The following is a 57,671-nucleotide window of genomic DNA, read 5'->3' as shown; positions in this document are numbered from 1 at the left end:
GCCCACGTTGAGTCTTCTTATCAAGCACTTCGAGAAAAGTTTGAGTTTGGTCTCGCGTAATCCTTCACTTACGGACCAACAGCTAGACAGTAAAAAGCCACCGAATTCGGTGGCTTTTTCTTATCTAACTCTTATCTAGACTGGCTTACTTACCAAGTGCTTCTTTATAATGCTGGCGACAAACGGATACGTAACGATCGTTACCACCGATTGCGACTTGATCACCTTCTTTGATTGCAACACCGTGCTCATCAGTACGGATAACCATGTTTGCCTTGCGACCACAGTGACAAATCGTTTTGAGTTCCACCAACTTGTCTGCCCAAGATAGCAAGTACTTGCTGCCTTCAAAAAGTTCGCCTAGAAAATCGGTACGAAGACCATAGCAGAGTACAGGAATATGCAGCTTATCAACTACTTCTGTTAGTTGGTAAACCTGTTCTTTCGACAAAAACTGACACTCATCAATTAGGATACAGTGACGTTTTTCAACTTCATGCAGTGCCGCGATCTCTTGGTAAAGGTTGGTATCTGGACGGAACAAATGCGCGTCTGATTGCAAACCAATACGAGAGCTCACTTTACCTACGCCGTAGCGATCATCTAACGCTGCTGTGAAAATCACAGGCGTCATGCCACGTTCTTGGTAGTTAAATGAAGATTGAAGAAGAGTTGTCGATTTACCCGCGTTCATTGCCGAGTAATAGAAATACATCTGAGCCACAGAGCACTACCTTCGTTAAAGTTTAGAATTTATAAAAGCTTGTAAAGAAAAGGGCTGAATCATCAGCCCTTTTAAAAGATTCAATTACTTACGTCGCCACGTTGTGCCTTCTGGACCATCTTCCAGAACAATGCCCATTTCCGTCAGCTTGTCACGAGCCATATCTGCGTTAGCCCAATCTTTTGCTGCACGAGAATCGTTACGTAGCTTAATTAGTGCTTCGATTTCAGCCACTTCATCGTCGTCGCCGGCATCACCTTTTAAGAATGCTTCTGGATCTTGGTGAAGAATACCGATCACGTCAGCCAGTTCACGCATTAGCGCACCTAGCTCGCTCGCTTTCTCTAGGTTTTCTGTCTTCAGACGGTTTACTTCACGCGCCATGTCAAACAGTACTGAGTAAGCTTCTGGTGTGTTGAAGTCATCGTTCATCGCTGCTGTAAAGCGAGTTACGTATTCTTCACCACCCGCTGGCGCAGCATTCAGATCCAGACCACGTAGAGATGTGTATAGACGTTCAAGAGACGCGCGTGCTTGGTTTAGGTTATCTTCGCTATAGTTTAGCTGGCTACGGTAGTGACCAGACATTAGGAAGTAACGAACGGTCTCAGCATCGTAGTGACCTAGAACATCGCGGATAGTAAAGAAGTTACCTAGAGACTTTGACATCTTCTCACGGTCTACCATTACCATGCCGCTGTGCATCCATGTGTTCACGTACTGAGTGTCATGTGCACAGCATGATTGCGCGATTTCGTTCTCGTGGTGTGGGAACTGAAGATCAGAACCGCCGCCGTGAATGTCGAAGTGGTTGCCTAGGATTGACGAGTTCATAGCAGAACACTCAATGTGCCAACCTGGACGACCTGGACCCCATGGTGATTCCCATGTTGGTTCTCCCGGTTTAGACATCTTCCAAAGTACGAAGTCTAGCGGGCTACGTTTTGCTGTTTCGATATCGACACGAGCACCAGCTTGAAGCTGGTCAAGATCTTGCTTAGACAGTTTTCCGTATTCGTTGAACTTGCCCACTTCGAACATTACGTCGCCGTTGTCTGCAACGTAAGCAAAACCACGCTCGATTAGCTTTTCAACCAATTCGATGATTTCAGCAATGAACTGAGTCGCACGAGGCTCAACGTCAGGACGTTTCATGTTTAGTGCATCAAAGTCAGCGTGCATTTCACCGATCAAACGTTCAGTGAGTGAATCACAAGACTCGCCGTTTTCTGCCGCGCGTTTGATGATTTTGTCGTCGATATCAGTGATGTTGCGTACAAACGTTAGATCGTAACCAAGGTAACGTAGGTAACGAGAAACAACATCAAAAGAAACGAAAGTACGACCGTGACCAATATGACAGAGATCGTAGATGGTAACTCCACAGACATACATGCCAACTTTGCCGGCTGTAATTGGTTTGAATTCCTCTTTCTGTCTTGTGAGTGTGTTATATATCTTTAACATGATCTCTATCTATGATTGTGAATGAATAACAAGAACGCCGAGTATAACAACTCAGACCTTATTAGGTAATAGCAATTAACCGATAAAACGATAATCGGCTAAACTTCAAGCACAAAACTATGAATTTGTTCTTCCTGAGTTTTTAAAGCGTAATAACTTAGGCTAGAATCGCAGTTTCAATACAACACAGTAAAGGAAAGTAGCATGATCACCCTTCACACTAATTTTGGTGACATCAAGATTCAACTAAACGAAGAGAAAGCGCCAGAAACAAGCGCAAACTTCCTTCAGTACTGCCGCGACGGTTTCTATGACAACACTCTTTTCCACCGTGTTATTGACGGCTTCATGATCCAAGGTGGTGGTATGGAGTCTGGTCTACGTGAAAAAGCTACACGTGCACCTATCAAGAACGAAGCAAACAACGGTCTTAGCAACAAAGTGGGTACACTTGCTATGGCTCGTACTATGGAGCCGCATTCAGCAAGCTCTCAGTTCTTCATCAACGTAAACAACAACACGTTCCTAGATTTCCGTAGCGAAAGCCTTGATGGTTGGGGTTACTGTGTATTCGGTGAAGTAATCGAAGGCATGGACATCGTAAACAAGATCAAAGGCGTTAGCACTGGTTCTTACGGCATGCACCAAGACGTACCTCTAGAAGATGTAATGATCACTGGTACTACAATCGAAGAGTAATTCTTTAGAATTGCCACCAAGAGATAAGTTTGTGGGGAGGCTTCGCCTCCCCTTATTTCTATGACGACATTATTTATATCTGATCTTCATCTTACCCCATCACGTCCGGACATCACGGAGTGCTTTGTTACGTTCATGCGTACAGAGGCGATCCATGCAGATACTTTGTATGTGCTCGGTGATTTGTTCGAGTTTTGGATTGGTGACGATGATAACACCCCTTTCGCAGACCAGATCCGCGCTGAATTTAAAGCGCTGACGGATTCTGGTGTCCCTGTTTTCTTCATCCAAGGCAACCGAGACTTCCTCCTAGGTAAACGCTTTTGCAAAGAAACCGGTATGACGTTGCTCGACGACGTTTGTACGATTGACCTCTATGGTCAAAAAGCCGTTATCTTACATGGCGATACACTTTGCATTGATGATGTGAAATACCAAGAGTTTCGTAAAACCGTTCATAAACCATGGCTTCAATGGTTGTTTAATCGAATTCCTTGGTTCGTTAAGAAAAGAATTGTCACCAAGGTTCAATCAGACATTCGAGATGATAAAAAAACCAAGTCTCTCGATATCATGGATGTAAACCAAGGCGAAGTTGAACGTGTTATGTCTCAAAACTGCGTCAACTTGATGATTCACGGTCATACACATCGTCCAAATACACATTTTTTTGAACTTAATGGTGCTAAAAACACCCGCATCGTTTTAGGTGATTGGTATACCCAAGGCTCAGTTTTACAAGTAAATTCTGACGGTTTTGACTTACAAACACGACCGTTTGACACAGAATTGAAGTAAAGCTTGTCGAGCGTGTAGAAGATTGACGCGTAAAGCATAGAAATTTTACAAAAAATCGCTATCATCGTAATACTAAGTTAAACAGAACAAAGTACCGCATTGAAGTATTCATACGTAGCTCGTCAACCGATACTAGACAGAGAAAAGCGTACCATTGGGTACGAGCTTCTCTTTCGTGACGGTCCGAAAAACACCTTTCCAGAAGTAGAACCAGAGATGGCGACTAGCCGACTTTTGTCTGATCACTTCTTGACGACTCACTACAGCACACTAGGTGATAAACTTGGCTTTGTTAATTTTCCATACCAAAGCTTAGTCAACCTAGTTCCTACTCTATTTCCTAATGAGTCGTTAGTTGTAGAGGTGCTGGAAGATTGCGAACCGACAGATGAGCTACTTCATGCGATTAAACATCTGCACGCATCTGGTTATCGTGTCGCATTAGATGACTTCGTTCCGACCAAGGCTTGGAAGCGCTTCTTACCATACGTCGCTATCATTAAGTTTGATATCCGTTTGGTGCCTATAGACAAAGCTGCAATCTATATTCGTTCTCTCGGACATTTTGGTATCGACTTCTTAGCAGAAAAAGTCGAAACCTATGAAGAGTTTGAGCAAGCGATGGATGCTGGTTTTAACTACTTCCAAGGATACTTTTTCAGTAAGCCAGAGATGATTCAGAAGAAACGCCTCAACCCAGCGTTTTTGACGGTTATACAACTGTGCAAAGAAATTGCAGATAAACCTATCGATTTCAATGAGGTAGAACGTCTGTTTTCTATTGATGTGACTTTGTCTTATAAGCTGTTGACTTACGTAAACTCAGGTTACACGCTCACAACTAAGATTAAGTCTTTCCGTCAAGCTCTGGTTTACCTTGGTGAAGAGCGCTTAAGACGCTTTATTTCTCTTGTGGCGATTGCCTCTGTGCACGAGGATAAACCTGACTCTCTCTATTCGTTAGCGATTCAACGCGCACGTATGTGTGAGATTTTGTTGAGCCAGATGAAAACCAAGTATGATCCGGGGCAAGCATTCCTGACAGGTATGTTTTCACTGCTGGACTCACTACTCGATCAGCCACTATCCGATGTAATCAGCGACATTCCAGTCGATGAGGAAATCAAACAAGCACTCACCAGTCGAAAAGGTGTATTAGGCTACCTACTTTCAATGATCATTGCTTACGAGAAAGCCGATTGGGAAACGACGGAAAAGTACTGTAACGCGCTCAAACTGAATGAACCACAATTAGCGAAGGCGTTCAGTCAATCCACTGCGTGGGCCCAAGAACTGCTGTCTCAAACGCCCTAAATCGCTATAATGCCCCAAAAGAATACCTCCAGCCTCACTGATATGCCCAAGTAACCTCGCGATGCTACGTTCAGCGAGAATAAGTTGGGTGTAAAAGGTTGTTTGTTTTACCGCTTAATTAATCGAGATTTCATTTTATGGCTTCTTCTTGTCCTTGCGGGTCTAACCGCACCTACTCACAGTGTTGTGAAATCGCCCACAATAACCATGCTGACGTCATCACTCCAGAGCAGTTGATGCGTTCTCGCTATAGTGCACATGTGTTGGGTCTAGTGGATTACGTGGTAAAAACATATCACCCAAGCTGTAACGCAGAAGAACAACGTGAAGGCATTGCCCAGTCCATCGATAGCGATTGGTGCAAGCTTGAGGTAGTCAAAACTGAAGCGGGTAGCAACAAGAATGAAGGTTTTGTTGAGTTCAATGCGTACTTTAATGAAGACGGCAAACGCTACTGCATGACAGAGCGTTCTCGCTTTGTAAAAGAAGACGGACTTTGGTACTACATTGACGGTACATTTCCTGAAGAGCCAGAAGACGAACTAGAGCAAGATCCACGCTTAAGCCAGCCAGTAAGTAGCCTAAAAGTAGGTCGCAATGACCCGTGTATCTGTGGAAGTGGTAAGAAATTTAAGAAGTGTTGTGGGTAAAGCATCCATACCTAGCTTATTAAACTCGATTTAATTGGATTCTTGACATCGCTTAGGCTTGTCGAAATGACGTGAATATATGTACCTGTTTGAAGTAGATAACTCTACTGCAAGCACCATTAGAAAATATACCGTCATTCTGAACAGCGAGGGACGAGCGTGATTCAGAATCCAATCGCAACTCACACTGTCGCCGAGGTTTACCCCGAACCAAGAACACTAAATTAAAAAAGCCCCCTAGACTCCCGAGTCATAGGGGCTTTCATTTATCTATAGCAGGCTTATTTATGACGCTCTTTCAGTTTATTCACCACGTCATTCATCGATAGACCTTGGTCCTGAAGCAATACCAGCAAGTGGTAAATCAAGTCTGCTGATTCACACACTAACTCCGCCTTATCGCCCGACGTCGCCGCAAGCGCGACTTCAACGCCTTCTTCGCCCACTTTTTGCGAAATACGCTTGGTGCCACGGGCATAAAGACTGGCAGTATAAGAGGAATCTGGGTCGGCACTCTTGCGGGCAGCCAATAGCTGCTCAAGTTGATGAAGCCACACCATTTGTGACTCCTCTTGAGGGTCCACATCCCAGCAAGTTGTGTTACCCAAGTGACACGTAGGACCAATGGGATTCACTTTCACCAGTAGCGTATCGTTGTCGCAATCGAGCTGAATGTTCACCAATTGCAATACGTTGCCAGAGGTCTCACCTTTCGTCCAAAGACGTTGCTTGGTACGAGAGAAAAACGTCACTTGACCTGTTTCGCCCGTTTTTGCCAACGCATCTTGGTTCATGTAACCCATCATCAACACTTGGCTTGATTGGAAATCTTGTACGATGGCAGGTACCAGACCATCCACCTTTTCCCAGTTGATTCGCTCAGCTAGCGAACTTACTTCGGCGGCTTTCACACTCATAGTCGTACCTCAATGCCTTGTTGTTTCAAATACTGCTTTAGTTCACCAATATTGATGACTTGCTTGTGGAATACCGATGCGGCAAGCGCGCCATCCACATTTGCTTTTTGGTAGGCTTCTGCGAAATGCTCCATGGCACCTGCACCGCCCGATGCAATCAATGGCACGTTACACACTTCACGCACCATATTCAGTTGTTCGATGTCGTAGCCGTTACGTACACCGTCTTGGTTCATCATGTTCAGCACGATTTCACCAGCGCCGCGCTTTTGTACTTCTTGCACCCAATCACGCGTTTCCCATTGGGTCGCTTTGGTGCGTTCTTCATCACCAGTAAACTGGTAAACCTGATACTTGCCCGTCTCTTTGTCGTAGTATGAATCGATACCAACGACGATACATTGCACACCAAACTTATCAGCAAGGTCAGTAATCAACTGAGGGTTCGCCAAGGCAGGAGAGTTAATAGATACCTTATCTGCACCAAACTCAAGAATGCGCGCCGCGTCTTCTGCTGATTTAATGCCACCAGCCACACAGAACGGGATATCAATCACTTCTGCAACGCGAGCGACCCAACTTTTATCGACGACACGACCATCACTTGAAGCGGTAATATCGTAGAACACAAGCTCGTCAGCGCCTTCTTCAGCATAACGCTGCGCCAGAGGAACGATGTCACCAATAATTTCGTGGTTGCGAAACTGGACGCCCTTCACCACTTGTCCATCACGAACATCAAGACATGGAATTATTCGCTTTGCCAACATGCAAACGCCTCCTCTGCTGTGAACTTACCATCTAACAATGCACGACCAACAATCACGCCAGCAACACCGCTGCCTTTTAGTGCTTCGATATCCGCTAATGAACCGATGCCACCTGAAGATTGGAACTGCACTTGCGGGTACTGTTTACATAAGTCGACGTAAAGCTCAACGTTTGAACCTTCTAGCGTACCGTCACGAGAAATGTCCGTGCAAAGCACATGCTGTAGACCTACCGTCAGATAATCGTTGATCAATGCTTCGATAGTCACGCCTGAATCTTCTTGCCAACCAGAGATCGCTACCTTACGCGTGCCGTCTTGATCGATGTTGATGTCTAGCGCGAGAACAATTTTCTCTGCACCGTATTTTGCCATCCAACCTTTCACAAGCTCTGGCTGTTTTACCGCTGTAGAACCAACGACAACACGCTGAGCACCCGCTTCTAGCAGGTCAACCACGTCTTGCTCTGTACGCACACCGCCACCGATTTGGATGTTTGCTGGTGTGCTTGCTAGTAGCTTTGCAATCAAATCTAACTGGCGTGCTGTCGTGTCTTTCGCGCCAGTTAAATCCACTAAGTGTAGCCAGTTAGCACCCGCTTGGTGGTACAAATTAAACTGCTTTGCTGGGTCGACTTTGTACTCGGTAACTTGACCGTAATCACCTTGATAAAGGCGAACCACCTGTCCTTCAATTAAATCAAGAGCTGGAATAATCACACTAAATCCCTTTTATAATTCTAAGAAGTTTTGAATAAGCTTCGCGCCCGCTTTTGAAGAACGCTCAGGGTGGAATTGCACACCGTAGTAGTTACCGCTTTGTACTGCTGCTGTGAACGGGTTGCCGTATTCACACTCAGCAATCGTGTACTCCCCGACAGGCATTGCAAAGCTGTGTACAAAGTAGAAGTACTCACCTTCTTCAATGCCTTTGAACAATGGGTTACCTGCTTTTGCAGACACTGTGTTCCACCCCATATGCGGCAGCGGTAAATCGCCGGTTTGTAGCAACTTCACTTCGCCATCACAAAGTCCAAGACACTCAACCAACTCATCTGCTTTCTGCCCTTTCTCTTGAGACACTTTGCCCAATAGTTGCATGCCTAAACAGATACCTAGCAAAGGCTTTTCTACCTGTTTTACCAAGCTGATAAGATCGCGCTCTTCTAGGTTCTTCATCGCTTCACTGGCAGTCCCCACTCCCGGTAGAAATAGCTTGTCAGCTGCCAATACAACTTGTGGATCTTTTGAAATAGTTACGTCATAGCCTAGGCGTTCGATGGCAAACTTCACCGAAGAAACGTTGGCACAGCCAGTATCGATAATGACAACTTTCTGTTCTGTCACTGTTTTTCTCCTTGCTAACGTGAGCCCTAAAGCACGCCTTTACTACTTGGTAGCTCAGTGCCTTCTATTTTGATTGCTTGACGTAAAGTACGACCAAACGCTTTAAACAAGCTTTCAATGATGTGGTGGTCATTATTGCCCGCAGAAGACAGGTGCAGCGTACACGCTAGAGTGTCAGTCAGAGAACGGAAGAAGTGAACCACCATCTCTGTTGAAAGATCACCCACTTGCTCACGGCTAAACTGCGCGTCGAACTTAAGGTAGGGACGACCTGATAGGTCTAGCGCACATTGTGCTAAACACTCATCCATTGGCAGGCTGAAACCAAAGCGACCAATACCACGCTTGTCACCCAGCGCTTCTTTCAACGCCTGACCCAAGGCAAGAGCGGTATCTTCTACTGTGTGGTGATCATCGATGTGAAGGTCTCCTTCCACTTTGCACACCATTTGGAATCCACCGTGCGTCGCAATTTGATCCAACATGTGGTCGAAGAAACCAAGACCCGTTGAGATGTCATTACCGCCTTGCTCATCAAGATTAACCGCAACTTTGATGTCCGTTTCTTTCGTGGTACGAATCACTTCAGCAACACGAACTTTCACCGTCAGATCTTTCAGGATCTGTTTCCAATCCATGGTTTCTGGGTTGTATTGAATACCACGAATTGCCATATTTTCTGCAAGTTGAAGATCGGTTTGACGATCACCAATCACAACAGACTCTTGAAAATCAACTTTGCCACCTTGTAGATACTCTTTTACCAAGCCCAATTTAGGCTTACGGCAAGAGCAGTTATCTTCATCAAAGTGAGGACAAATCAGCACGTCATCAAACTTCACACCTTGAGACTCAAAGATCTCCATCATCATGTTGTGTGGAGCATCAAAGTCTGCTTGTGGGTAGCTGTCGGTACCGAGACCATCTTGGTTCGTTACCATCACTAGGCGGTATCCGGCATCCTGCAACGACAACAGGCTTGGGATAACAAATGGCTCTAGTTTTAGCTTATCTAAACGATCTACTTGAAAATCAACCGGCGGCTCAACAATTAAGGTGCCATCACGGTCGATAAAAAGGATTTTTTGTTGTTTGCTCACTCGAACTTCCTTATTGCTATATCTTTTTGGCGCTCCCGCTATTGAGCGAGAGCGATAAATACTTTTTCTACTTATGAGTAGTAGTTTCTGATAAATCCGAGTGTTTTTTCGCACTCGTCGCGGTTACCCACACTGATACGTACACAGTTCTCGATTGGTGAGTTACGTAAAATAATGCCCGTATCCCAAGCGGCTTTGAAAAGATCATCGCCATCTGGGAACTTCACCAATAGGTAATTCCCCCATCCTTCAAAGACTTCCAATCCCGGAATCATTGACAAACCAACTTGTAAGTAAGCTCGGTTTGCATTCAGGTCGAGAACTTGAAACTTCGCTCGCGCTAGACCTGCTTCAGACAGCGCTTGAGTAGCAATTTCTGCCACTGGAACCGGTACTGGATATGGTGCGATAACTTTAAGAAGTACATTAATCAACTCTTCGTTCGCAAGCGTAAATCCACAACGCAGACCAGCAAGCGCGAAAGCTTTCGACAGAGTACGCAGAATTGCTAGGTTCGGATATTGCGCCAGCAAATCTACCGTTGACGCTTCTGGACAAAAATCAATGTACGCTTCATCCATTACAACGATTGCTCGGTCTTTTGTCATTTCAAGCAGAGACACAATGTCTTCACGCTTAACCAAGTTACCTGTTGGGTTGTTTGGCGAACATACGAAAACCAGTTTCACGTTATCCAGATTGGCTTCGATGCCTGCAAGGTCAAGTTGCCAATCTGACGTCAGTGGTACGGTTTTGCGCTCAACACCGATGGTTTCGGCACTGATAGCGTACATACCGTAAGTCGGTGGACAGTAAAGAATCGCATCTTCACCCGGCTCACAGAAAGCACGAATCAGTAGCTCAATGCCTTCATCTGCACCGCGAGAAGTCAGCGTTTGTTCTGGTTTCACACCCGCATACGCCGCGTAAGCGGAAATCAGTTCTTTCGGTTGGCATTCGCTGTAACGATTAAGACGAGCAAAGTCTGTTTTGTATTCATTGTTAAATGGTGATTCGTTGGCATTTAGCCATACGTCACCAGTACCGCCAATTCGGCGAGCCGATAAATAAGGGGTAAGTTTTTGGACTTGTTTACGCGCTAGCTTTTCCATCTCAATATCCTCTTACTTCGCTGCCAATTTTTCTACACGGATAGTCACCGCACGTTTGTGTGCATCTAAGCCTTCTGCTTCAGCCATAGTGACTACTGTAGGGGCAAGGTTCTTTAGACCGTCAGCAGATAGCTCTTGAATCGTCATACGCTTAGAGAAGTCCGCCAAGCCTAAGCTTGAATAAGTACGTGTGTAACCGTAAGTAGGAAGAACGTGGTTAGTACCCGATGCGTAGTCACCTGCTGATTCAGGCGACCAATCACCAAGGAAAATAGAACCTGCGTTGTCTAATAGAGGCAGAAGCTCGCGTGGGTTCTTCGTCTGAACAATTAAGTGCTCAGGACCGTAGTAATTTGAGATTGAAACCGATTGAGTCAGAGACTCAGCAATAATAATCAAACTTGAAGCTAACGCTTGCTCGGCAATGTCCGCACGAGACAACTCTTTAAGCTGACGTTGAACAGCATCCGTCACTTGATCTGCAAGCACAGGAGAAGGAGTCACAAGAACCACTTGAGAGTCAGGACCGTGCTCTGCTTGGCTTAACAAATCCGCTGCAATGAAATCTGGGTCTGCCGTTTCATCAGCAATCACTAGCACTTCTGATGGGCCCGCTGGCATATCAATCGCTGCACCACGGAAATCATTACTTACCTGACGTTTTGCTTCTGTCACGTAAGCGTTACCTGGACCAAAGATCTTATCAACTTTAGATACGGTTTCTGTTCCGTAAGCCATTGCTGCGACGGCTTGACCACCGCCGACATTGTACACTTCATCAATGCCACACAGTTTTGCTACATAAAGGATCTCGTCAGCAATTGGGGGTGGAGAACAAAGCACCACTTTACGACAGCCTGCAATTTTTGCAGGAACCCCAAGCATCAAAACAGTCGATGGCAATGGCGCACTGCCACCGGGAATGTACAAACCCACTTTTTGAATTGGACGCGTTACCTGTTCACAAACTACACCCGGTTGAGTTTCTACTTTGATTGGCTGCGGCTTCTGCGCTTTGTGAAACTTAGCAATGTTTTCATACGCTTGCTCCAGTGCGTTCTTCATTTTTTCAGAAAGACGCGCAGATGCCTCATCGATTTCTTGAGTTGATACACGGATAGATTCCGGCTGCACTCGGTCAAACTTCTCAGTCAGCTCCAATAATGCAGCATCGCCTTCTTTGCGAACTTTTGCGATTACTTCAGAAACCGCGGCAGTGATATTCGCACCTTCTGTAATTGCAGGACGTTCTAGGATTGAGTCTTGCTGCGTTTCACTTAGCGATTGCCATACGACTGTTCTCATTGCGATTACTCCATCATTTTTTCAATTGGTAGTACTAGAATTGAGCTCGCACCCAGTTCTTTTAGCTGTTCCATGGTTTCCCAGAACAGGTTTTCAGTACTTACCAAATGAACCGCAACTTTTTGCTTGTCAGCAGATAGAGGCAATACCGTTGGGTCTTCAGCACCAGGAAGTAGAGCTTTGATTTGGTCTAGCTTCTCTGCAGGTGCGTGTAACATGATGTACTTAGACTCCTTCGCTTGCTGTACGCCTTGCATGCGGGTAAGAAGTTTTTCGATTAGCGCCACCTTGTCTGCATCGAATTCGCCAGTACGTTGAATCAGTGTCGCTTTTGATTTGAAGATAATTTCAGCTTCTTTAAGACCGTTCGCTTCCAGTGTTGCACCTGTAGAGACCAAGTCAGCGATGGCATCAGCAAGACCAGCGCGAGGAGCAACTTCTACTGAGCCTGTCAACATACATGTTGAGAATGGAACACCCGCTTCATCCATATAAGCTTTTAACAGCTGCGGGTAAGTTGTGGCGATACGTTTTCCAGCTAAGTCTTGAGGACCGTTGTACTCTTCGTCTTTATCAATCGCGATAGATAAACGGCAACCACCGAAATCAAGTCGACGAAGTTGAACAAATTCAGACGGTTCACCCAGTGCTTTGCGATCAAGACGAACTTCTTCTAATTCGTTTTCACCAATAAAGCCCAAGTCAACCACGCCATCCATAATTAGACCTGGAATATCGTCGTCACGAACCAAAAGCAAATCAATTGGCATATTTTCAGAATGAACAACTAAGCGCTCACCCATTACATTGAACTTCACGCCACATTTTTTAAGTAGAGCTTGGCTCTCTTTGCTTAGACGACCTTTTTTCTGAATTGCAATTCTTAAGCGTTGTGTTTGCATTGCTTTATCCCTGTGCCAGATTCGGTAATTAAAATATTTTATAAACCAGTAAAACTAAAAAACCCTCGAGAGATGTTGGTCTCCCGAGGGTTTGAAATCTGTTTTCACTTTGATTTTCACCTCCGGGAGTTTCCTATCTCCCGGGTATGCGTGCATCTCCCGAAAGACTAGGCTGGGTGATGATGGTGATGAATGTTCATTACAAAATTACGCATACTTATTTAAGGCTCGATTATGTTGCTTCGTTAATGACCACACTAACGAAGGATTAATTTTTTTTCAACAACGAATTTGCACTTTTCCTAATGTTTTTACTAACCAATTGATATTATTATTCTTTATTTTCATTTCAATCATCAAAGAAACACAAATTCAGCTCATTTATTCCACCAATTTGTTATAAAAAAACTAGTAGCCTCAAATCTCGCAAAAACAAACGTTTAAAATTCCATCAATGCGACAAGCAACAAAAGTCTCAATAACGAAACACTTGATTCAAATTTGAGACACCATTCATTACTAAACTTTCCTTTGGGGCATAAAAGTAAAGAGTCATCAAAGTGCAAAAAATCGACACTACGTTAAAACGACATTCGGCAGATGCAGATCCATTGGTTCCTTTAATAGGGAACAGTGCGTGCATCAATGAACTTCGTAACAAGCTCAAAAAATACGCACGATGCGACGCTGAGGTGCTTATTCAAGGTGAAACAGGGGTCGGAAAAGGAATGTGTGCTCGTATCATCCATGAGCTGTCCAACAGGCATTCATTCCCATTTGTCGAAGTAAATTGTGGAGCAATTCCGAGTGGACTGATTGCATCTGAGCTTTTTGGTCATGAAAAAGGCGCATTTACAGGAGCTATCTCCGATAGGATTGGATTTATTCAGAAAGCAAATCGAGGCACCCTATTTCTCGATGAGATTGGCGATATGCCGCCAGAATTACAAATACATTTACTCCATTTCCTTGAGAGTAAGCAAATACATAAAGTGGGTGCAGACAATATCATCGACGTAGACTGCCGTGTGATAGCAGCAAGTCACGTAGATCTAAAAAATGAAGTAATACAGGGAACGTTTCGCGAGGATCTGTTCTACAGACTCAATATTCTGCCACTTACTATTCCCCCCCTACGGAAGCGTGGCAAAGACATCCTGACATTATCAGAATACTTCTTGAGTTCTCTTACCAATAAAAGGTCTCAAGGGCTATCAACAGAAGTTAGAAACAAGCTAATGAAGCACAAGTGGCCCGGAAACGTAAGAGAGCTTCGTAATGTGATCCAAAGAGCGATTGTTATGTGCGAAAACAACACTCTACATGTTGCAGATCTCGGTTTAGATACCAGTGAGAGGCAACTTCTTCCTTCTGTCGAACAAATAGATTTGGATTATCTACTAAAAGCGATTGAAGACAACAAGCACAACATGAGTGCCGCTGCGAGACATTTGGGGATCTCCAGAACCACACTCTATCGCTTAATTAAAAAATATAACCTACCCGTCTGATCCCGTTGAACTTCGAGCCTTGATAAACTGTAACGTAACACTGTGTAACAGGTGAATTCTTGTTTATCAATCAGTTAGACAATGGCGTCCATTCCTTAAAATAAAAAAACATACAATTCAACAAGTTGAGTTCGGCATGCTATTTGCCTTATTCATATCAGTCTTCTAGACAAAATATCCCCAAAAACGCGATTTGCCCCCCTCACCATAAATCGCGTATAAAAAAAGCTCCGCTAGAAATAGCGGAGCTTCCTCTTTATAAGCTTGTATAAAAGCAACTTACGCGTTTTGACAAGATGCCATTTTTGACTTTGAAAGCCATGACAAAATCGCACAAACGATAACGAATGTAATCGATGCTGCGATGAAAGAGAACGCAATTGAAGCCGTCATACCAAGAGCAATAAAGCCAACGCATGAAACAAGCGCGACTGATAATGCATAAGGTAACTGAGTTGATACGTGATCGATATGGTTACAACGTGCACCAGTCGATGACAAGATAGTCGTATCTGAGATTGGAGAACAGTGGTCACCGAATACCGCACCAGCAAGAACCGCACTTAGCATTGGTAGCATAAGCGCTACATCTGTTGCGCCAGCCATATCGCCCGCGATTGGTAGCATGATACCGAACGTACCCCATGAAGTACCTGTCGAGAACGCCATTAGACCAGACAGCAAGAATAGGATAACTGGCAGCCAGTGTGGGTTGATGTTGCCTTGTGCCATCGTAGATAGGTAAGAACCTGTCTTCATGTCACCGATAACAGAACCGATAGTCCAAGCAAACACTAGGATTAGGATTGCACCAAACATTGATTTAGCACCAATCCAAAGCGTACGTGCAATCTCAACCATTGGTAAACCTTGCTTCAGCACCGTAAATAGCGCGACAGCAAGACCAAGTAAGCTACCGTAAATTAGAGAAGTACCAACATCAGTATTCTCAAACGCACCTAACAAAGCAAATTCTTTGCCATCTGCTGCTAGTGCTTGACCACCGGTGTAAAGCATTGAAGCAATCGTTGCCACAATAAGCGTAACGATTGGAAGAACTAGGTCAGAAACCTTACCCTTCTCACTTTCACGGATATCTAGCTCTTCATTTAGCTCATGCGCTTCTTGAGTATCATTTTCTTTATCTTTATCGAAACCACGGCCTTGAGACGCCGCGATTTCGTGATCACGCATCTTACCAATATCCAAACCAAACCACGCCACTGCGAATACCATTAGCAGAGCAAACACAGCGTAGAAGTTCATTGGGATAAGGCGAACATAAGCGCCTAGTGCAGAATATTCTGTGATGCCATGTGACACCAAGATACCACCGATAATAGTAATGATGTATGCACCCCAGCTTGATGCTGGCATGATCACACACATAGGTGCTGCTGTGGAGTCTAAGATGTACGCTAGCTTAGCGCGAGAGACGTAAAAGCGGTCAGTTACTGGACGAGAGATCGCACCAACAGCAAGACTGTTAAAGTAATCGTCGACAAAAATGAATACGCCAAGGAAAGCTGCAAGAAGTTTAGAGCCACGTTTACTTTTTACGCGTGTTTGCGCCCATTCAGCGAAAGCACGAGTACCACCAGAAAGTGTTAACAACGCTGTTGTCATACCTAAAAGAATAAGGAAGCCAACAATACTCATGTTCCAAGTATTGATACCACCGTCTTCAATAAAGACAGAAGAAACTTGAGAACTAACATAACCTACCGTATTACCGATAGACCAATCGTTAAGAAGTACCGCACCCAGTACGATACCAACACCAAGAGAAACTAAAACACGTCGAGTTAGAATCGCCAGCGTCAGCGCGACAATAGGCGGTAATAACGAAACAGGAGAATGTGCAAAATCTATTAAATTCATGATCTTCAAAAACCAAAGTTTGGCTAGAGATCTACTGCAGACAAGTCACGTAGCATACGGTACGTGCTCATGTTGAACTTAGCGACAGGGAAGCGAACACTTCACCCAACCCTACAGTAGCGCTCCATAGTTTAATGTAAATATACTATGGCAGTGTTGTTCCTTTCAGAGACAACCCCAGCAAGTGGTTTCGATAGCCCCACTTACTTCGGCAATCTTCGCCTTCCACTATTATTCATTGGCATCACCCCAATAATAGCTACTCTTCGAGACTGCACCTCTACGGCAATAACAAACAATTAACCGTTAATCGTACAAATTAACAACAATTTATCTGCAATATTGCATCAGGTGGTTGTCATTGTACCTATGAAGCCTCCCATTGCAACACATCAAACTAAATTAAATGAATAAATAATCGCGATTTCGATTTATAAATGAAATGTGACCAAATCATACATTGCGCAACTGCAATCACTTCAACCTTGTCCATTATGAAACTTTATTACTACTATTAAATACGCCATAGTTTTACGTGCAACAATAAATGAATGAAATATGACAGTGATAGCATTTGCCATCTAATCCTTTTCTGTCAGAAAAAGGGAAATTTAATTCAAGCTATAAATAAACATGATAGCGATCGAGAAAAAGACCGTATCTATTAAGTAAAAATTGTCTGAAGTGGCTAATTAAATTTCAAATTGATTAATTAATATTGTTAGAACCCGAAAAAACTAAAGAAATTTAATCTAAATCATGAATTAGCATTTGCACATATCAGAAAGATAAAGTTAAATATAAGGACTCTATGTTTATTTCTAGATTCACATTTAATTTATCTTATCGATAAGCGATGTAGAATCTTTTAACCTATTAATAGGAATCGTCATGTCAGAGCTGACTAAAACACTTCTAAATATCCGTAGCCTTCGTGCATTTTCTCGTGAGCTGACTCTAGAACAATTGGAAGAAGCTCTAGATAAACTAACTATCGTTGTTCAAGAGCGTCAAGAAGCAGAAGAAGCAGACCGCGCAGCACAAGCTGAGCAAGAAGCTAAGCTGGCTGCTATCGCTGAGCAAATCGCTCAAGACGGTATCGATGTTGAAGCGCTAATTAGTGCACTTGCTGGTGAAACAAAAACTAAAGCAAAAACTAAACGTGCCCCTCGCCCTGCTAAATACAAATACACTGACGTAAGCGGTGAAGAGAAAACTTGGACAGGTCAAGGTCGTACACCTTCTGCAATCCAAGAGCAACTAGATGCAGGCAAATCTCTAGATGATTTCCTAATCTAAGAATAGATTTATGAAATTTTAAAAAGGTTCCCTATGGGAGCCTTTTTTATTTGTCTGTAAATAGATACAAAAATGGCGCATTTTGAATGCGCCATTTTTGCGTATGTGAGAAGTTGGTTAATTCAACAGAATCTATTAACGTTCCCAGTATGCTTCTTCTAAACTATCTTCGCGCTCAGGAAGACCACGAGAAAGACGTGGTGAATGCTGCACTAACACTTCGTAACTCGCGCGGTTTGCGTATTTACAAACTTGAGAGAACGAAGAGTAGGTTAAATACTCATTGCTGTGCTTGCTAGAGTTAGGCACATTTTCTTTGTGGTATTTATTTGCAGCCATATCGTGAAGTACTGCTGACAATGCTGCATCACCTGCACCATTAGTATTTTTAATTTTTTCTGGACCACCCATGTATGGGGAGATATGTGAATATACTTTGATCGCATTTTCACATGAGTCTTTCTTTGCAGGTCGGCTAAATTCAAAACGGTTGAATTCGGCAATAGAACCAGGAAGCAGCGGCAACGACGTTTCGCGCTTCGCGCTTTCTTCTGTATAACCCGCCATAAATAGACCAACAGGACCTGCTGTACATAACACAAGGTCAGCCCACTCAAGCGTCTTATCCGACGCCGCTAGCGGATCAGATTCGCCCGTTAGCGCTTCCGCTTCGTCTTCATTCATTGCAACAACGGATACATTGTCACGAATAAATTCTTGCCAGAATGTTGGGTCATCTTGAATAACAAATTTAGTTCCTAGTGTTAGTACCACAGGAACATCATGTTTCTTCGCGTATTCAATTGCACGCATCGTTGCTTCCGGCATTGGGTCGCCTTCTTTACAACGAACTAGGTAAGCAGTCAGTACTAACGCAGACGCGCTCTTGAAGATTTTCTCAGGGATGTTGTCCGGATGAAGTTGGTTCATTTGACCTTCGCTGATTGCGAAAGTACGTTCACCATCTTCTGTAATCAGAGCGAAACAGCGACCGATGGCACCTTCAACACCTTGTAAGTAGTTCAGGTCCATACGGCTAGAGGTGTTACATAGGTAGCGGTAACCGTAGCTACCAATTTTGATGTCCTGACTCATTACACCCAAAAGCGTTGAACGGTCATCCGCTAACACAGAATAGTTGTGTAGCGTGTTACCAATTGTGCCACCAGCATACTCATTGGTAATTAAACATTCTTCTTTTAGCTGTTGGTATAGCGCTTCTGCAGTCGCGTCATCAATTACCAACGAGTGTCCTTTACTCAAACCGTACTTTTCAATCACATCCGTTGTAACTTTCGCTTCAATATCAACCAGCGTTTGGTCAATGCCGATGATGTGAGTGCGCGTCATCTTTTTGCTTTCTTGTGCTTGGCTCACCAATGGGTCACGAGCATGAACAGGAAAATAGTGCTTCGATTTGCGTTGTCCAGGAAATTTCATATTGTTAGTCTGAGTAAGGGGATGAAAAGGAGAACGGATTCTATACCGCCGTCATTAAAGCAGCAATAAAGGCAATTATAGCAAACGTTTGCAGTCCGCTTTTTTCTTTCAATCGCCCTATTCGCCTTCCATGAAACCAAGATCTGGCAGTTGTTCGAGGTGTTCACTGTAACGCTTAAGGTCGAACTCCCCACCATTCTTCATTACGTCAAAAATCTCAATAGACATAGCACACGCCATCATCGCCACCGCATCTTCACGTGGTGTGCCTGTCATCATTAGACGCATCAGCGTTTCTTTCACCTTAAGTGGATTACCATCTTCAAGTTGATTTTCAACAATTTCAATCAACTCAGCTTCTTGCATAAATTGGTTTTCTTCAGTCATTTGATTTTTCCTCTTGGATTTTTGCCAACTATGCCATATATAACCCTTCTATACTTATCGAATTTAATACTCACGTTCGCATTTGGATAAATTTAAGCCAAAATCGAAGTGTGATTTCGATCTCGGATCTGTCACCGGTCAGTGGATTCTGGTAGAATCTGCGTCCCGTTAATTTTAGTGGTGTTTAGTAATGTCTGATAACAGCCAAAAGAAAGTCATCGTCGGTATGTCCGGCGGCGTTGATTCATCTGTTTCTGCGTATCTTCTAAAGCAACAAGGCTACCAAGTAGAAGGCCTGTTCATGAAGAACTGGGAAGAAGATGACAACGAAGAATATTGTACAGCAGCAGAAGATCTTGCTGATGCGCAGGCAGTATGTGACAAGCTAGGCATCCACCTACACACTATCAACTTTGCTGCTGAATACTGGGATAATGTATTTGAATACTTCCTTGCGGAATACAAAGCAGGTCGTACACCAAACCCAGACATTCTTTGTAACAAAGAAATCAAATTCAAAGCATTTCTAGAATTTGCGGATGAAGTGCTTGATGCAGATTACATCGCAATGGGTCACTATGTGCGTCGTTCTTTCCCAGAAGACGCTTTACCTGGTGAAGAACAGGAAAAACCACAAATGCTACGTGGTCTAGATGGCAACAAAGACCAGAGCTACTTCCTATACACATTAAGCCACGAGCAGATTGCACGTAGCCTATTCCCTGTTGGTGATTTAGAGAAGCCAGAAGTGCGCCGTATCGCAGAAGAGCAAGACCTGATCACAGCGAAGAAGAAAGATTCTACCGGTATCTGTTTCATCGGTGAACGTAAGTTTACGGAATTCCTAGGTCGTTACCTTCCTGCTCAACCGGGTAATATCGAAACGCCAGAAGGCGAAGTGATCGGTCAGCATCAAGGTTTGATGTACCACACATTAGGTCAACGCAAAGGTCTTCATATCGGTGGTCGTAAAGGCGGTGGCGGTAACGAAGACCCATGGTTTGTTGGTGAGAAAGATCTAGAACGTAACGTTTTGATTGCGGTTCAAGGTAAAGACCACCCAATGCTGAAATCAGAAGGTCTACTTGCATCACAACTTCACTGGGTAGATCGTGAGCCAATTCGCGATGTTATGAAGTGCACAGTGAAAACTCGTTACCGTCAGGAAGATATTCCTTGTACAATCATCCCTATCGATGATGAAAACATTAAAGTGATCTTTGACGAGCCACAAATTGCTGTAACGCCAGGTCAATCAGCCGTGTTCTATAAAGATGACGTGTGCCTTGGTGGCGGCATCATCGAGCAACGCATTAAATATTCTCAAGCTTAGGAGTCGTTACGTGGCGAATACACTTTATGACCGTACTATCGCTTTTGCAGGTATCTGCCAAGCTGTTGCTTTGGTTCAACAGGTAGCGAGAGACGGACATTGTGATCAAGATGCCTTTGAAACGTCAATTAACGCCATTTTGAATACTAGCCCAGCCAACACCATCGGTGTTTTCGGTCGCGAAGCCGACCTTAAGCTGGGTCTTGAATGCTTGGTGAAAGGGATTGATAGCACCCCATCTGGAAGTGAAGTCACTCGCTACATCATCAGCCTAATGGCATTAGAGCGCAAGCTATCGGGTCGTAACGATGCAATGTCACAACTTGGTGACCGCATTCAAATGGCTCAGCGTCAAACGGAACATTTTGAATTGCTAGATGATCAAATGATCAGCAACCTAGCGAGCATTTACTTGGATGTAGTCAGCCCTATTGGTCCTCGTATTCAAGTAACTGGTACTCCATCTGTACTGCAACAAACCGCTAACCAGCACAAAGTTCGTGCGTTGTTGTTATCGGGTATTCGTAGCGCAGTACTCTGGCGTCAAGTTGGCGGTAAACGTCGCCACCTGATCTTCGGACGCAAGAAGATGGTAGAGCAAGCACAAATCCTTCTTGCTCGAATGTAATAAGGTATCAAGTAAGCAGCTCGCGTTTATCGCGAGCTCATTTTTTTCGATCAAAACAAATCTCGCGCAAACGTTTGCGCAATATTCGTGACAATTGCCACAGTTATTGGTATAAAGCTCACGAAATTTAGAAACCCAATTCAGGAGAACATCATGGAACTGTCAGCATTGACTGCTGTTTCACCAGTAGACGGCCGTTACGGAAGCAAGACAATTGCGTTACGCGAAATTTTCAGTGAATACGGTCTACTAAAGTACCGTACTATCGTTGAAATCCGCTGGCTACAAAAGCTTGCTGCTACTGCTGAAATTGCAGAAGTGCCAGCGTTTAGCGCAGAAGCAAACCAATTCCTAGACGACCTTGCTGCAAACTTCTCTGAAGAAGATGCACGCCGAATCAAAGAGATCGAGCGTACAACTAACCACGACGTTAAAGCGGTTGAGTACTTCCTAAAAGAGAAAGTAGCAGACGTTCCTGAACTGCACGCAGTAAACGAGTTCTTCCACTTTGCATGTACTTCTGAAGACATCAACAACACTTCACACGCTCTTATGCTTAAAGAAGCGCGTGAGAACGTGATTCTTCCAGAAATCCGTAACCTAATCGACGCTATCAAAGCGCTAGCAGTGGAATACCGCGACATTCCTCTTCTATCTCGTACACACGGTCAGCCAGCTTCTCCATCAACAATGGGTAAAGAAATGGCAAACGTGGCGTACCGTATGGAGCGTCAATTCAAGCAAATCGAAAACGTTGAGATCCTAGCGAAAATCAACGGTGCAGTAGGTAACTACAACGCACACCTTTCTGCTTACCCAGAGCTAGATTGGCACAAGTTCTCTGAAGAGTTCATCACAGAGTCTCTAGGCGTAACTTGGAACCCTTACACAACTCAGATCGAACCGCACGATTACATCGCTGAACTGTTCGACGCTATCGCTCGTTTCAACACTATCCTGATTGACTTCGACCGTGACGTTTGGGGTTACATCGCACTAGGTCACTTCAAGCAAAAAACCATTGCTGGTGAGATTGGCTCTTCAACAATGCCTCACAAAGTTAACCCAATCGACTTTGAAAACTCAGAAGGTAACCTAGGTCTTGCGAACGCTGTATTCGGTCACCTAGCACAGAAACTACCTATCTCTCGTTGGCAACGTGACCTAACTGACTCAACAGTTCTACGTAACCTTGGTGTTGGTGTTGGCTACGCAATTATCGCTTACACTTCTACGCTTAAAGGCATCAGCAAGCTAGAAGTAAACCGCGAAGCACTTCTTGCTGAACTAGACAAGAACTGGGAAGTACTTGCAGAACCAGTACAAACAGTAATGCGTCGTTACGGCATCGAGAAGCCTTACGAGAAACTAAAAGAACTGACTCGTGGTAAGCGTGTAGATGGTGAAGCAATGCGTAACTTCATCGACGGTCTTGAGCTTCCTGAGCACGAGAAAGCGCGACTTAAAGAGATGACACCAGCGAACTACATCGGTCAAGCAATTGAGTTGACAGACAAGCTGTAAGAGAATCGAATGATAAAGAGGGTTGACGTGAAAGCGTCAACCCTTTCTTTATTTTAGGGGGAACGAACTACACCCTATGCAGCGCAGTGATTCGGAATAATGGATAAGGCTCTATTCATGAAGCGAAGCGTTCTCGAAGACCAGCATTACCAGCAATTTTATTGCCTCTGAAAAAACAGAGTAATCGTCCCTACTTCGATCCCAAACTTCTTGATCTTAGTGAGATTAAACACGTGCATTTCGTCTTGGCGGTAGAGCCAGTCATCAAATGAAACCGTGATAGTTGAATCATCCATTTTTAGCTCAAAATCGTACTGCCATTGCAGAGCGTTTCCTACCTCTTTGCCCGTAGCGACACCAATAATATCATCCGCTTTCCCCTGATAAGTACCGTCTGCAAGTTTGGTAATGACCCAGATTCGCTGGTCAAGTTCACCATCGTCAAAGACAAAGTCTTCCACCAGCGTTAACTCATTGCCTTCAACCGTTCCAACAATATCGACTTCAAAGCGGCGAGTTTGCTTCTCGGTGTAATCTTGAACCATCCCCCACGCTTTGACATCGCCTTCAAAGTAGCCAAATAGATCAAAAGCCGGTGAGGACGCCTGGTAATTATCTATGTCAGCTGAACATGCGCCGAGTAACGTTGCAGCAGCGACAACCGATGTTTTGATCATTCGTTTTATTATTTTCACTGCCTCACCTGCCCGATCAGTTGTTTACGAAGTTTTGGGAATTCCGTCTGTGGTGATAACCAAATTGAAAGAAAGGCATCATTGAGGCGCTCATCATTCACATAACCAACCGTCTGGTAAGGTTTACTGCCTGCTTGACGATAAATCAGTTGACCATTTTTACCATCGGTAAGGTAGGTAAGCTCATCGCCTTTCTTGATGTCAGGAAACATAGTGTTCAATTCAGAAATCCACTGCTGGCGATAAGCCTGAGTAAAACCCAGCTTTTGCCATTGTTCGTCGGTCACATCAAGTAGCTGGTCTCTACTGATATCGCGCTGATAGTTAATCTCGAGAGCAAATGGATGGGGAGAAATATCACCGGACACCATATATATGCCCTCAGGCGCTTTTAAGCGAGATTTATAGATATCAAACACGAACCAAGTGAGCTGCGCTTCGCCGACAGTTTGCCATTGCTGCCAATCGCTATTTGTTACTCCGTTTGTACTCGTCACACTTTGCGCTTGCAAAGGCACCGCACAGAATAGGGAGGCGACTATTACACTGCTAGTCAGTTTCCGTTTCCAATTTATCTTCCAACTTTTCATTTCCGTACACCTTGAGTATCAATAGCATCATCAAACACCATTCAACGAACAAAATCGCTAGTGTCGCGCTAACGCTGAAACCAAACTCGACAGCCTCAAGCTTACAACCGGCAAAGTAGCTGGCTGTGCCTCCGAGACCACCTACTATTGATACGTAAATTTTGGGGAAACGGTACAAAATTGACTTAAGTTGATAAGCGTACCAAGAGAACAGAACCCACAAACATGTAAGCCATAAGGGTAACCACGTGGTCGGAAATATAAAGACAGAAAATTGCTTATTGAGTGTGTCTAGCACCAAACCCACAAAGACAACCATTGCGATACGTTTGAGAGCGGAGGGCTCCACTCTCCAACAATGTACTATGGTCAGCAATGTAAGTATTAAGGTCAGCGACTGCCACTGATAGGTTCCAAGCACAGCTAAAAACCAGCATAGTTGGAACCAAGTTGACGCTAAAAACACTTTCATGACGAACTACGGACGCTGAAACGTCATATGAACCGCACTGATCGTGCGAGCTAGAAACCCACCTTCACAGTAACTTAGATAGTATCGCCACATACGTACAAAGCGATCATCGTAACCAAACGCACGCACGTCATGCTCTGATTGATTAAAGCGGTGGTGCCATTCGTTAAGCGTCTTGGCGTAATCCAACCCAATATCAAACAAGTCTCGCGTCACCAAGTCACTGTGTTTAGTTGTTGCTTGGGTGAGTGACGTTACCGAAGGTAAAAAGCCGCCGGGGAAAATGTACTTCTGAATGAAGTCGACATTGTTGCTGTAGTAATCGTAACGCTGATCGGCAATAGTAATCGCTTGGATAGCCATCAAACCACCCGGCTTTAGCAGGGACTCACACTTCTTGATATAAGAAGGTAAAAATTGCTTACCCACGGCTTCTATCATCTCAATAGAAACAAGCTTGTCATAAGACCCCGTTAAGTTTCGGTAATCTTCTTTGAGCAAGGTAATTTTGTCGGTCAAACCACGCTCATTTATCTTCTGTTCTGCGTAGGCATACTGTTCTTCAGAAATGGTTGTCGTGGTCACTCGACAGCCATACTGCTCAGCCATATAAATCGCCATTGCGCCCCAACCGGTACCAATTTCAATGACATGGTCGCTAGGTTTAAGCTCAAGTTGTTGACACAGGCGTTCCATCTTATTGATTTGCGCCAGCTCTAATGAGTCATCCACTTGGTTGTACAGGGCCGACGAGTACAGCATATTCGTATCAAGAAATGCTTCATACAAATTGTTGCCTAAATCGTAATGAGCGTGAATGTTTTTGCGCGAATTTTCTTGCGAATTGCGATTGGTCCAATGACTGACCTTATATAACAGCCTCGTTATCCAGCTGCCCTGCTCTTCAAGCTTATCCAGCGCTCGCATGTTAAGCGCCATTAGCTTCATCAATGCTGTCAGATCTGGACTATCCCACCACCCATCCATATAGGCTTCACCCGCAGCGATACTGCCGCCCTGTAGAATTCGGGAGTAGAACCCCGGATGCTTAACTTCAATAGTTGCAGCAACGGGTTCTCCGTTATGCTCACCATTGGGCGTCGAAAAACGCTCGCTACGCTCAGTCGTTTCTGTCTTGAAGCTCTCAATGACCGTTAAGCATCCAATCTCCATCTTTTGCAGACACTGGAAAAGAACTCCACGGGCCGCTCTTTGCGTTGTTGTTAATTCACGCGGCATTGCGATAGAAGTTGTATTTAACATGCAGAGTTCTCCTTATGCTTATTATTTTTCTTGTCTTCACCCACATGGTTTGCTTCGCTCTTACTGGATTGAGCATATTTTGGATGTGAGTAAAAAGGTGCGCCTTTAATCCACAATTTCAGCGCGTGCCAATAAATACCAACCATTACTTTTACCGTTTGAATCGGCGTAACGATCAAGCATTTCAACAAGGTATTACTTGAAAAGGGCTTGGCTTTCATAGCCATAGTCGCATCAAAATGTTTTTCGTCTTTATGGCATTCCAAATGAATATTCAGCTTGTCTGTTAAAGGTTTTATTTTCCATCGGTACAGTTGGTCGATTGGGTTGAAAGGAGAAACATGAAATGCTTTGTTCTGCTCCCACCCAAACTCTTCATCTTGCTCGTCCGCTGCTAACGCATAATAATGACGTTCATTCCAAGGTGTGTTGCTCACCTCTGCTAGAAGGTACTTCCATTCCCCTTCTTTGTTATAAACGTAGTAGAAATTGACCGGACTGAAATAGAGCCCTAGATAACGTAAGTGACAAACCGCTATCACTTTACCGGTCAAACGAACACCAGCTAGCGCTTCCAGTTTGTCTTGAACCGCAGATTTTACGCACCCTTTTCCACCAATATAATCACTGCGCTTAAAACGTGCCCAATGCCACCATCGCGAACCAAAGCCCCATACTTTTTTCTCTAACGCTTCGAGCTCGTCCACGTCGATGGCTGGCATAAATAGTGAGTAATTCAACTCATGCTTTATAGGCGTAAAGCGACGGTGACGGACGTTGCCTATAAATAATCTGCTGTTCATCTGACTATCCATGTCATGCCGCGCCTTTTTCAAAAGGAACCACATTTTGCTCGCGGTACTTTTCTTCTAGCCCTTGAACAACATCGAGTGCGCTACGGACACCATCTTCATGGAAACCGTTGTACCAATAAGCACCGCAGAACCATGTGCCTTGTATACCTTGCACTTCGTCTTTACGTTGCTGTGCAGCGATAGACTCCGTCGTAAACACAGGGTGATGATAAGTGAATGAGCGTAGGATTTTGCTTGGGTCGATTTGTTCCGTACTGTTCAAAGTGACACAGAAAGTATGCTCAGACTGGACATGCTGAAGGATATTCATGTTGTAAGTAAGCGAAGGAAGTCGTTGCTGCTCATCTTCACTGCCTTCTAGCAGATAATTCCATGACGCCCACGCTGCCTTACGTTTTGGGAGTAAACGGGTGTCTGTGTGCAGTACAACCTCGTTTGCTTGATAGGTCATATCCCCTAGAATTTCCTGCTCGGTTTGGCTGATATCTCCTAGCATTCTCATTGCTTGATCACTGTGACAAGCGAAGATAACGTCATCAAACCAATGTGTTTCTCCATGAACCTGAACACCTACGCCATTTTCAGTTCGGATAACTTTCTCTACAGGGCTGTTTAGACGAATATCATTGGCATAGCCTTTCGTTAGAGGCGTAATGTAAGAGCGAGAGCCACCTTTAACCACGTACCATTGTGGGCGATTTGTAATATCCAACAAACCGTGGTTGAGGAAGAAGCGTAAGAAAAACATAAGCGGGAATGCACGCATATCCGCTAGTGTCGACGACCAAATTGCAGCGCCCATCGGCAAGATGTAGCTGTCGGTAAAGAAAGCACTGAATTTGTGCTCATCCAGAAACGCTCCCAACGTCTGGTTATTAGTTAACTGTTCATTGGCAAAGCTTTTAGCCAGTTTGTTGAAGCGAAGGATTTCAAAAATAAAACGATAGAACTTTGGATTTGCCCAATTTCGTTTTTGAGCAAACAATGTCGATACAGTGTGTCCGTTGTATTCCAATCCATTACCATCGTTTCTGACGCTGAAGCTCATCTGAGTAGGAATGCCTTCAACGCCAATCTCATCCATCATTTCTATGAAGTTTGGGTATGTGCGATCGTTGTATACGATAAACCCAGTGTCGATTGCATACTCTTTACCATCAAGACTGACATCAACAGTCGCCGTATGACCACCAACGTAATCATTCGCTTCAAACAACGTCACGTCATGTTCTTTATGTAAGTAATAGCCACATGTGAGACCAGATATCCCTGTACCTACGATGGCGATTTTTTTTCTTCCTGCCGTATTCATGATTCTTCCTTCTTATGATGCGAGTTTTGAGGTAAGCCGAGCTTGCCAGCTATACGGAAGCAACGAGATAAAACGCAGAACACCGGTGAATCTCGCCGGGAAATAAATATGGCTTTTGTTTGCATCCAACTGTTTTCGAATCGCAGCTGAAGCCTGATTGACAGAAACAATCATCGGCATGTCAAACGTGTTTTTGTCAGTAAGTGGCGTTTCGACAAAGCCAGGGAACACCGTCACCACTTTGATACCTTTCTTCTTCAAATCGACGGCTAGCGTACGTGCAAAGTAACTGACGGCTGCTTTTGAAGCGCCGTAGGCTTCAGCACGAGGCAATGCGACCTCTGACGCGATTGACCCGACAATTACAACACGATGCCCACGTTCAAATTGCCCCTGACACGCTTCGACACAATTGGCCACACCAACGACGTTAACGTTCATAACACGCGCCATGAGTTGCGCATCAACAATGCCATCATCCATGTATTCACAGTCACCGGCATTGAAAATCCAAGTTTCAGGGATAAACGGCAGTTGAGAGAGAGCTTGAATTGTTTCATCGTACTGAGTCACGTCGAAGCGTAAAGTCGACATGTTGGTTGAACCTTTTTCTAGCTCAGCCAATACAGCTTCGTTACGACCACATGCAATCACTTTCCAACCTTCATTGGCATAATCCAAGGCGAGCTGTTTGCCAATGCCTGAAGTTGCCCCGGTGATAAGTACTGAGCCACTCATTGCCCTAACCTCTGTTTAATGGTTTTGACGACAGAACCTAGGAGCGGTAGGTTCTCGTAGAGCATTTCGCCCAAATCAAAATAATCACGATGATAAATGACTTGCCCTTCACAAAACTTAAGGTGGGATACACCATTTACAGATATCGGCGCACCCTTTTGAAGCTTAGGATGTTGTAAATCCATCGTCCAAGTGAGAAACCCAGTTTCTCCGACTTGTTGATGGTCATGGATAACGAAGTCACAGCGAATGACATTGGTGTATAAGGACTGAAAGTAATCGGAAAGTGCAGGCCACCCTTCTAATCGATGGGCTGCATCTTCAAACACCACATCTCGGTGGTAAACCCCTTCAAGCAAATGCAAGTTTGCTTTACTCAACTTCTGATATATGTTGCCAACTGACTGAATGTCCATTCCTTTGCTCCTATACCACATCAAAAGTTGTACAAAAATATCATATGTACAAGATAGACTAATCATGAAAAGTTGTACAAAAATATTTTTGTATAACTTTGTTTCTGAACAGTGATACGTGATGAAGTACAGCAGAGATCAACAGACACAAAAAAAGGCTTGGTTAAAAAACCAAGCCTTTTCAAAATTTTAACTAGCAGTAAGTTGAACTGTTAGCTTACAACGTGATTAGTATTGTTGGCTACGTAGCGCTGCAATACGTTTATCTAACGGTGGGTGGCTCATTAGAAGTTCTGTCATCGAGCGCTTACCGTTAATACCAAATGCCATCATAGTGCCATCTAGTTGAGATTCGTGGCTCATCTTCAAGCGCTCTAGTGCTGCGATCATCTTCTCTTTACCGACTAATTGAGCAGCCCCTGCGTCTGCGTAGAATTCACGATGGCGGCTGTACCACATGGTTAAGAAACTTGCTAGGAACCCGAATACCAGTTCAAGTACCATAGATACACCAAAGTAAACCATCATGTTGGTACCTTGACCTTCCTCATCATCGTTAGAAGCAACAATATTTGCGATAAAGCGAGATAGGAAGATAACAAACGTATTCACCACGCCTTGCATTAGCGTCATCGTTACCATGTCACCATTAGCGATGTGGCTAACTTCGTGCGCCAATACCGCTTCTGCTTCATCACGGGTCATGTTGTGTAGCAGACCGGTAGAAACTGCAACCAATGAATCGTCGCGTTTTGCACCCGTTGCGAATGCGTTGATGTCCGCAGAGTCATAAATTGCAACAGTTGGCATACCAATGCCAGCTTGCTGAGCTTGACGTCCAACCGTTTCAAGAAGCCAATGCTCTGTTTCGTTACGAGGACTTTCGATGACCATGCCACCCACAGAACGCAGTGCCATGCCCTTAGACATCATTAACGAAATAAATGCGCCACCAAAACCAAATACAGCAGCCATCACAAGTAGACCAGATAGACTGCCTGGTTGCATTCCAGTTACAGCGTAAACAATATTCAGAACAACACTAAGCACTAGCACAACAGCTAGGTTAGTTGCTAGGAATAACATAATTCGCTTCATTACTTTTCTCCGAGGAAGCTTATCGTTTTTTAAAACAGATGTTTTTAAACGGATTATTATATGGAACAGGTTTTTATAAGTAACAGAACGCTTGAAAAGCTGATTCCGCTTAGTTTCGTGCTCCGTTGCGTTATAGATATAGTCTATCCGCGATAAAAACAAGGTTAAGCAATAAATTGCAACATTTGTTTTCGAGACTGAAATAATATACCCAAGTAACCTCGAGATGCTAGGTTCAGCGAGAATGACTTGGTTTGTAGACGCGGCGACGATTTAAAGATCTAGTCACTCTAAATCAAGAATCGGCAACAAAGTATACAAGCCAAGACAACTCGCCCTTCGGGAGCGTGTCATTGCCTCGATTTCTGCGTCAAACAACTTGGAAAGAGCTGGCTATTACGCGGTGTTGTTTTCCTTGAACTCGAATCAATGACAACGCTCTGAATCCTGCATCTTGAAGTCACTTGGGTATACACACCTTTTTATACTCTTAAATCAGCACTTTAGACCGAGTATAGACTTTGGTCTTATTGTGCGACTATCTGTACGTGCTAGATTCGGGTTAGATGAACGAAACGGGGTTAGCTTTTAGGACAATTAAGCAGCTCCAAACTTCCATGTCTTGAGGGAAAAATCATGGTAGAAACTAACGACTATCAAATGGCTATCGATCTACTTTGTTGTCACCTGGGTATCTCAGAGGATGAGGCAAAGCAACAACTAGGTATTTCAACCGATGCTCAAATGTCAAAGCGCGTTGCAGAAACACAACAGGCGTTGATGGGGCTTAGCCAAGAGAAATAAACTGAACGTCGAATCTTACGATTAGACACAAAGGTTTACACGAAAAAAGGGCTGCATTTCGCAGCCCTTTTGGTTTTAACTAAAACCTTATTACTTATACGTTCAGCAACGGTTCAACGTTGATGTATTTGCCTAACTCTTTACGTTTAGCACTTGGGATGTACGGGATCTCACCGAGTTTTGGCGCGTCTAGACGTTCTTCCAACATATCGATGATTTCTGCATAGTGCTCTGTGCCCGGATTCACGCGATTTGCCACCCAGCCGACTAGATTTAAACCATCAGCTTTGATGATTTCAGCGGTGAGCAATGCATGGCTCAAACACCCCAGCTTAATACCTACAACCAATACGACAGGTAACTGCTCTTGCTGTACCCAAGTCGACAAGCTGTCTGTATCAGACACAGGCACACGCCAGCCACCAGCACCTTCCACTAGAACAATGTCAGATTGCTCTTTGTGTTGAGCCAATTTCTCGCTCAGTACTTCGTATTTAATTTCTACATGTTCATGTTTAGCGGCGATGTGAGGAGAAGCAGGTAATTCCATAGCGTATGGGTTTACATCGTCGTATGCGATATCGAGTGTCGCCGCTTTCTGCAGATGCAATGCATCCGAGTTACGCCAACCTTCCGCCGTCTTGTCGCTTCCTGCTGCCACTGGCTTGTAACCAATGGTGTTAAGCCCTTTTGCACCAAGTGCTTGCAAAATAGCTTTAGACGCTACCGTTTTTCCTACATCAGTATCCGTACCAGCAATAAAAAATGCATCAATCATTTAACTATGACTCCAAAACAAACCTGATAACTTGCAGGTAGAAGACCTTGATCGTTTCTAAATGCTTGGTACGCGCGCTCAACCTGCAACAAAGTGCGACGGCTCGTCAGACCATGTGAGCGCCCGCTTACGTGATTTGCACCAATGCCTTTGAGATCACGCATGACAGAAAACGCTGAATCGTACCAAACTGTGATGGGGGTCAAGTCTAGATGATGGTTGTGGCACCAAGATTGCGCTAACGCAATTTTTACCTGATTGTGGGTAATAAAGTTATTCACGTGTTGATATGTATCAATTTTTGACCAAGCCTCACGCAACTCATAAAGCGAGCCATCGACTAGCGTAGAGAAACACCCGCTTCCCCCCACTTTTAAGACACGACGTATTTCTCTTAATGGGTAACTCAAATCTGTACACCATTGTAAAGCCAAACTAGAAAACACGTAGTCGAAGCTTTCATCATCAAAAGGCAAGTTTTCAGCATCAGCCAACTGATAATGCATGTATTCTGAACCACAACGTTGCTTTGCTTTATCTAACATGGCTTGAGAAATGTCACCGCACACTACTTCTGCGCCCCGCTGCTGAAGAAGCTGAGAAAAGTAGCCAGTGCCACATCCTAAATCTAACACACGCTTGCCGGTTAAATTTGTAGGGAGCTTATTAAGTAACCGATGCCCAACGTCGCGTTGAAACGCTGCATGTTTATCGTATGTTTCTGCAGCTTTATCAAATGAAGAGGCAATCGCATCCTTATCTTGGTGAAAGCTCTCTAATGCGACCATTTGTGCTAAAGCGGAAGTTGCATTATCCATTACAGCGCTCCTAATGCTTGCTTCAATGCCATTGAAAGCGTTTTAACTTGTTCATTAGTATGATTAGCAGTAAGCGTAATTCGAAGACGAGACGTCCCTTTCGGTACCGTCGGAGGACGAATAGCCGTCACCCAAATACCGTTCTGACGACAAGCACCTGCAACTTGCAAAGCCAAATCAGATTCACCAATCAAAAACGGCTTAATCGATGTTTGAGTCTCAACAAAACCGTCAAGATCACTGAGATTGTCTCTATACACTTTCCCCAACTCTGTCAGTTTTTCACGCCGCCACGACTGCTCTTGAATCATCGAGACAGCATGCGTCAGCGCATAGGCTTGTGCTGGAGGTATCGCCGTAGAATACACATGGTGACGAGCAAATTGAGTTAAAAAATCCCCCGTTGCGCGATCACATAAAATGGCTGCACCAGACATTCCAACTGCTTTGCCGAAGGTCACGATCAATATCTCGGGCTTAACCGCCGCCAATTCACATGAGCCACCGCCAGATTCCCCGAGAACACCGATACCATGAGCGTCGTCTACAGCAAGCCATGCATCATGATTACTGGTGACATCAGCGATATCAGCAAGTGGGGCACAGTCACCGTCCATGCTGAACACCCCTTCGGTAACCACAAGATTGTTATCTTCAGCGCTTATGAGTGATGAAAGGTGCTCGATATCGTTATGTTTGAAGCGCTTCATTTTAGCTGGTGACAACACACCGGCCTCCATCAAAGAGGCATGGTTCAAACGGTCTTGGAGCAATACGTCTGATTTTTCTAGCAGAGTAAACAGCAGCGCTTGGTTAGCACTGAAACCAGAGCCAAATAGGATTGCCCTCTCGTAGCCCAGCCATTCAGTTAGCGCCGCCTCTAAATTGCCATGCGCCGCACTAAAACCCGTAACCATTGGAGAAGCACCGCTGCCACTGCCATATACGCTCAAGCCTTGCTGCCAAGCACGGACAAGTGCTTGGTCATTTGCCAAGCCCAAATAATCATTACTTGAGAAATTGATGTAACGTCTGCCTTCGTGCTCCAAAATTGATTGGTTACCAGCAAACACCACATTCATGGAACGACTCAGCCCTCGCGTTTTACGCTCAGCAAGAGCGGATTCGATACGAGATTTAAACGCTGGCATCGTAGAAAAGATCGTCTTTTGTCGGGCGAGCAGCAACGCGCTCTACGACGCGATCGAGTAGCTCGTTTTCTTCGATTTCATCAGGTTTTTGAGACACCTCTTGGCTGTTAATGCCAAGCTTCTTAAACAACATCATGTCTTTGTCTTCAGAAGGGTTTGGTGTAGTTAGAAGCTTGCAGCCATAAAAAACAGAGTTAGCGCCGGCCATAAAGCAAAGCGTTTGCATTTGTTCGTTCATGTTTTCACGACCAGCCGATAAACGGACTGCGGATTGAGGCATCATGATTCTGGCAATGGCGATCAAACGAATAAAATCGAACGGTTCAACGTCATCAACTTCTTCGAGTGGTGTGCCCTTCACCTTTACTAGCATGTTGATTGGTACACTTTCAGGATGCACTGGCAAGTTAGCCAATTCAACCAACAAACCTGCTCGGTCATGTGCACTTTCACCCATACCAATGATACCGCCAGAACAAATTTTCATACCTGCATCACGAACGTGAGAAAGCGTGTCTAAGCGGTCTTGGTAAGTACGTGTGGTAATGATGTTGCCATAGAACTCAGGTGAGGTATCGAGGTTATGGTTGTAGTAATCCAGACCTGCAGTAGCCAATTGCTTAGCTTGATCTGGCGTTAACATACCTAACGTCATACAGGTTTCTAACCCCATGTCTTTCACACCTTTGATCATATCGGTCAAATGTGGCATGTCGCGCTCTTTCGGGTTTTTCCACGCAGCCCCCATACAGAAGCGGGTCGAGCCAGCGTTTTTCGCTTTTTGTGCAGCGTCGAGCACACGCTCAACTTCCATCAAACGTTCTTTTTCAATGTCTGTGGTATAGCGAGCACTCTGAGGACAGTATTTACAATCTTCTGGACAAGCACCTGTCTTAATCGACAAAAGCGTGCTTACTTGAACATGGTTGGTTTTTTGATATTGACGATGAACAAGCTGCGCTTCGAATAGGAGATCCATGAATGGTTTTTCCATGAGATCGCGCACTTCAGCATGCGTCCAGTTATGACGAACTTCCACGTGTATTCCTTTAATCACTTTTTTGTTGTGTTGACAGTCTACTGAGTCTCGATAAACTGTCAACACAACATAAAACAACAAAGTTTACATCTGGTTACTTTTTAAACTTCATTATTATTGGAATAGCACATGGATCTCGCCTTCGACCGCCAGCATATCTGGCATCCTTATACTTCGACGTTGACACCTCTGACCTGCTACCCAGTTGCATCAGCAAATGGCGTGCGTATTAAATTGGAAGATGGCACTGAGCTTATAGACGGGATGTCTTCTTGGTGGTCGACAATCCACGGTTATAATCATCCGCACTTAAATCAAGCAGCTCACCAGCAAATCGAGCAGGTCTCTCATGTGATGTTTGGCGGGATTACCCATCAACCAGCAATCAATTTGTGTAAGAAACTGCTGTCCCTCGCACCAAGTAACCTTGAACATGTCTTTCTTGCTGATTCTGGCTCCGTTGCCGTAGAAGTGAGCTTGAAGATGGCACTGCAATATTGGCATGCCAGGGGCGAACGCCGACCAAAGTTTCTCACTTTACGACACGGTTATCACGGCGATACTTTTGCGGCAATGTCGGTTACCGATCCTGACAACTCAATGCATTCTCTCTACAAAGGCTTTTTGCCTGAACATATCTTTGCGGAGTCACCAACTTGTGGTTATTGGGATGAATGGAAATCAGAAGACCTTACTGACTTCGAGCAAAAGATAGAGACGCACCATCAAGAACTTGCTGCGGTGATCCTAGAACCTATTGTTCAAGGCGCAGGTGGAATGCGCATCTACCATCCAGAATTTCTCAGAGGTGTGCGTAAGCTTTGCGACAAATACGGCTTGTTATTGATTGCAGATGAGATCGCAACCGGGTTTGGACGCACTGGCAAATTGTTTGCCTGCGAACATGCAGATATTCAACCAGACATTCTGTGTGTCGGTAAAGCGCTCACTGGAGGCTACATGACCCTCTCAGCAACCCTAGCTAGCAAACACGTCGCAGATACCGTTTGTGGCGGTGATGCTGGGTGTTTTATGCACGGTCCAACCTTTATGGGTAACCCGCTCGCCTGTGCTGTTGCCACCGCAAGTTTGGAATTGATTGAGCAAGGTAATTGGCAGCAACAAACCCAACAAATTGAAACGCTGTTTTCCGAGTTGCTGCCAAAACTTGAAACATACGACTTGGTGAAAAGCACCCGTTGGCTAGGTGCTATTGGCGTTGTGGAAACGTATAGCCCAGTAAATATGGAAACCATCCAAGCTCTCTTTGTTGAGCACGGTGTTTGGATTCGTCCATTTGGCAAACTGATTTATATGATGCCACCGTTTATCAGCAAACCAGACGAAATTGAAAAGTTGGTTAATGCGATTGATGCTGCTTTGCAACGCGAAGATTGCTTCGCTTAATTCGTTCTCGGTTAACGCAGGACACTGTGACAAAGAGACAAATAAGAACGGTTTGAATTTCTACTCAAACCGTTTTCTTGTCATTGACTCAAGGAAAGCTATCGAAGTTGACTGTCTTTACTCGCTCGTCGATTGAACAGTGCTTGGCGTTGCGACACCAATTCGATCGTTGACTGGCATTCGATACAAAGACGAACGCCTTTCATTGCTGTTCGACGCGCTTCTGGAATTTCATCTCCGCACTCATCACAATAGTGCGCGCTTTCTCCCTGCTTAATATTGCCTCGAACACGGGAAATTTCATCGTCGATGGTATGTTGAATCTGTTGGCTGACACTATCGTAATTTGCCCACCCTACGGCCATAAGCCCTCCTCGTTACTTGAATGAGAAAATCTACTTACCGTGGTAAGGTGGATGATTATATCGATTACAAATAACAAGATAATTAGGGTAAATTCTAAAACACTATTACGCTTTGGTAATAATCTTGTACTGAATTAATTAGTCGGACGTCTTTTGGAAAAGTGATGTCAGGTTACTCGTACTTCCTTCCTCACACTCAAAATACTGAGTTTGACCAGACTGCCTTAAAGTAATACTGAGTACTTTCTCCACCTCATTAAACTCCTCGCTAAAGTACTCACTGATTAATATGTCACGTTCACCAATACTAAATTCTAATGACTTCTCATCTACTAACGCTCGATGATAATGTTCGACACGATAATCTCGATGTTTTACCCGCTGTAAAACTGGGCTTTTATTTGCAATGGACTTATTAAAGATAAGCTCGCCTTTGCCTTGCTCTATAAAAATACTAAAGTTCATAGTTTGGTTTACTGAACATTCAAAGACCTTTCTAGGCGAGATGTCAGTGATAGCAAATGTGCTCATCATAGCAACACCGCCCCCCCAAAGGACCACCAATCGTTTCATTACCATTCAGCCAACACAGTAAATAGCGCTTGCTCAGACATGCGGGTTAATACATATCCATGTGAAGATGAATAAGAGCCACTGAGTACACTATTCTCTTTTTTAACAACCATATCTTCGATGCCGTCAGCGTTGTAATCCCCTTTTGCCACAACAGTAATGACTTGAAAACCATCGGTCGCGTCGAAGTACTCTGCTTTTACTTCACTGATGACCTGAGTTCTTTGGATATGGTCTGCCTCATCCCACGTTGATAGTGTCTTTGCTTTCTCTGCACTTTCGTCAGAAATAACAAAAGCAAGTACACTTGGCGCAAATTTAGGAAAGCTATCATCTAGCTTAAAGTCCGATATAAATGAACGTTCAGAGGCAATGAGCTTTGCTATCTCGCTCCAAGTTTGGCACTGCGTTAAATACGCTTTAAACGCGCCGTATTCATAAGCTTTTGCCGCAGTAAAACCCATAACATATGCAGTTGCTAAGTCATGGCAATTAGATACCAATTTTTCTTCATCAGAAGCACGTCTCAATTCAAGTTCATAGCCCCAATCGAGCGAGTTACGAAGTTGCATATTTTCTTTGGAAGGTTGCGCTATTTCTCGCGCGAAAAAGAGATTGGCTCGCTTACTGTCTAGGTATTGAGGCTGTATCCGTTCACTTGCGATAACACCATTGTTAACAGTCAAGGTAAGAGCAAAAGTAACGAGCAATGAAAGGTGAGGGTTTGGCATAACATTTAATATCAATGGGTGAAAGCTCGTTAGCTTGTCACGTTGGAAATCGCTTAGAAAAATATCATTTATCTCGCAATGCTAGATTCTGGGCGGACCCTACATTCTTAATGGTATGAGTTACAAAGCTGAGTATTTTCACTCGGCGCAGATAACAAAAAACCCAGCACTAAGGCTGGGTTTTGATGTTCTAGTGGTTAATGAATTAACCGATGTGCGTTGCGCCTGCCATGTACTTCTGAAGTACTGTTGGAATTGCAATGCGACCGTCTGCTTCTTGGTTGTTTTCTAGGATAGCAACCATGGTACGACCAACCGCTAGACCAGAACCATTTAGCGTGTGTACAAGCTCAGGTTTCTTCTCGCCTTTACGACGGAAACGCGCTTGCATACGACGAGCTTGGAAGTCCCACATGTTAGAACATGAAGAGATTTCACGGTAAGTTTCTTGAGCAGGAACCCACACTTCTAGGTCGTAAGTTTTACGAGCGCCGAAGCCCATGTCACCTGTACACAGAACCACTTTACGGTAAGGAAGTTCAAGAAGCTGTAGAACTTTCTCAGCATGACCGGTTAGCTCTTCTAGCGCGTTCATTGAATCTTCTGGTTTAGTGATTTGTACTAGCTCAACTTTGTCGAACTGGTGCATACGAATCAGACCACGAGTATCACGACCGTAAGAACCTGCTTCAGAACGGAAACATGGTGTGTGAGCCGTCATCTTAAGTGGTAGATCCGCTTCGTCAGAAATCGTGTCACGAACTAGGTTCGTTACTGGCACTTCTGCAGTAGGAATTAGAGACAGTTTACGTGGCTCTTCGTCGTTTACTTTTTCTACTAGCGGCTCAGTGTGGAAAAGATCTTTACCAAACTTAGGAAGCTGGCCGGTACCGAATAGGCTGTCAGAGTTTACTAGGTAAGGTACGTACATTTCAGTGTAGCCGTGTTCTTCTGTGTGAAGATCCAGCATGAACTGAGCGATTGCACGGTGTAGACGAGCAAATTGACCTTTCATCACGATGAAACGTGCGCCAGTGATCTTAACTGCACTTGCGAAGTCTAGACCGTCACCCATTTCGCCTAGGTCAACGTGATCTTTCAGTTCGAAGTCGTAAGATTTTGGCTCACCCCAACGAGAGATTTCTACGTTATCGTTCTCATCTTTGCCATCTGGCACTTCATCTGCTGGGATATTTGGTACAGAAAGCGTGAATTCGTCTAGCTGAGCCATTACTTGCTCAAGTTCAACTTTCTTCGCATCAAGATCGCTACCTAGTGTACCGATTTGTTTCTTGATCTCTTCTGCGCCTTCTTTGTCACCAGCCGCCATTTTTTGGCCGATTTGTTTGGAGATGGAGTTACGCGTGGATTGTAAATTTTCAACTTCTACTTGAATGGACTTACGTTGTTCTTCAAGTTTACGAATAGTCTCTACGTCTAGCTTAAAGCCACGACGCGCCAGTTTAGCAGCTGTTTCATCCAGCTCTGTACGAAGTAATTTAGAATCCAGCATTGTTAATCCTATGCTTTTTGTTGTGAAATCACGCGCACTTTCCAAGGCGTACGCGTTAAAAAAATTTACGCAATAAATGTATCCAAAAACGCCTACTTTTCATAGCGCTTTTGTGGGCTATTTGCGTCTAAAGTAGCCAAGTAATCTAACTTTTCGCCGATTTTGGTCTCTAGACCACGATTTGTCGGCTGATAGTACTTACGATCACCCATCTCAGGCGGCAAATATTGTTCACCTGCGGCATAGGCTCCTGGCTCATCGTGAGCATAACGATATTCTGCACCGTAACCCATGTCTTTCATCAAACTCGTTGGCGCATTTCGAAGGTGATGCGGCACTTCATATTCAGGTAAGTTATGAGCATCTGTGAGCGCTTGCTTCCACGCCACATAGACGGCATTACTTTTTGGTGCGCACGCTAAGTAAACGATCGCCTGTGCAATCGCACGTTCACCTTCTGCCGGACCAACACGGGTAAAACAGTCCCAAGCAGATAGGGCTACTTGCATTGCGCGAGGATCTGCGTTGCCTACGTCTTCAGAGGCAATAGCCAGCAGGCGGCGTGCGATGTACAAAGGGTCACAACCCGCAGCCATCATACGCGCAGCCCAATAGAGCGCAGCATCAGGGTTTGAGCCACGAATGGATTTGTGGACCGCAGAGATTAAGTCGTACCAAATGTCGCCTTTGTTATCAAAGCGAGAGACCTTTTCTCCTGCTACTTCCGCAAGTAACTTCAGAGTAATCTCTTTTTCACCCCGCGCATTATCCTCAGCCATATCATAGAGCAGCTCAAGGTAATTGAGGGACATGCGAGCATCACCGTTTACCAGTTCTGCTAAGCGATCTAATACGTTATCGGCGAAATGTGCTGGTGTATTCCCCAACCCACGCTCTTTATCGCTAATGGCTTGGTTCAACGCTAATGAAATTTCTTCTTTATCTAAAGAAGTCAGCTTGTACACACGTGCACGTGACAGCAATGCGTTGTTTAGCTCAAACGATGGATTTTCTGTGGTCGCGCCGATAAAAGTAACGGTTCCATCTTCAATATGAGGTAAAAACGCGTCCTGTTGAGATTTATTGAAGCGGTGCACCTCATCCACAAACAAGATGGTACGGCGACCCGCTATTTTATTCTCACGCGCTTTCTCGATTGCAGCACGGATTTCTTTCACACCAGACGTCACCGCAGACACACGCTCTACTTCTGCGTTGGCATAGTTTGCAGCCACTTCCGCTAATGTCGTTTTGCCAGTGCCTGGTGGTCCCCACAAGATCATCGAGTGAATATGACCCGCCTCTAGCGCGCGACGTAAAGGCTTACCAGGACCTAAAATGTGCTGCTGTCCGATGTATTGTTCGATCGTTTCCGGTCTCATACGAGCAGCAAGGGGACGAAAATCTTCGTCCCCCGAGAAATCTAATGTGTAATTGCTCACTACCAATTAATTCCTTTGATCATCCACTTCCACGCCATCTGGGATTGTGAAGGTGAATCTGTCTGCTTTTGGTTTGCCAAGCTTCACGTTGCTAAAGCTGAACAGCCCCTTCTGACCATCTTGCTCAACTACATTAAAGCCTTTCACCACACCTTTTGCATCAATATTAATCTGGAATTGACCTTGTGTGGAGTCTACTGCGGTAGGAATGAGGGTGAACTCGTCACCTTTTTGAGAAATCTTGTAGTTATCCCAATCACTTGCGCGATTACGCGTTAGCAAAACAAATGGCGTTTGCTCTGTTGCTTGTTCTTGCCAGTAGATGCTGACTTGTTCAATAAATGGGCTGTAGTACCACAGTGTTTTACCATCAGAGACCAGCAAGTTTTCGTCAGGGAATGTCGTGCTCCAGCGGAACAGGCTTGGACGAGCAATTTCAACCGTACCTTCCCCTTCCATGACTGTTTCACCTTCTGGGCTGATTACTTGCTGTGAGAAATCCGCACTGAAGCCATCATTCATAGACAGGCGTTTGTTTAATTCATCTTTAGGAGACGCGGCATGTGCAGTAGAGAAGAGAGAAAAGCTTAAAACAAGCGCAGAGAAAAGTTTCGCTGAAAATAGTTTTTTCATTCAGATACCTATTGTTAGAACCACTCACCTCAGTTGGACTGAGGTGAGTAACACAAGTTCATTAATCTTTTGGTGGTGCAGGAGCCAGTACTTCACGGTTACCGTTATGACCCGGAGCACTTACGATGCCTTGCGCTTCAAGCTGCTCAACAATTCGAGCCGCTCGGTTGTAACCAATCTTGAATCGACGTTGTACGCCAGAAACCGACCCACGACGAGATTGAACCACATGCTCTACGACTTGATCGAACAATGGGTCCACTTCTTCATCCGATTCCATCTGTTCACCCGGAAGCAGACTTTCTGGACCTTGGTCACCACTGATGATTTCGTCGATGTAATTTGGCTTACCACGCGCTTTCCAGTTGTTCACAACAGCGTGAACATCATCATCCGACGCAAACGCACCGTGAACACGGATTGTATGGCTTGAACCCGGAGGTAGGTAAAGCATGTCACCCATACCGAGTAGTGATTCTGCGCCGCCTTGGTCAAGAATCGTGCGCGAGTCAGTCTTAGTAGATACTGTAAATGCCACACGCGTTGGAATGTTCGCTTTAATCAGACCGGTAATAACGTCAACCGATGGGCGCTGCGTCGCAAGGATCAAGTGAATACCAGCCGCACGCGCTTTCTGTGCCAAACGAGCAATCAGTTCTTCAACCTTCTTACCTACCACCATCATTAGGTCGGCAAATTCGTCGACAACCACAACGATGTAAGGCAGTTTCTCTAGCAACGGTGGCTCAGTGTCCATGCTGTCGCCTTCTTGCCAGAACGGGTCATGAATTGGGTGACCCGCTTCTGCTGCCATCTTCAACTTCTCGTTGAAGCCTTTGACATTACGGACGCCCAATGCCGACATCAGTTTATAACGGCGTTCCATCTCGCCAACACACCAACGTAGCGCGTTAGACGCGTCTTTCATATCCGTTACAACTTCAGAAAGAAGATGAGGGATACCTTCGTAGATTGAAAGTTCCAACATTTTCGGGTCGATCATGATGAAACGTAGATCTTCAGGCGATGCTTTATACAGCATACTCAAGATCATGACGTTCACACCCACCGACTTACCAGAACCAGTCGTACCCGCAACTAACACGTGAGGCATCTTCGCAATATCAGCAATAACCGCTTCACCAGCAATATCTTGACCAAGAACGACTGTTGTCGGCGAGGTTGCTTGTTCAAATTGAGGACTGTTGATTACATCAGACAGGAACACGGTTTGGCGGCTCATATTAGGCAACTCTAGACCCACATACGGTTTGCCAGGAATAACTTCGACAACACGTACTGCCATTGCTGACAATGCACGAGCCAAGTCCATAGACAAACCTGAAATACGGCTCACTTTTACGCCTGGAGCCAAATCAAGCTCGAATCGAGTAATAACAGGACCTGGGTAAATACCGACTACATCAGCTTTAATCTTGTAATCTGCAAGTTTGGTTTCAACCAAACGAGCCACCTCCTCCAAAGCGTCACGGTCGATAAAGTTGTCGCGTTTCTCTGGGTGGTAAAGCAATTCTAGCGTTGGCAATGGCTCTGCTGGTACTGGCAAGTTTTGCTCTTGCTGTACCAAGAATGGGTTTTGCTGAGCAGCCACTTTCGCTTGAGCGCTCGAAACCAAGTTTTGGAACGCCGCTACATCTTGGTCACCTTCTTGAACCTCTTCTACCTCGACATCTTGAGGCGCTGGTGCTGCCGACTGAGGCGCAGCTTGGTGCTGCATAGGTTGTTCTTGTATAGCCTGCGGTTGTACAGGCTGAGAAGCAGGTTGTTGCGGCTCAATATGTGTAGGCTGAACTTGCTGAACAGGTTGCTGCGCTTGGTAATCATCTTCTTCATCCAAGACATCAAAGTTCGAAATCGTTGGCTCGATGTGCTGACTTGGCTCTGTTTGTTCTGCAATGTTATCCAAAGCTGCAGCGTTAATTACAGGCTCTTCGTGTAAAGATTGCTCTGTAGTTGGCTGTTCGATTGGCGCGTGAACCAATGCTCGTTCTTGAACAACTTGGGTCTGTTGAGCCTGATCTGCTTCAAACTGAGCATACTCATCGTAGCTTGGCTCATTCTCGACCTGTTCAAAGACAGTTGGTTCAGGAGCCACAAACGGTTCTTGTAGCGCTTGTTGATGATCAACTTGCTGTGGAGCTGGTTCTTGAGCAACGGACTGTTGCGCTTCAGGCTGAACCACAATAGGTGCAACCACTGGCTCTTGGGCTTGTGATACTTGAACTTGTGGCGTTTCATCAGCCCAGTCGTCAGCTTGTTGCGCTGCCGCTTCTAGCTCCTCAATGGTGACATTCAGTTGCTTAGTACGCTCAACCGTCGGATCCACGTTGTCTGTGTTCACTGCTCGAACAGGCTCAACTGATTGAGATTGAGCTTGCTCTTGAGCCTGATGCTGAACTTGAGATTGTAGTGGCGCTGCATTCACAACCGCTGGTTGAGGCGTTGGCTGCGCTATAGGTTGTGTCGTAAACTGCTGTTTCGGTTGTTCCGCTGCAGATTGAGGCATGTAGATCGGGTATTCATGTGCAGGCGCCTCTTCTTTCGGCTCTTCTACATCATAAGCCGTAAGGTGCGGCAGAGGTTCATCTTCAAGATCATCTTGACCGCGCTTACTCACGACTCGATCCTCAGCTAACTCGTCTAATTGAGGCTCTAGCGTTTCTTGCTCAGTACCACGAGCTTTATTAGTAACAGCAGCAACTAAGCCAAGCGCACGGTCACCTAACCATTCGACAATCTTCAGCCAAGAAATACCGGTAAACAGAGTAAAGCCGGCTCCCCATAGGAAAAGAAGCACAAGCGTTGTACCCAACACATTCAGTGTAGGTAAAGATAGACTGGTTAGTACGTCACCAACGACACCACCAGATGAGAAATACCAAATGTCGTCAAAGTTAATATCAGCAAGACCACAACTGGTAAGAATGAGGATAACTAACCCAAGTAGACGAGTACCCCACAACATAAGGTCGATAGGATCGTCTTCAGAACGCTTACGGCAAATAACCCATGCTCCTGCTGTCAACAGGAATGGCAGTGGGTACGCAAGGGAACCAAAGGTAAAGAATAGCGTGTCGGCTAACCAAGCGCCGAACAAGCCACCAGCGTTATTGATCTCTCCCCCCCAAGCAGTTTGGGACCAAGACGGATCAGCTGGGCTAAAGGTAAATAATGCAACGGCCAACAATACCGAGCTAAGAACGCCAACGATAAAGCAGCACTCTTTTAAGCGTTGGAAGCCATTTAGACGTGAAGACTGAGGCTCTTCACTGGTTTTGATAATGGTTTCGACTTTCTTTGCGTTCTCTTTGAACATAAATCAACTTGAATATGGAAATGAATTAGGAATAAGCAAAACATTCCGAGCGGCACAAAGCCGCTCGGTAAATTGATTTAACCATATCAAAGAGAAAAACCCAATTACTCTATGGAGAAAGCGGAAGCATTTACCGCTTTCTTTGCAAGAATTTAACGAGTTTTAATCACAAGCTGGTTAGTTTGCTTCACTTCTTCCATAACGACGTACGTACGAGTGTCATTTACGCCAGGAAGACGTAGTAACGTATCGCCTAGTAGTCGACGGTAAGCACCCATATCAGATACACGGGTCTTTAGAAGATAGTCGAAATCACCTGATACAAGATGACACTCTTGGATGTCGTCTAGTTTTTGAACAGCTGCGTTAAACTGCTCGAACACATCTGGTGCACCACGGTTCAACGTAATTTCTACGAATACCAATAGTGATGCATCGAGGAACTGCGGGTTTAATAGCGCAGTGTACCCTGTGATGTAACCTTGACGCTCTAAGCGACGCACACGCTCCAAACACGGCGTTGGAGAAAGTCCTACACGTTTTGAAAGTTCAACGTTCGAAATACGACCGTCTTTCTGCAGTTCATTAAGAATGTTGCGGTCGATACGGTCTAGTTCCTTGGACGGCTTCTTATAGTTGTCTGCCATTTTTTATTCCACCTTATTACTTCCTTGCAAAAAAATATACTACAACTTTTTAATATTTGGTGCCAAATATTACAAATCAACATCTATACTAGATATTAATTCGACAATAACACCCTACAAACAGTTAATACAACCATTTTAGAAAGAGGACACAGGATGATCATTGGCGTACCTAAGGAAATCAAGAACCACGAATACCGTGTGGGTATGATCCCAGCTAGCGTGAGAGAGCTAATCTCACATGGTCACCAAGTTTTGGTTGAGACCAATGCAGGTGCCGGCATTGGTTTTTCAGACGATGATTACATCGCTGTAGGCGCATCCATTCTTCCTACTGCTACAGACGTGTTTGCGAAAGCAGATATGATTGTAAAAGTAAAAGAACCCCAAGCTGTCGAGAGAGCAATGCTCCGCGAAGGGCAGATTTTATTTACTTATTTACACCTAGCACCAGATTTTCCACAAACTGAAGAGCTAATCAAGAGCAAAGCTGTCTGTATAGCGTATGAGACTGTAACAGATAATATGGGTCGTTTGCCACTGTTAGCACCAATGTCAGAAGTGGCAGGTCGGATGTCTATTCAAGCAGGTGCGCAAACGTTGGAAAAATCGCACGGCGGTCGCGGTCTACTACTAGGTGGCGTACCTGGTGTTGAGCCTGCGAAAGTTGTTGTCGTTGGCGGCGGTGTAGTTGGCGCGAACGCAGCTCGTATGGCTGTTGGTCTTCGTGCAGACGTAACTATCCTAGACCGTAACGTAGATACTCTACGTAAACTAGACGAAGAATTCCAAGGTCGCGCTAAAGTGGTTTATTCTACTGAAGACGCTATCGAGAAGCATGTTCTAGAAGCAGACCTAGTGATCGGCGCGGTTCTAATCCCTGGTGCAGCAGCACCGAAACTGGTAACAAAAGAGCACATCGCTAAGATGAAGCCAGGTGCGGCGGTTGTTGACGTAGCCATCGACCAAGGTGGTTGTTTCGAAACTTCTCACGCAACAACACACGCAGACCCAACTTACATCGTTGACGAAGTTGTTCACTACTGTGTAGCAAACATGCCAGGTGCAGTTGCTCGTACTTCAACATTCGCACTGAACAACGCAACGCTTCCATACATCGTGAAGCTAGCAAACAAAGGCTACCGCGAAGCGCTTCTTGAAGACAAAGGTTTCCTTGAAGGTCTAAACGTTATCCACGGTAAAGTGACTTGCAAAGAAGTTGCTGAGAGCTTTGACCTAGAATACGTTGAACCAGCGCAAGCTATCGCAATGTTCAACTAATGACAAAATAACGCACAAATTGTCACGTTTTGTTTACAAAAGCCCACATTAAAGTGGGCTTTTTTGCATAGAGCATTTAATTATAAAAAATAACTAAACCTTATAAGCGCAAATTAAAATGTTTCGAGGTGTGACTGATTTAGCGCAAAACTCTGCCAATCTAACACGATAACCACGTTCTTCAAGATAAAGTACTTTGTCCAAAGCAAGCCAAATCTCCAACGGTCGTTGAAACATCAACTGAACCAAGCTCAAACGCTCCATTTGCCAAAAGCGCTTCTCGCCTAACTTTTCGAAATGTTCGAATTCGATTTGGTCAGAGAGATCGATGCCTTTCTGGTCCGCTGCCCAACGACACAAAGATTCAAATCCTTCACTTAATTGCGACTTACGCACACTTGGAACTGGTTGGTACTCTTCCATGCCCAACGCTTGTCGTGTGATCAAATCAAACCCAAGACGAAACACCATTTCCTGCTGACGATGACGTCGCACACGTTCTCCGCCCGTTACTGTTTGTTGTAACGGAATACGCAGTTCTTGCTTAGACAATGAGAGAGAAGAAGCCCTGCCCTGCGTCGACATCGGCTGATACTGCTCAGACTGAATCAGATGGTAACAACAAGGTGAGATTGTCATCGCAGCAATCCCATTCTCGCTTCCATACTGCATTAAGCGAACATGGAGATCACCACAAGCATGAAGTGCTACCGCGTGTTGCGTCGGTTTAAACACCGCTCTCGCTTTGCTATCGAACGCATCACCTTGAATAAACGTCATCTTCCAATGGTGTTCATTCGCTGCTTGTTGCCCCGAATCACACAGCGCTTGCTGGTATTCAAAACTAGTAACAGGTTGATCGGTTTGCGTTGTCAGGATTCGTCCCAAATACCCCTTACCTGAACACCACTCTAGCCATTCTTCACCGTGATGATGTTGAATCGCCGCTTCGCCCATCGAGCTAATTTGCTCTAACTTACGACCGGGGATGCCGTTATCTAAACCACGGACAAGTTCCAAACCCTTTAAATCTAGTGGCTCTAAAAAAGTAAGTTCTGCGAGTTGTTCAAGTTCAGGCAAAAACGGACTGAGTGCTTTTAGCGCAAGTTCTGGTTCCGCTTTATATTCTTCGATTTGAGAGGGACTAAGAGACGCTAACCATTGGCACAACTGAGGGTGTTGCTCTTGCCAAGGTAACGATACGTGAACGCTGCTTTTAAATGGCTCGAATCGCCACAAAGATTGGTTTTCGATTAAGCAGTCATTAATAAATTGAAATTGCGTTTTCATAGCTCCCCCTACAACGAGCGCATTGTAGAGGGAATCGAAACATCAATGAAGTGTTATCTAACCGGAAGCTCGATGTCTTTAAACATCTCTTCAATTTCCGAGTTCGATTTCAGAGAAATCGCTTGTTCAACTACCGGACGAGTCAAGTGCGGTGCAAAACGCTCCATAAAGTCGAACATGTAAGAACGTAGGAAGGTACCGCGACGGAAACCGATGCTTGTCGTACTCGCACCAAACAAGTGGCTTGCGTCAATCGCAACCAAATCGCTGTCTTGGTCTTCATCAACCGCCATACTTGCAATCACACCGACTCCAATGCCCATACGAACGTAAGTTTTAATCACGTCAGCATCTGTCGCAGTGAACACAACGCGCGGCGTCAAACCTTCGCGGTTAAATGCCGTATCCAGTTCAGAGCGACCAGTAAAGCCGAACACGTAAGTCACCAATGGGTAAGCTGCTAAATCGTGAATGGTTACCGTGTCTTTCTTCGCCAATGGATGTTCTTTTGGTACCACGATCGAACGATTCCAGTGGTAACAAGGCAGCATAATGGCATCTTGGTATAGGTGAAGAGCTTCTGTCGCAATCGCGAAATTGGCCGTACCTTTCGCAATCGCTTCAGACATTTGCGAAGGCGTACCTTGGTGCATGTGCAACGACACTTTCGGGTAACGTGCCGTAAAGCCTTTGATCACGTCAGGAAGTGCGTAACGTGCTTGGGTGTGAGTGGTAGAAATGTTCAACGTACCCATTTCAGGGTGAGTATGTTCACCAGCAACCGCCTTAATGCTTTCAACTCGCGCCAGAATCTCTTGAGAAATTCGCACGATTTCTTCACCAGCGGGTGTCACCTGCGTTAAGTGTTTACCACTTCGTTCAAAGATCTGAATACCCAATTCATCTTCCAGCAAACGAACTTGCTTACTGATACCAGGCTGAGAGGTATATAGGCTCTCTGCCGTCGCAGAAACATTCAGATTATGGTTCACAACCTCAACAATGTACTTCAGTTGTTGCAGCTTCATCGTAATCCCTTACTCATTGATTGAGATAATAACGTCATACTTATCTTGTCTACTCGCCCGAGTAGATATAATGATTAGTTATAACGTGTTAGCAACTAAATGAACAGTAATTTCTAACTTATAGCTCAAACTCATAGCGAATCGAACACCTTGATTAAATATGCATAGAGTTGAATTTTAAAAATTCGCTTTTTCTTACAGCTCACCGCATTCCGTGCTTAATTACGTCGGAAAACGTGTTTGGGGCAAAATAATCAAACAAATAGGGTGCCGAGAAAGATAAGATTCATGTATTCTTGAACGCTAGCCATACAAAAGTAAAAAAGCAGACGCAAAGATATGAATACTGGTTTAATAATCGCTTTGGTAGTCATCCTACTGGTACTGATCCTTGGCTATAACATCATGTTGCAGTACAAGGTCAAAGTAGAGACAGCGAAAAGACAAGAGTCTGCTCGCTACGTGGCACTGATTGACGGTACAGAAGAGCTGATTGGACACGCTCATCATATTCCTTTCAGCAAGGACTTACTGTTATGTCTTAATAATCGCATTCTTGATGCGCTTGAAAGCATGCGTGACCTCGATCCGAAGAACAAACAACTTGTTCAGCGCGTCGAGAACATGAAACAGCAGATTGCCCAACTGAATGAGAGCAATCAAAGCGGCGAAAGCACGACGTTTAAAATGCCAAGCAGCGACAAGCAAGCTATCTTGATGCTGAAACTGGTAAAACGCCTGCGTGACACCGTTCGTAACGAGCACAACAAAGGTCGACTCGATACACAAACTTATGTGACTGAAAACGCGCGTCTGGAAACCATGCAGATTCGTATTAACATCGAAAACGTCATTAAGCGTGCAAACGATTCGATTGCTCGTGGTCAGCCTGGTACCGCTCTGCAATTGCTTCGCAAAGGTATTGATGCTCTGAGCACAAAAAATGATGCTTATTCAGTTCAAGCAAAACAAAAGCTTGAAGAAATGCTTGGTGATCTTGATAAGAAACGCCAGGACAAGAACGACGCAGAAATGCAGCAAATTGCCGATAAAGAGCGTGACAGTGATATGGATGCGCTCTTCGGTGAAAAGAAAAAGTGGTAAACTCTCCACAAGCTTTCCGCCCTATCCGATTAAAGGCTGCGTTTGCAGCCTTTTTTGTGTCTTATTACTCTGAAAATGACACAGGCTGGATAACCCAAATTTGAATGTAAAGTACTAAAAATTAAAATGATGAATCTCGACGCCTATCAGGATCTTCTTGCTCCAATTAACCAATTCTTGCAGTGCAGCACCCCAGATGAGTGGGTTGAAGAAGCAAAGAAGCCGGAAAACCTTCAAACCATTTTATTAGACCATCTACTGTGTGAGCTGAAAGCGGGTCAGTCTGCGATGTTCTTGATCCGTAAATACGCCGTAGACAAAGCAAGTTCACACGCCCTGCTCGACTGGTTTAAACCCTACGAAGATTTCGCTTACCGCAAAACGGGGTCATTAGAGACACTAAAAGGTAAGAGCAATATTTCTAAAGCCATCATCGCTAAGTCTGATTCACCATACAGTCAGGATCTGATCGATAAGATGGTTCTGCTGATCAAAGAAGAGTTGCACCACTTCTACCAAGTGCTCGAAATCATGGAAAGCCGTGGCATTGAGTACCAGAACATTCCAGCAAGCCGCTACGCAAAAACCTTAATTTCACACATGAAAACGCATGAACCAGAAACCTTGATTGATAAGCTCATCATCGGTGCTTACATCGAAGCGCGTTCGTGTGAGCGTTTCGCTAAACTGGCTCCGCATATGGATGAAGATATTGCCAAGTTTTATGTTTCTCTGCTGCGTTCAGAGGCGCGTCATTATCAGGATTATTTGATTCTGGCAGAGCAAATCGCGGGTAAAGATATTAGCGAGCGCGTGGCAGAGTTTGGTCGTATCGAAGCCGAGCTGATTTCAACTCCAGACGACGATTTTAAGTTTCACAGTGGTGTGCCTGTACTAGCAGCTTAAGTTGCGAACCTGAAGTAAATAGCAAAAAGCCGGACATCACATCCGGCTTTTCTGTATCTGGTTCGGCACTTGCTGTAACTCAGTGTTCCATAGACATTCCCGACTGCGCCCTTTCGTTGCTTTTGGAAATGACATTATGTTGCGTTAGCAATTCTAACGTCGTCATCCTCAACAGTGAGGGACGAGCGAGTTGGGCGGCTCTTTTACTCGCCAACTAAGAACGTGCGTTCAACTCCGTACGTTGTAAATTCGCATCAATGGTTTGATCGCCTTTCAGCCTTTCCCACAGCTGCCCTAACAAATCTAAGCTTCGCTCACTTGGGTAACGTTGTGTCGATTCCAACAACTGCCATTCCCCGCTTTGGCTCTTCTCGGCGAAAACAAACTCAAAGGAAAGGTTGTTAGACATACCTAATCGTAAATCAGTCACAATCAATGCATCATTCTCTACACGGTAGTTAAGGTAGTTGTGTGAAAACGCCTGAAGCCCTTTTAAGGTATCCGGTTTGTCCTCTAGTGGCCAACTGCCTAGAGGATGTGAGACAAAATCAATGCGTTCGCTATTGTCGAAAACTGATGCCAAACCTTCCCAATATTTACCATCATCCATCACGACCACACGCCAAAGCAGAGTATTAAATGGTGTCGGTGTAATCAGCACCTGTTGATTTGGTAGACTCTGCGTCATTAAGTTTTGCTCCACTCGGGAGGCAATGATCTGCTGTGAAGCGTAACCCCACCCCAGATAAAGTGTCGAGATCAGCACAACCGCTTGGCACCACTGTCCACCACGCGATTTAGAAAACAGAGCGACACCAATTGCGACCAGTAGAGGTAAGGTGTAAAGCGGATCAATGATGAAGACGTTCCGTAGCTCAAAATAGCCCTCAAAAGGCCATATTAACTGGGTGCCGTAGGTTGTCATCGTATCCAATAAAGTGTGCGTAACCAAAACACTCACAGTCAGAAAAAATACTCGAGACAACGTCCAGAATGTGTCTGGTTTCCATTGACAGTACAGCCAAGAAATCAGCAACGCGAAAGGAGGTAAAACAAGTAAAGAGTGAGAGAATCCACGGTGCTTAATCGTATTTTGGACTGCATCACCATAATCAAGGATCACATCTAGGTCAGGCAAGGTTCCGAGCGCTGCGCCCGTTAATAACACTTTCGCATTGCAGCGTTTGCCGGCTATTGCACCTGCAACCGTTGCCCCTAATGCTGCTTGAGTAATTGAGTCCATACTGGCTATCTAAACCTATTCATGACAAAGATTGATTAAGCCGAAAACTAAAACGCATTCCGATAGGAGTCAAACAACTCGCCTTATTTCACTCTCTTATTTACTTACTTTTACACAATATACCCAAGTGACTTCAAGATGCAGGATTCAGAGCGTTGTCATTGATTCGAGTTCAAGGAAAACAACGTAGCGTAATAGCCCGCTCTTTCCAAGTTGTTTGACGCAGCAATCGGGTCAATGACACGCTCCCAAAGGGCGAGTTGACTGGGCTTGTATACTTTGTTGTCGATTCTTGATTTAGACCCGCTAGACCTTTAAATCGCCGCCGCGTCTACAAACCCAGTCATTCTCGCTGAACCGAGCATCTCGAGGTTACTTGGGTATAGAAGTCGATCAAATGTCGAGATAGGATTGAGCATCACCTTAGGCTAGTTCGGCACCTCAGTGCTGGCAATCTTCTTTAACAGCGTTTCTCTTCGAAGCTCCAAGATCTCATCAATGAGTTTTTCTTTCGCATCGATACCGAAATGCTGAGCATAGTTTTTCACTTTCTCAATTTCGTCTGGCTGGAGACGGTAGACCTCTTTCTTTAAAAGAACTTCTGCTTCGCTTTTGATACAGCCTTGGTGTTGAAGCAACTTAATGATGATTTCATCCGTTGGGTTTACAGCTTTTACCATGATTCTCTAATCTTCAGGTTGAGTGTTGAGCCATTTAGCTCGCTCATTTAAGTCGCACAACTTATAGCCCAAACATGACAACTTTATTGCAGCATCACGTCATAAAATAGCAAAACATGATTTACCGCACATTGGTTTAAATGATTGTTTTTAATCATCATAACTAGACAATCGATATAGCTAGACAAGCAATGTCAGCTGCTCGTAGAGGATATAAAGAGATATCGATAGTAACAGAAGCAGACAAAGTAAACGTACATCGCAGAACCACTCACCTACTCTGCCGAAGAAATATAGAAGCTCAGAATCTTGATACGAAAAAGCCGGACAACTACGTCCGGCTTTGGCTTAATTTAAAGTGACTAGATCGCTAAATCGCCGCCGCGTCTACAAACCAAGTCATTCTCACTGAACCTAGCATCTCGAGGTTACTTGGGATAGTTCAGTAAAAATACACCAGCATCTCGACATCATCCCCTTGCTGCTTGGCATTTAATGAGAAATGCAAGTAACCAGCTTCGGTAACTGGAATTTGCAGATATTCATTGCTGCCCCAGTAGTTTGATGCATATTCGTGCTGTTCTACTGTCGGCCAGTACGCTCGGCTAGCGTAGAGGTCAACATTGCCATTTTCGTCATTGTTGTTTTTATCACTTAACCATACGCGAACTTCTTTTACGCCTTGCGGAACATATACCGCAGCGTAACGTTGTTGATGCACGGTTAAGGTCTTTGCCTGACCCGATTCCAACACTACAGGCGCTAAATCATCTTGTTCTTGTGTTGGGGGTGTTTGTGCTTCTGTCTCTAGCGTCGCAACCAGAGTCACAGCATTAAATTCAGTACGACCAGCAATGCTGATGTAGTATCGACCAGGTTTAATGTAGCCAGAAGGTTCGGTATCAAAGGTGACTACCTCATTACTACCATCTGCGTACTGGCTGAATTCAAAATCGTAGTAATGCGCTTCTTTCTCAAAGCTCATGTAAAGGTCTGCATCACCTTGATTCTCACCTTGCAACGCGACTTCAAAGTGTGTGCTCTTCTCTGGAACGTCAACATAGAACAATTGCTCACTGTATGCTTCCCCACTAATTACCACGCTTTGGTTGGTCGCTAGCGCCGTGACTTGATCAGAAGGGTCTGTCGGCTCGTCTGGCTTGGTATCTGGATTTGGGTCTGGCTGCTCTGGTTGGTTAGCAACAGAATCTAACCAGCGGTCAAACTCGCCGTTGTATTGCTGACCTAATACCTGCACTTGCTGCGCCCATTGCTTAAACTTACCAGCACGCGAAAGCGCCAGCAGAGTGTCCACTTCCTGAGGATGCTCTTCCAACATAAAACGCACGGCTAGGTAACCCCAGCGATAAATACGGTTGGAATCATGAGAGTAAGTGGTTGCAAACACATCCGACAAACTCATCTTTCCATTATCAATCAAACCAATCGCTGCGTCATAGCCTTGTTTGTAATGCATGTATTCAGCGAAACCTTCTAACCACCAAACAACATAGCCATGTGCCAAGTTTTCGCTAAACGAACCGTATTGGTTGAATCTCGCATCCAGATAATGGGTGTACTCATGCTCTAGATTGAGAATAGAAAGCTCATCACCATTGGCGTAACGATAAGCGACAAAGCGCGCCACATTGCCGGCTTCTGATGGGTTACCTTCTAGGTACTGTCCACCATTATCAGTTGTGTTGCCAAATAAGAAAGATGAATAATCTACGTAGCTGCCATTATTAGCAAACACCGCCACTTCTACCCGTTCGTTATGGTCATCTGCCACTGGCTGATTCCCGGTATTCGCAACTTGGTGAAAGTCCGCTTCTTTGGCAGAAAGCACGCCACATGCTTCTATCGCCTGAGCTTGGGTCAGATCTTGTGAGCGAATAATTGCAGGACCATCGCACTCATGACGATTCGGTAAAACACGCGCAGCTAAATCATGTTTTGCTTGGTCTAAATCGAGACCATTCAACCCTTCCGGCGCGTAATAGCTCATCATCTCAACCGCCGCTAACCAAAGTTTGTCGTGTTTGCTACCCAACGGGTTTTGCACCATCACTTGCTGCATTACACGTAGTGCTTTTTCTTTAGTCGCTTTATCCGGACTTGCTAGCAAACGACCAGTTTCACGTATCGCGTTGTACACGAGGAAGCTAGCATCAGTATCAAGCGCCCAAGCGTTATCACGAGCAAAGGCAGCTAAGGTATCGATGTGCTGTGTGTGACTTGCCATGTAACGATAAAAATCATCCTTCGACGCATGCCCTGCCATGGCGCGGAATAGATTGTTCAGCCCAGCCACCCACTGCGTATCTTTTGCCGTCTCGCGATTAAAGTGACGAAGAGCAGTGAGCTGAGCATCCATGGTCAACGGTAATTGTCTTACGTTGTCGACCATTAAGGTCAAACTCTTCATCGCACCCACTTGTTCGCGACCTTGATCAAGCGCGTGTGGGTTAGCAAGAAACGCATTTATTGACTGCGCAAAGCGTTGGCTCAGAGCTTGAGAGAAATTCGGTTGCTGCGCGTTATAGCGTATGTAGTAAGCAGCACGCACAAATTCACCCAAGTTTTCTAACTTACGCGCTTGCTCGGCGTCACCTCGGTAACGAGCAATTTCTTGATTTAATACAGTTTGAATGCGACTCAAGCTCGCTTCGGTGTAAATATCATTTAACGAGTCAGCAGGAGCAGAAAACCAAGAGCTGTAACAGTGATAGTCGGCAGCAGACACTGCGGAAGCAAGATCAACCGCGTGCTGAAGATCAGCAACATCACATTGTTCTTGGGCAAATGAGAAACTGGAAACACTGGCAAGCATGCAAGCTAGCGCCAAGCGATGACGTGGGAATAGACGGGTATGAGACATAACAACACTCATTAATTAGTTATATGTTTGAGCGGTGATTTATATTCCCCTTGCACAATTAAGTGCAATTGATAGCATAACTTTTTATGAAGTTAGTTCAGAAATATTTAAACGAAAACGTTTTACAAAACATTGATAAACTTATGAATTCAAATAAAAAAGCTCAGCAAGAATCCTCACTGAGCTTTTTTACAGGTCGCAATCAGATTTTAAACTTTAAAATAAGCCACTTCTTGTTTGAGCTTATTAGAAAGTGCGTTCAGATTCTGGCTTGCGACATCATTGTTTTTCATCGAGTCAATCGATTCTTTCGACATGCTGGAAATCTGATCCATCGCCACGACAAGCTCACTCACAACTTGAACTTGTTCTTCTGTGGCAGTCACAATATCACGCACTCGATCAAGGGAATCCTGCGCTTGTTTCTCAATGCTAACCAATAAATGCGTCGCCTCTTCTGTGTTCCTTTGACAACTTTCCACTTGTGGTTGCGTGCTTTCCATCGCGTTCACACTTGCGACCGTCTGGGCTTGAACCTCTTTCAGCATCTTCTCAATCTGAGTAGTGGCTTCCCCCGTACGCTTAGCGAGGTTTCTTACCTCATCAGCAACGACTGCAAAACCGCGTCCAGATTCACCCGCCCGCGCAGCTTCAATTGCAGCATTAAGTGCCAACAAGTTAGTTTGCTCAGAGATGTCACTGATCATATTCACGATGCCACCAATTTCACGCGTTTTTGTCTCAAGTGCCTTCACCTGCCCTACTGTGCCATTTACGGCTGCAGTAACGGATAACATTTGTTCTGCCACAGCAGCAATGCGTTCGCGACCATCACGAGCATTCTCTGATGTGTTAACTGAGTTTTGCTCCGATAAATTTACGATCTTGGCTATCTCATCGATACTCGCATGCATGGTTTCTAATCTGATCGCCATTTGATCCGTAAGAGACGCTTGCTGTTGAGCGGTATCAAATACCGAACGAGAACCACGAGAGACTTCTTCGACTTGCTCTGCTAATTGCTCAGAAGCGCCACGAATATTGCTGACAATCGAGCTGAGCTTTTCTGACATCAAAGACAGAGAATGCAAAATGCTGCCTTGTGCGCTGTCGCTATGATCTTGGGTTAACTCACCTTTTGCCATTGTTTGAATCGCGCGTTGTGCCTCAAATGGCTCGCCACCTAGAGAGCGTCGGAAGCTACGCTCAATAACAAAACCAACTAAGATTGAAATCAGCAAAGCAATTCCACTTAGAGCAAGCATTAAGCTTTGGAAGCCACTTGCTTGCTCTCGCGCTACTGGCGTCAATTTCTGGTTCAACGTTTCTTGGTAATCAATAAACTCGTTGATCACCTTTAGCCACATCGCAAAGTTAGGGCGGACTTGCTCCAAAAGTAAATCCGTGACCGGTTTGCCGTTTTCTTTTTTAGCGATAACTTCTTGAACGAGAGGAAGTGTTTTCGCTTGGATGTCATCGATACGTTGCAATATCTCGCGTTCTTTAGCGGTAAA

55 protein-coding genes, 1 riboswitch and 1 other annotated feature (2 of these 57 running past the window's edge) are annotated in these 57,671 nt (G+C 44.8%); of the genes, 15 read left to right on the top strand and 40 right to left on the bottom strand.

The window, feature by feature from the left end; translation table 11 throughout:
- A protein-coding gene (locus OH463_RS02330) for a YdcF family protein (protein ID WP_047513523.1) crosses the window boundary here: on the top strand, positions 1 to 60 show its 3' portion. It extends 579 nt beyond the left edge of the window; 60 of the gene's 639 nt are visible here — the last part of the coding sequence; its start codon lies off the left edge, out of view; its stop codon occupies positions 58 to 60.
- 85 nt (positions 61 to 145) lie between these two features.
- On the opposite strand, the gene OH463_RS02325 is transcribed toward OH463_RS02330, so the two are convergent.
- Positions 146 to 724, bottom strand: a complete 579-nt coding sequence (locus OH463_RS02325) for a thymidine kinase (protein WP_005450744.1) — start codon at positions 722 to 724, stop codon at positions 146 to 148.
- A gap of 84 nt (positions 725 to 808) precedes the next feature.
- Positions 809 to 2,191 (bottom strand): cysteine--tRNA ligase, encoded by a 1,383-nt coding sequence (cysS, locus tag OH463_RS02320; RefSeq protein ID WP_005437232.1) that lies wholly within the window; start codon positions 2,189 to 2,191, stop codon positions 809 to 811.
- A gap of 204 nt (positions 2,192 to 2,395) precedes the next feature.
- Here cysS and OH463_RS02315 point away from each other — a divergent pair, with 204 nt between their 5' ends.
- The 4 genes from OH463_RS02315 to OH463_RS02300 all read left to right on the top strand — a co-directional run bounded on the left by OH463_RS02315 (position 2,396) and on the right by OH463_RS02300 (position 5,652).
- Complete coding sequence (locus tag OH463_RS02315) at positions 2,396 to 2,890, top strand: peptidylprolyl isomerase (RefSeq protein WP_005437228.1); 495 nt, start codon at positions 2,396 to 2,398, stop codon at positions 2,888 to 2,890.
- A gap of 60 nt (positions 2,891 to 2,950) precedes the next feature.
- Positions 2,951 to 3,688 (top strand): UDP-2,3-diacylglucosamine diphosphatase, encoded by a 738-nt coding sequence (lpxH, locus tag OH463_RS02310; protein WP_026000110.1) that lies wholly within the window; start codon positions 2,951 to 2,953, stop codon positions 3,686 to 3,688.
- A 99-nt stretch (positions 3,689 to 3,787) separates the two neighbouring features.
- Complete coding sequence (locus tag OH463_RS02305) at positions 3,788 to 5,002, top strand: EAL and HDOD domain-containing protein (RefSeq protein ID WP_009698175.1); 1,215 nt, start codon at positions 3,788 to 3,790, stop codon at positions 5,000 to 5,002.
- 137 nt (positions 5,003 to 5,139) lie between these two features.
- Positions 5,140 to 5,652 (top strand): YchJ family protein, encoded by a 513-nt coding sequence (locus OH463_RS02300; protein ID WP_009698176.1) that lies wholly within the window; start codon positions 5,140 to 5,142, stop codon positions 5,650 to 5,652.
- Positions 5,653 to 5,933: 281 nt separating this feature from the next.
- Here the strand turns inward: OH463_RS02300 and hisIE are convergent, their stop codons facing one another.
- From hisIE to hisG, 8 genes are all read right to left on the bottom strand, one after another.
- Complete coding sequence (gene hisIE / locus OH463_RS02295) at positions 5,934 to 6,569, bottom strand: bifunctional phosphoribosyl-AMP cyclohydrolase/phosphoribosyl-ATP diphosphatase HisIE (RefSeq protein WP_005450749.1); 636 nt, start codon at positions 6,567 to 6,569, stop codon at positions 5,934 to 5,936.
- On the bottom strand, positions 6,566 to 7,339 hold the full coding sequence (gene hisF / locus OH463_RS02290; protein WP_004749837.1) for an imidazole glycerol phosphate synthase subunit HisF: 774 nt from the start codon (positions 7,337 to 7,339) through the stop codon (positions 6,566 to 6,568). Before hisF ends, hisIE begins: the two co-directional genes overlap by 4 nt.
- Entirely contained in the window at positions 7,321 to 8,058 is a 738-nt protein-coding gene (hisA, locus tag OH463_RS02285; RefSeq protein ID WP_269990419.1) for a 1-(5-phosphoribosyl)-5-[(5-phosphoribosylamino)methylideneamino]imidazole-4-carboxamide isomerase, read from the bottom strand. Before hisA ends, hisF begins: the two co-directional genes overlap by 19 nt.
- A 12-nt stretch (positions 8,059 to 8,070) precedes the next feature.
- Complete coding sequence (gene hisH / locus OH463_RS02280) at positions 8,071 to 8,685, bottom strand: imidazole glycerol phosphate synthase subunit HisH (RefSeq protein ID WP_017819522.1); 615 nt, start codon at positions 8,683 to 8,685, stop codon at positions 8,071 to 8,073.
- Between the two features lie 26 nt (positions 8,686 to 8,711).
- Positions 8,712 to 9,785 (bottom strand): bifunctional histidinol-phosphatase/imidazoleglycerol-phosphate dehydratase HisB, encoded by a 1,074-nt coding sequence (hisB, locus tag OH463_RS02275; RefSeq protein WP_269990418.1) that lies wholly within the window; start codon positions 9,783 to 9,785, stop codon positions 8,712 to 8,714.
- A 71-nt stretch (positions 9,786 to 9,856) separates the two neighbouring features.
- Complete coding sequence (gene hisC, locus OH463_RS02270; protein WP_017188198.1) at positions 9,857 to 10,897, bottom strand: histidinol-phosphate transaminase; 1,041 nt, start codon at positions 10,895 to 10,897, stop codon at positions 9,857 to 9,859.
- 12 nt (positions 10,898 to 10,909) lie between these two features.
- Positions 10,910 to 12,202, bottom strand: a complete 1,293-nt coding sequence (gene hisD / locus OH463_RS02265; protein ID WP_009699819.1) for a histidinol dehydrogenase — start codon at positions 12,200 to 12,202, stop codon at positions 10,910 to 10,912.
- Between the two features lie 5 nt (positions 12,203 to 12,207).
- Positions 12,208 to 13,104 carry an ATP phosphoribosyltransferase gene (hisG, locus tag OH463_RS02260; protein ID WP_005450765.1) on the bottom strand — a complete coding sequence of 299 codons (897 nt, stop codon included), beginning with the start codon at positions 13,102 to 13,104 and terminating at the stop codon, positions 12,208 to 12,210.
- 53 nt (positions 13,105 to 13,157) lie between these two features.
- Positions 13,158 to 13,296 (bottom strand) — a sequence feature (His leader region).
- Between the two features lie 362 nt (positions 13,297 to 13,658).
- Here hisG and OH463_RS02255 point away from each other — a divergent pair.
- The gene (locus tag OH463_RS02255; protein WP_199480101.1) at positions 13,659 to 14,615 is read left to right on the top strand and encodes a sigma-54 interaction domain-containing protein; all 957 of its coding nucleotides are present in this window, start codon (positions 13,659 to 13,661) and stop codon (positions 14,613 to 14,615) included.
- Between the two features lie 279 nt (positions 14,616 to 14,894).
- On the opposite strand, the gene tet(35) is transcribed toward OH463_RS02255, so the two are convergent.
- Positions 14,895 to 16,496 (bottom strand): tetracycline efflux Na+/H+ antiporter family transporter Tet(35), encoded by a 1,602-nt coding sequence (gene tet(35) / locus OH463_RS02250; RefSeq protein WP_047513512.1) that lies wholly within the window; start codon positions 16,494 to 16,496, stop codon positions 14,895 to 14,897.
- Positions 16,497 to 16,605: 109 nt separating this feature from the next.
- Positions 16,606 to 16,787, bottom strand: a riboswitch (Lysine riboswitch).
- Positions 16,788 to 17,387: 600 nt separating this feature from the next.
- Between tet(35) and OH463_RS02245 the strand changes: the two genes are divergently transcribed.
- Entirely contained in the window at positions 17,388 to 17,795 is a 408-nt protein-coding gene (locus OH463_RS02245; RefSeq protein WP_005450770.1) for an H-NS family histone-like protein, read from the top strand.
- A gap of 135 nt (positions 17,796 to 17,930) precedes the next feature.
- Here the strand turns inward: OH463_RS02245 and OH463_RS02240 are convergent, their stop codons facing one another.
- Positions 17,931 to 19,235, bottom strand: coding sequence for an inosine/guanosine kinase (locus OH463_RS02240; protein ID WP_005450773.1), 1,305 nt, complete (start codon positions 19,233 to 19,235; stop codon positions 17,931 to 17,933).
- 117 nt (positions 19,236 to 19,352) lie between these two features.
- Positions 19,353 to 19,622, bottom strand: coding sequence for a hypothetical protein (locus OH463_RS02235; RefSeq protein WP_005450775.1), 270 nt, complete (start codon positions 19,620 to 19,622; stop codon positions 19,353 to 19,355).
- 190 nt (positions 19,623 to 19,812) lie between these two features.
- Here OH463_RS02235 and mnmA point away from each other — a divergent pair, with 190 nt between their 5' ends.
- The 3 genes from mnmA to purB all read left to right on the top strand — a co-directional run bounded on the left by mnmA (position 19,813) and on the right by purB (position 23,107).
- Positions 19,813 to 20,955 carry a tRNA 2-thiouridine(34) synthase MnmA gene (gene mnmA, locus OH463_RS02230; RefSeq protein WP_005450776.1) on the top strand — a complete coding sequence of 381 codons (1,143 nt, stop codon included), beginning with the start codon at positions 19,813 to 19,815 and terminating at the stop codon, positions 20,953 to 20,955.
- Positions 20,956 to 20,965: 10 nt separating this feature from the next.
- Complete coding sequence (gene hflD / locus OH463_RS02225) at positions 20,966 to 21,583, top strand: high frequency lysogenization protein HflD (RefSeq protein WP_005450778.1); 618 nt, start codon at positions 20,966 to 20,968, stop codon at positions 21,581 to 21,583.
- 153 nt (positions 21,584 to 21,736) lie between these two features.
- Complete coding sequence (purB, locus tag OH463_RS02220) at positions 21,737 to 23,107, top strand: adenylosuccinate lyase (protein ID WP_005378198.1); 1,371 nt, start codon at positions 21,737 to 21,739, stop codon at positions 23,105 to 23,107.
- Between the two features lie 158 nt (positions 23,108 to 23,265).
- Here the strand turns inward: purB and OH463_RS02215 are convergent, their stop codons facing one another.
- The 9 genes from OH463_RS02215 to htpX form a co-directional block, all read right to left on the bottom strand.
- Positions 23,266 to 23,784, bottom strand: a complete 519-nt coding sequence (locus OH463_RS02215; protein ID WP_005450780.1) for a DUF3833 domain-containing protein — start codon at positions 23,782 to 23,784, stop codon at positions 23,266 to 23,268.
- Between the two features lie 14 nt (positions 23,785 to 23,798).
- Entirely contained in the window at positions 23,799 to 24,392 is a 594-nt protein-coding gene (locus OH463_RS02210) for a chalcone isomerase family protein (RefSeq protein ID WP_017188200.1), read from the bottom strand.
- Complete coding sequence (locus OH463_RS02205; RefSeq protein WP_050903429.1) at positions 24,352 to 24,864, bottom strand: DUF2878 domain-containing protein; 513 nt, start codon at positions 24,862 to 24,864, stop codon at positions 24,352 to 24,354. Before OH463_RS02205 ends, OH463_RS02210 begins: the two co-directional genes overlap by 41 nt.
- A gap of 6 nt (positions 24,865 to 24,870) precedes the next feature.
- A complete protein-coding gene (locus OH463_RS02200; RefSeq protein ID WP_269990416.1) occupies positions 24,871 to 26,127 on the bottom strand; it encodes an SAM-dependent methyltransferase in 1,257 nt (418 codons plus the stop codon).
- A complete protein-coding gene (locus tag OH463_RS02195) occupies positions 26,121 to 26,942 on the bottom strand; it encodes a DUF1365 domain-containing protein (RefSeq protein WP_269990414.1) in 822 nt (273 codons plus the stop codon). The genes OH463_RS02200 and OH463_RS02195 overlap by 7 nt, the downstream gene beginning before the upstream one ends.
- Before the next feature lies 1 nt (position 26,943).
- A complete protein-coding gene (locus OH463_RS02190) occupies positions 26,944 to 28,254 on the bottom strand; it encodes an NAD(P)/FAD-dependent oxidoreductase (protein ID WP_269990413.1) in 1,311 nt (436 codons plus the stop codon).
- Positions 28,255 to 28,266: 12 nt separating this feature from the next.
- Positions 28,267 to 28,992, bottom strand: coding sequence for an SDR family oxidoreductase (locus tag OH463_RS02185; RefSeq protein ID WP_017819149.1), 726 nt, complete (start codon positions 28,990 to 28,992; stop codon positions 28,267 to 28,269).
- Positions 28,989 to 29,408: a nuclear transport factor 2 family protein gene (locus OH463_RS02180; RefSeq protein WP_005450787.1), complete on the bottom strand. Its 420-nt coding sequence runs from the start codon at positions 29,406 to 29,408 to the stop codon at positions 28,989 to 28,991. Before OH463_RS02180 ends, OH463_RS02185 begins: the two co-directional genes overlap by 4 nt.
- Before the next feature lie 228 nt (positions 29,409 to 29,636).
- Positions 29,637 to 30,506, bottom strand: coding sequence for a protease HtpX (htpX, locus tag OH463_RS02175; protein ID WP_269990411.1), 870 nt, complete (start codon positions 30,504 to 30,506; stop codon positions 29,637 to 29,639).
- A gap of 636 nt (positions 30,507 to 31,142) precedes the next feature.
- Here htpX and OH463_RS02170 point away from each other — a divergent pair.
- Positions 31,143 to 31,310, top strand: coding sequence for a hypothetical protein (locus OH463_RS02170; protein WP_005450789.1), 168 nt, complete (start codon positions 31,143 to 31,145; stop codon positions 31,308 to 31,310).
- A gap of 94 nt (positions 31,311 to 31,404) precedes the next feature.
- Here OH463_RS02170 and bioD read toward each other — a convergent pair whose 3' ends face one another.
- Genes bioD through bioB form a run of 4 tightly spaced genes read right to left on the bottom strand, consistent with a single transcriptional unit; the run spans position 31,405 to position 35,096 of the window.
- Positions 31,405 to 32,088, bottom strand: coding sequence for a dethiobiotin synthase (gene bioD, locus OH463_RS02165; RefSeq protein WP_269990409.1), 684 nt, complete (start codon positions 32,086 to 32,088; stop codon positions 31,405 to 31,407).
- The gene (bioC, locus tag OH463_RS02160) at positions 32,085 to 32,906 is read right to left on the bottom strand and encodes a malonyl-ACP O-methyltransferase BioC (RefSeq protein ID WP_269990407.1); all 822 of its coding nucleotides are present in this window, start codon (positions 32,904 to 32,906) and stop codon (positions 32,085 to 32,087) included. The genes bioD and bioC overlap by 4 nt, the downstream gene beginning before the upstream one ends.
- Positions 32,906 to 34,057 carry an 8-amino-7-oxononanoate synthase gene (gene bioF / locus OH463_RS02155; protein WP_269990406.1) on the bottom strand — a complete coding sequence of 384 codons (1,152 nt, stop codon included), beginning with the start codon at positions 34,055 to 34,057 and terminating at the stop codon, positions 32,906 to 32,908. Before bioF ends, bioC begins: the two co-directional genes overlap by 1 nt.
- Positions 34,044 to 35,096 carry a biotin synthase BioB gene (bioB, locus tag OH463_RS02150; protein WP_053052674.1) on the bottom strand — a complete coding sequence of 351 codons (1,053 nt, stop codon included), beginning with the start codon at positions 35,094 to 35,096 and terminating at the stop codon, positions 34,044 to 34,046. Before bioB ends, bioF begins: the two co-directional genes overlap by 14 nt.
- A 129-nt stretch (positions 35,097 to 35,225) precedes the next feature.
- Between bioB and bioA the strand changes: the two genes are divergently transcribed.
- Positions 35,226 to 36,503: an adenosylmethionine--8-amino-7-oxononanoate transaminase gene (bioA, locus tag OH463_RS02145; protein WP_009698192.1), complete on the top strand. Its 1,278-nt coding sequence runs from the start codon at positions 35,226 to 35,228 to the stop codon at positions 36,501 to 36,503.
- A gap of 98 nt (positions 36,504 to 36,601) precedes the next feature.
- Here the strand turns inward: bioA and OH463_RS02140 are convergent, their stop codons facing one another.
- The 8 genes from OH463_RS02140 to lrp form a co-directional block, all read right to left on the bottom strand.
- Entirely contained in the window at positions 36,602 to 36,868 is a 267-nt protein-coding gene (locus OH463_RS02140; protein WP_269990404.1) for a DksA/TraR family C4-type zinc finger protein, read from the bottom strand.
- Between the two features lie 138 nt (positions 36,869 to 37,006).
- Positions 37,007 to 37,447 (bottom strand): hypothetical protein, encoded by a 441-nt coding sequence (locus OH463_RS02135; protein ID WP_069219278.1) that lies wholly within the window; start codon positions 37,445 to 37,447, stop codon positions 37,007 to 37,009.
- Positions 37,441 to 38,013: an ATPase gene (locus tag OH463_RS02130; RefSeq protein ID WP_230842072.1), complete on the bottom strand. Its 573-nt coding sequence runs from the start codon at positions 38,011 to 38,013 to the stop codon at positions 37,441 to 37,443. Before OH463_RS02130 ends, OH463_RS02135 begins: the two co-directional genes overlap by 7 nt.
- A 364-nt stretch (positions 38,014 to 38,377) precedes the next feature.
- Complete coding sequence (gene serS, locus OH463_RS02125) at positions 38,378 to 39,685, bottom strand: serine--tRNA ligase (protein ID WP_005450806.1); 1,308 nt, start codon at positions 39,683 to 39,685, stop codon at positions 38,378 to 38,380.
- A gap of 92 nt (positions 39,686 to 39,777) precedes the next feature.
- Positions 39,778 to 41,133, bottom strand: a complete 1,356-nt coding sequence (locus OH463_RS02120; RefSeq protein WP_269990400.1) for a replication-associated recombination protein A — start codon at positions 41,131 to 41,133, stop codon at positions 39,778 to 39,780.
- Positions 41,134 to 41,760 carry an outer membrane lipoprotein chaperone LolA gene (gene lolA / locus OH463_RS02115; RefSeq protein WP_009699192.1) on the bottom strand — a complete coding sequence of 209 codons (627 nt, stop codon included), beginning with the start codon at positions 41,758 to 41,760 and terminating at the stop codon, positions 41,134 to 41,136.
- Positions 41,761 to 41,821: 61 nt separating this feature from the next.
- Positions 41,822 to 45,097 carry a DNA translocase FtsK 4TM domain-containing protein gene (locus OH463_RS02110; protein ID WP_269990398.1) on the bottom strand — a complete coding sequence of 1,092 codons (3,276 nt, stop codon included), beginning with the start codon at positions 45,095 to 45,097 and terminating at the stop codon, positions 41,822 to 41,824.
- Between the two features lie 152 nt (positions 45,098 to 45,249).
- Positions 45,250 to 45,744 carry a leucine-responsive transcriptional regulator Lrp gene (gene lrp / locus OH463_RS02105; protein ID WP_005437169.1) on the bottom strand — a complete coding sequence of 165 codons (495 nt, stop codon included), beginning with the start codon at positions 45,742 to 45,744 and terminating at the stop codon, positions 45,250 to 45,252.
- A 156-nt stretch (positions 45,745 to 45,900) separates the two neighbouring features.
- On the opposite strand from lrp, the gene ald reads away from it, so the two are divergent.
- Complete coding sequence (gene ald, locus OH463_RS02100) at positions 45,901 to 47,025, top strand: alanine dehydrogenase (protein WP_005450810.1); 1,125 nt, start codon at positions 45,901 to 45,903, stop codon at positions 47,023 to 47,025.
- 93 nt (positions 47,026 to 47,118) lie between these two features.
- On the opposite strand, the gene OH463_RS02095 is transcribed toward ald, so the two are convergent.
- A complete protein-coding gene (locus OH463_RS02095) occupies positions 47,119 to 48,315 on the bottom strand; it encodes a methyltransferase (protein ID WP_074050311.1) in 1,197 nt (398 codons plus the stop codon).
- A gap of 53 nt (positions 48,316 to 48,368) precedes the next feature.
- On the bottom strand, positions 48,369 to 49,343 hold the full coding sequence (gene cysB / locus OH463_RS02090; protein ID WP_005450814.1) for an HTH-type transcriptional regulator CysB: 975 nt from the start codon (positions 49,341 to 49,343) through the stop codon (positions 48,369 to 48,371).
- A 339-nt stretch (positions 49,344 to 49,682) separates the two neighbouring features.
- On the opposite strand from cysB, the gene OH463_RS02085 reads away from it, so the two are divergent.
- Together OH463_RS02085 and miaE are read left to right on the top strand one after the other, a co-directional pair.
- Positions 49,683 to 50,447 (top strand): hypothetical protein, encoded by a 765-nt coding sequence (locus OH463_RS02085; protein ID WP_005450816.1) that lies wholly within the window; start codon positions 49,683 to 49,685, stop codon positions 50,445 to 50,447.
- Positions 50,448 to 50,573: 126 nt separating this feature from the next.
- Positions 50,574 to 51,353 carry a tRNA isopentenyl-2-thiomethyl-A-37 hydroxylase MiaE gene (gene miaE, locus OH463_RS02080; protein WP_009698199.1) on the top strand — a complete coding sequence of 260 codons (780 nt, stop codon included), beginning with the start codon at positions 50,574 to 50,576 and terminating at the stop codon, positions 51,351 to 51,353.
- A gap of 214 nt (positions 51,354 to 51,567) precedes the next feature.
- Here the strand turns inward: miaE and OH463_RS02075 are convergent, their stop codons facing one another.
- The 4 genes from OH463_RS02075 to OH463_RS02060 all read right to left on the bottom strand — a co-directional run.
- Positions 51,568 to 52,596, bottom strand: a complete 1,029-nt coding sequence (locus tag OH463_RS02075; RefSeq protein ID WP_269990394.1) for a metal-dependent hydrolase — start codon at positions 52,594 to 52,596, stop codon at positions 51,568 to 51,570.
- 428 nt (positions 52,597 to 53,024) lie between these two features.
- A complete protein-coding gene (locus OH463_RS02070; protein ID WP_005450822.1) occupies positions 53,025 to 53,276 on the bottom strand; it encodes a hypothetical protein in 252 nt (83 codons plus the stop codon).
- A gap of 442 nt (positions 53,277 to 53,718) precedes the next feature.
- On the bottom strand, positions 53,719 to 56,157 hold the full coding sequence (locus OH463_RS02065; protein ID WP_269990392.1) for a M9 family metallopeptidase: 2,439 nt from the start codon (positions 56,155 to 56,157) through the stop codon (positions 53,719 to 53,721).
- 209 nt (positions 56,158 to 56,366) lie between these two features.
- On the bottom strand, positions 56,367 to 57,671 hold the 3' portion of the coding sequence (locus tag OH463_RS02060; protein WP_154203801.1) for a methyl-accepting chemotaxis protein. 336 nt of this gene lie beyond the right edge of the window; only the last 1,305 of its 1,641 coding nucleotides appear in the window; its start codon lies beyond the right edge, outside the window; it ends in the stop codon at positions 56,367 to 56,369.

This window comes from Vibrio sp. NFR, from assembly GCF_027587095.1.
Taxonomy (GTDB): domain Bacteria; phylum Pseudomonadota; class Gammaproteobacteria; order Enterobacterales; family Vibrionaceae; genus Vibrio; species Vibrio harveyi.
The sequence above is the reverse complement of the archived record's forward strand: the minus strand, read 5'-3'. Positions and strand labels throughout refer to the sequence as shown.

Excerpts from the sequence above, each read along its gene's own strand:
- hisG (WP_005450765.1), bottom strand. The coding sequence starts at position 13,104 with ATGCAAACACAACGCTTAAGAATTGCAATTCAGAAAAAAGGTCGTCTA.
- ald (WP_005450810.1), top strand. The coding sequence starts at position 45,901 with ATGATCATTGGCGTACCTAAGGAAATCAAGAACCACGAATACCGTGTG.
- OH463_RS02140 (WP_269990404.1), bottom strand. The coding sequence starts at position 36,868 with ATGGCCGTAGGGTGGGCAAATTACGATAGTGTCAGCCAACAGATTCAA.
- lpxH (WP_026000110.1), top strand. The coding sequence starts at position 2,951 with ATGACGACATTATTTATATCTGATCTTCATCTTACCCCATCACGTCCG.
- cysS (WP_005437232.1), bottom strand. The coding sequence starts at position 2,191 with ATGTTAAAGATATATAACACACTCACAAGACAGAAAGAGGAATTCAAA.
- hisF (WP_004749837.1), bottom strand. The coding sequence starts at position 7,339 with ATGTTGGCAAAGCGAATAATTCCATGTCTTGATGTTCGTGATGGACAA.
- OH463_RS02065 (WP_269990392.1), bottom strand. The coding sequence starts at position 56,157 with ATGTCTCATACCCGTCTATTCCCACGTCATCGCTTGGCGCTAGCTTGC.
- htpX (WP_269990411.1), bottom strand. The coding sequence starts at position 30,506 with ATGAAGCGAATTATGTTATTCCTAGCAACTAACCTAGCTGTTGTGCTA.
- miaE (WP_009698199.1), top strand. The coding sequence starts at position 50,574 with ATGATGAATCTCGACGCCTATCAGGATCTTCTTGCTCCAATTAACCAA.
- OH463_RS02185 (WP_017819149.1), bottom strand. The coding sequence starts at position 28,992 with ATGAGTGGCTCAGTACTTATCACCGGGGCAACTTCAGGCATTGGCAAA.
- OH463_RS02195 (WP_269990414.1), bottom strand. The coding sequence starts at position 26,942 with ATGGATAGTCAGATGAACAGCAGATTATTTATAGGCAACGTCCGTCAC.
- bioD (WP_269990409.1), bottom strand. The coding sequence starts at position 32,088 with ATGATTGATGCATTTTTTATTGCTGGTACGGATACTGATGTAGGAAAA.
- OH463_RS02095 (WP_074050311.1), bottom strand. The coding sequence starts at position 48,315 with ATGAAAACGCAATTTCAATTTATTAATGACTGCTTAATCGAAAACCAA.
- OH463_RS02130 (WP_230842072.1), bottom strand. The coding sequence starts at position 38,013 with ATGCAACTTCGTAACTCGCTCGATTGGGGCTATGAACTTGAATTGAGA.
- OH463_RS02180 (WP_005450787.1), bottom strand. The coding sequence starts at position 29,408 with ATGGACATTCAGTCAGTTGGCAACATATATCAGAAGTTGAGTAAAGCA.
- OH463_RS02190 (WP_269990413.1), bottom strand. The coding sequence starts at position 28,254 with ATGAATACGGCAGGAAGAAAAAAAATCGCCATCGTAGGTACAGGGATA.
- hisIE (WP_005450749.1), bottom strand. The coding sequence starts at position 6,569 with ATGAGTGTGAAAGCCGCCGAAGTAAGTTCGCTAGCTGAGCGAATCAAC.
- OH463_RS02135 (WP_069219278.1), bottom strand. The coding sequence starts at position 37,447 with ATGGTAATGAAACGATTGGTGGTCCTTTGGGGGGGCGGTGTTGCTATG.
- OH463_RS02235 (WP_005450775.1), bottom strand. The coding sequence starts at position 19,622 with ATGACTGAAGAAAACCAATTTATGCAAGAAGCTGAGTTGATTGAAATT.
- OH463_RS02075 (WP_269990394.1), bottom strand. The coding sequence starts at position 52,596 with ATGGACTCAATTACTCAAGCAGCATTAGGGGCAACGGTTGCAGGTGCA.
- lrp (WP_005437169.1), bottom strand. The coding sequence starts at position 45,744 with ATGGCAGACAACTATAAGAAGCCGTCCAAGGAACTAGACCGTATCGAC.
- OH463_RS02300 (WP_009698176.1), top strand. The coding sequence starts at position 5,140 with ATGGCTTCTTCTTGTCCTTGCGGGTCTAACCGCACCTACTCACAGTGT.
- hisD (WP_009699819.1), bottom strand. The coding sequence starts at position 12,202 with ATGAGAACAGTCGTATGGCAATCGCTAAGTGAAACGCAGCAAGACTCA.
- bioC (WP_269990407.1), bottom strand. The coding sequence starts at position 32,906 with ATGGATAATGCAACTTCCGCTTTAGCACAAATGGTCGCATTAGAGAGC.
- OH463_RS02110 (WP_269990398.1), bottom strand. The coding sequence starts at position 45,097 with ATGTTCAAAGAGAACGCAAAGAAAGTCGAAACCATTATCAAAACCAGT.
- cysB (WP_005450814.1), bottom strand. The coding sequence starts at position 49,343 with ATGAAGCTGCAACAACTGAAGTACATTGTTGAGGTTGTGAACCATAAT.
- bioA (WP_009698192.1), top strand. The coding sequence starts at position 35,226 with ATGGATCTCGCCTTCGACCGCCAGCATATCTGGCATCCTTATACTTCG.
- OH463_RS02200 (WP_269990416.1), bottom strand. The coding sequence starts at position 26,127 with ATGTTAAATACAACTTCTATCGCAATGCCGCGTGAATTAACAACAACG.
- OH463_RS02215 (WP_005450780.1), bottom strand. The coding sequence starts at position 23,784 with ATGATCAAAACATCGGTTGTCGCTGCTGCAACGTTACTCGGCGCATGT.
- OH463_RS02170 (WP_005450789.1), top strand. The coding sequence starts at position 31,143 with ATGGTAGAAACTAACGACTATCAAATGGCTATCGATCTACTTTGTTGT.
- purB (WP_005378198.1), top strand. The coding sequence starts at position 21,737 with ATGGAACTGTCAGCATTGACTGCTGTTTCACCAGTAGACGGCCGTTAC.
- lolA (WP_009699192.1), bottom strand. The coding sequence starts at position 41,760 with ATGAAAAAACTATTTTCAGCGAAACTTTTCTCTGCGCTTGTTTTAAGC.
- serS (WP_005450806.1), bottom strand. The coding sequence starts at position 39,685 with ATGCTGGATTCTAAATTACTTCGTACAGAGCTGGATGAAACAGCTGCT.
- mnmA (WP_005450776.1), top strand. The coding sequence starts at position 19,813 with ATGTCTGATAACAGCCAAAAGAAAGTCATCGTCGGTATGTCCGGCGGC.
- hisC (WP_017188198.1), bottom strand. The coding sequence starts at position 10,897 with ATGGAAAAGCTAGCGCGTAAACAAGTCCAAAAACTTACCCCTTATTTA.
- OH463_RS02085 (WP_005450816.1), top strand. The coding sequence starts at position 49,683 with ATGAATACTGGTTTAATAATCGCTTTGGTAGTCATCCTACTGGTACTG.
- OH463_RS02070 (WP_005450822.1), bottom strand. The coding sequence starts at position 53,276 with ATGGTAAAAGCTGTAAACCCAACGGATGAAATCATCATTAAGTTGCTT.
- OH463_RS02210 (WP_017188200.1), bottom strand. The coding sequence starts at position 24,392 with ATGAAAAGTTGGAAGATAAATTGGAAACGGAAACTGACTAGCAGTGTA.
- OH463_RS02315 (WP_005437228.1), top strand. The coding sequence starts at position 2,396 with ATGATCACCCTTCACACTAATTTTGGTGACATCAAGATTCAACTAAAC.
- OH463_RS02240 (WP_005450773.1), bottom strand. The coding sequence starts at position 19,235 with ATGAAATTTCCTGGACAACGCAAATCGAAGCACTATTTTCCTGTTCAT.
- bioF (WP_269990406.1), bottom strand. The coding sequence starts at position 34,057 with ATGCCAGCGTTTAAATCTCGTATCGAATCCGCTCTTGCTGAGCGTAAA.
- OH463_RS02245 (WP_005450770.1), top strand. The coding sequence starts at position 17,388 with ATGTCAGAGCTGACTAAAACACTTCTAAATATCCGTAGCCTTCGTGCA.
- OH463_RS02205 (WP_050903429.1), bottom strand. The coding sequence starts at position 24,864 with ATGAAAGTGTTTTTAGCGTCAACTTGGTTCCAACTATGCTGGTTTTTA.